Annotated in this window: 38 protein-coding genes and 1 pseudogene (2 of these 39 running past the window's edge); 11 read left to right on the top strand and 28 right to left on the bottom strand. The window is 48.0% G+C overall.

What is annotated here, in order from left to right; all coding sequences use genetic code 11:
• The 9 genes from ITJ87_RS01405 to ITJ87_RS01445 all read right to left on the bottom strand — a co-directional run.
• A protein-coding gene (locus tag ITJ87_RS01405; RefSeq protein ID WP_117966670.1) for an MFS transporter crosses the window boundary here: on the bottom strand, nt 1-424 show its beginning. The gene continues 971 nt to the left of window position 1, outside the view; 424 of the gene's 1,395 nt are visible here — the first part of the coding sequence; the start codon lies at nt 422-424; the stop codon falls past the left edge of the window.
• A 17-nt stretch (nt 425-441) separates the two neighbouring features.
• On the bottom strand, nt 442-1,614 hold the full coding sequence (locus ITJ87_RS01410) for a glycosidase (protein ID WP_117601308.1): 1,173 nt from the start codon (nt 1,612-1,614) through the stop codon (nt 442-444).
• Nucleotides 1,615-1,636: 22 nt separating this feature from the next.
• The gene (locus ITJ87_RS01415) at nt 1,637-2,752 is read right to left on the bottom strand and encodes a glycoside hydrolase family 26 protein (RefSeq protein WP_117966701.1); all 1,116 of its coding nucleotides are present in this window, start codon (nt 2,750-2,752) and stop codon (nt 1,637-1,639) included.
• A gap of 132 nt (nt 2,753-2,884) precedes the next feature.
• Complete coding sequence (locus ITJ87_RS01420) at nt 2,885-4,345, bottom strand: hypothetical protein (protein ID WP_370528743.1); 1,461 nt, start codon at nt 4,343-4,345, stop codon at nt 2,885-2,887.
• A gap of 10 nt (nt 4,346-4,355) precedes the next feature.
• The gene (locus ITJ87_RS01425) at nt 4,356-6,122 is read right to left on the bottom strand and encodes a DUF6057 family protein (protein ID WP_117601309.1); all 1,767 of its coding nucleotides are present in this window, start codon (nt 6,120-6,122) and stop codon (nt 4,356-4,358) included.
• Nucleotides 6,123-6,172: 50 nt separating this feature from the next.
• Nucleotides 6,173-7,633, bottom strand: coding sequence for a PD40 domain-containing protein (locus tag ITJ87_RS01430; protein ID WP_165491359.1), 1,461 nt, complete (start codon nt 7,631-7,633; stop codon nt 6,173-6,175).
• Between the two features lie 25 nt (nt 7,634-7,658).
• Complete coding sequence (locus ITJ87_RS01435; RefSeq protein ID WP_117966673.1) at nt 7,659-9,110, bottom strand: DUF6057 family protein; 1,452 nt, start codon at nt 9,108-9,110, stop codon at nt 7,659-7,661.
• Nucleotides 9,082-9,696, bottom strand: coding sequence for a DUF4369 domain-containing protein (locus ITJ87_RS01440; RefSeq protein WP_005824998.1), 615 nt, complete (start codon nt 9,694-9,696; stop codon nt 9,082-9,084). The genes ITJ87_RS01435 and ITJ87_RS01440 overlap by 29 nt, the downstream gene beginning before the upstream one ends.
• Nucleotides 9,697-9,775: 79 nt before the next feature.
• On the bottom strand, nt 9,776-10,903 hold the full coding sequence (locus tag ITJ87_RS01445) for a Rid family hydrolase (RefSeq protein WP_117601312.1): 1,128 nt from the start codon (nt 10,901-10,903) through the stop codon (nt 9,776-9,778).
• A gap of 133 nt (nt 10,904-11,036) precedes the next feature.
• Here ITJ87_RS01445 and ITJ87_RS01450 point away from each other — a divergent pair.
• Nucleotides 11,037-11,150 (top strand): annotated as a pseudogene (locus ITJ87_RS01450) (AAA family ATPase); the annotation flags it as partial.
• A gap of 49 nt (nt 11,151-11,199) precedes the next feature.
• Here ITJ87_RS01450 and ITJ87_RS01455 read toward each other — a convergent pair.
• Nucleotides 11,200-11,490, bottom strand: a complete 291-nt coding sequence (locus tag ITJ87_RS01455; RefSeq protein ID WP_226791241.1) for a DUF3874 domain-containing protein — start codon at nt 11,488-11,490, stop codon at nt 11,200-11,202.
• 274 nt (nt 11,491-11,764) lie between these two features.
• Between ITJ87_RS01455 and ITJ87_RS01460 the strand changes: the two genes are divergently transcribed.
• Nucleotides 11,765-12,406, top strand: coding sequence for an HU family DNA-binding protein (locus tag ITJ87_RS01460; RefSeq protein ID WP_117601313.1), 642 nt, complete (start codon nt 11,765-11,767; stop codon nt 12,404-12,406).
• Between the two features lie 775 nt (nt 12,407-13,181).
• On the opposite strand, the gene ITJ87_RS01465 is transcribed toward ITJ87_RS01460, so the two are convergent.
• The 13 genes from ITJ87_RS01465 to galA all read right to left on the bottom strand — a co-directional run bounded on the left by ITJ87_RS01465 (nt 13,182) and on the right by galA (nt 37,348).
• Nucleotides 13,182-14,018 carry a hypothetical protein gene (locus ITJ87_RS01465; protein WP_117601331.1) on the bottom strand — a complete coding sequence of 279 codons (837 nt, stop codon included), beginning with the start codon at nt 14,016-14,018 and terminating at the stop codon, nt 13,182-13,184.
• 26 nt (nt 14,019-14,044) lie between these two features.
• Complete coding sequence (locus ITJ87_RS01470) at nt 14,045-15,814, bottom strand: RagB/SusD family nutrient uptake outer membrane protein (protein ID WP_117966704.1); 1,770 nt, start codon at nt 15,812-15,814, stop codon at nt 14,045-14,047.
• A 12-nt stretch (nt 15,815-15,826) separates the two neighbouring features.
• A complete protein-coding gene (locus ITJ87_RS01475) occupies nt 15,827-19,075 on the bottom strand; it encodes a TonB-dependent receptor (RefSeq protein ID WP_117966679.1) in 3,249 nt (1,082 codons plus the stop codon).
• Between the two features lie 403 nt (nt 19,076-19,478).
• The gene (locus tag ITJ87_RS01480; RefSeq protein ID WP_117966681.1) at nt 19,479-21,176 is read right to left on the bottom strand and encodes a glycosyl hydrolase; all 1,698 of its coding nucleotides are present in this window, start codon (nt 21,174-21,176) and stop codon (nt 19,479-19,481) included.
• A 67-nt stretch (nt 21,177-21,243) separates the two neighbouring features.
• Entirely contained in the window at nt 21,244-23,229 is a 1,986-nt protein-coding gene (locus tag ITJ87_RS01485; protein WP_117966684.1) for a hypothetical protein, read from the bottom strand.
• Nucleotides 23,230-23,250: 21 nt separating this feature from the next.
• Nucleotides 23,251-24,552, bottom strand: coding sequence for a glycan-binding surface protein (locus ITJ87_RS01490; protein WP_171030402.1), 1,302 nt, complete (start codon nt 24,550-24,552; stop codon nt 23,251-23,253).
• A gap of 16 nt (nt 24,553-24,568) precedes the next feature.
• Entirely contained in the window at nt 24,569-26,290 is a 1,722-nt protein-coding gene (locus ITJ87_RS01495; protein WP_117601318.1) for a RagB/SusD family nutrient uptake outer membrane protein, read from the bottom strand.
• A gap of 20 nt (nt 26,291-26,310) precedes the next feature.
• Complete coding sequence (locus ITJ87_RS01500; RefSeq protein ID WP_196096302.1) at nt 26,311-29,577, bottom strand: TonB-dependent receptor; 3,267 nt, start codon at nt 29,575-29,577, stop codon at nt 26,311-26,313.
• Between the two features lie 225 nt (nt 29,578-29,802).
• Entirely contained in the window at nt 29,803-30,783 is a 981-nt protein-coding gene (locus tag ITJ87_RS01505) for a glycoside hydrolase family 5 protein (RefSeq protein WP_117966159.1), read from the bottom strand.
• A gap of 112 nt (nt 30,784-30,895) precedes the next feature.
• A complete protein-coding gene (locus tag ITJ87_RS01510; protein WP_117974638.1) occupies nt 30,896-32,188 on the bottom strand; it encodes a beta-galactosidase in 1,293 nt (430 codons plus the stop codon).
• Nucleotides 32,189-32,341: 153 nt separating this feature from the next.
• A complete protein-coding gene (locus ITJ87_RS01515) occupies nt 32,342-33,625 on the bottom strand; it encodes an acetylxylan esterase (RefSeq protein WP_117601322.1) in 1,284 nt (427 codons plus the stop codon).
• 72 nt (nt 33,626-33,697) lie between these two features.
• Nucleotides 33,698-34,585, bottom strand: a complete 888-nt coding sequence (locus ITJ87_RS01520) for an AraC family transcriptional regulator (protein ID WP_117601323.1) — start codon at nt 34,583-34,585, stop codon at nt 33,698-33,700.
• 318 nt (nt 34,586-34,903) lie between these two features.
• Nucleotides 34,904-37,348 (bottom strand): beta-galactosidase GalA, encoded by a 2,445-nt coding sequence (gene galA / locus ITJ87_RS01525; RefSeq protein ID WP_117966150.1) that lies wholly within the window; start codon nt 37,346-37,348, stop codon nt 34,904-34,906.
• Between the two features lie 219 nt (nt 37,349-37,567).
• On the opposite strand from galA, the gene ITJ87_RS01530 reads away from it, so the two are divergent.
• The 5 genes from ITJ87_RS01530 (at nt 37,568) to ITJ87_RS01550 (ending at nt 44,682) form a co-directional block, all read left to right on the top strand.
• Nucleotides 37,568-40,054, top strand: coding sequence for a GH36-type glycosyl hydrolase domain-containing protein (locus ITJ87_RS01530; RefSeq protein ID WP_117966174.1), 2,487 nt, complete (start codon nt 37,568-37,570; stop codon nt 40,052-40,054).
• An 18-nt stretch (nt 40,055-40,072) separates the two neighbouring features.
• On the top strand, nt 40,073-41,077 hold the full coding sequence (locus tag ITJ87_RS01535) for an aldo/keto reductase (RefSeq protein WP_117966147.1): 1,005 nt from the start codon (nt 40,073-40,075) through the stop codon (nt 41,075-41,077).
• Between the two features lie 6 nt (nt 41,078-41,083).
• Nucleotides 41,084-43,099, top strand: a complete 2,016-nt coding sequence (locus ITJ87_RS01540; protein ID WP_196096303.1) for a glycoside hydrolase family 97 protein — start codon at nt 41,084-41,086, stop codon at nt 43,097-43,099.
• Nucleotides 43,100-43,290: 191 nt separating this feature from the next.
• On the top strand, nt 43,291-43,929 hold the full coding sequence (locus ITJ87_RS01545; protein ID WP_005834796.1) for a DUF4136 domain-containing protein: 639 nt from the start codon (nt 43,291-43,293) through the stop codon (nt 43,927-43,929).
• Between the two features lie 123 nt (nt 43,930-44,052).
• Entirely contained in the window at nt 44,053-44,682 is a 630-nt protein-coding gene (locus ITJ87_RS01550; protein ID WP_005834794.1) for an outer membrane beta-barrel protein, read from the top strand.
• Nucleotides 44,683-44,789: 107 nt separating this feature from the next.
• Here ITJ87_RS01550 and ITJ87_RS01555 read toward each other — a convergent pair whose 3' ends face one another.
• Genes ITJ87_RS01555 through ITJ87_RS01570 form a run of 4 tightly spaced genes read right to left on the bottom strand, consistent with a single transcriptional unit; the run spans nt 44,790 to nt 52,581 of the window.
• Nucleotides 44,790-47,834, bottom strand: coding sequence for a glycoside hydrolase family 3 N-terminal domain-containing protein (locus ITJ87_RS01555; protein WP_117966141.1), 3,045 nt, complete (start codon nt 47,832-47,834; stop codon nt 44,790-44,792).
• 20 nt (nt 47,835-47,854) lie between these two features.
• On the bottom strand, nt 47,855-50,869 hold the full coding sequence (locus ITJ87_RS01560) for a glycoside hydrolase family 3 N-terminal domain-containing protein (protein WP_117966138.1): 3,015 nt from the start codon (nt 50,867-50,869) through the stop codon (nt 47,855-47,857).
• A gap of 1 nt (nt 50,870) precedes the next feature.
• Nucleotides 50,871-51,788, bottom strand: coding sequence for a bifunctional UDP-sugar hydrolase/5'-nucleotidase (locus ITJ87_RS01565; RefSeq protein ID WP_117966135.1), 918 nt, complete (start codon nt 51,786-51,788; stop codon nt 50,871-50,873).
• Nucleotides 51,789-51,810: 22 nt separating this feature from the next.
• Complete coding sequence (locus ITJ87_RS01570) at nt 51,811-52,581, bottom strand: 5'-nucleotidase C-terminal domain-containing protein (RefSeq protein WP_117966171.1); 771 nt, start codon at nt 52,579-52,581, stop codon at nt 51,811-51,813.
• 259 nt (nt 52,582-52,840) lie between these two features.
• Here ITJ87_RS01570 and rplS point away from each other — a divergent pair, with 259 nt between their 5' ends.
• A complete protein-coding gene (gene rplS, locus ITJ87_RS01575; RefSeq protein WP_004292313.1) occupies nt 52,841-53,194 on the top strand; it encodes a 50S ribosomal protein L19 in 354 nt (117 codons plus the stop codon).
• Nucleotides 53,195-53,949: 755 nt separating this feature from the next.
• Here the strand turns inward: rplS and ITJ87_RS01580 are convergent.
• Nucleotides 53,950-54,930, bottom strand: coding sequence for an ROK family protein (locus tag ITJ87_RS01580; RefSeq protein ID WP_117601221.1), 981 nt, complete (start codon nt 54,928-54,930; stop codon nt 53,950-53,952).
• A gap of 177 nt (nt 54,931-55,107) precedes the next feature.
• Here ITJ87_RS01580 and ITJ87_RS01585 point away from each other — a divergent pair, with 177 nt between their 5' ends.
• From ITJ87_RS01585 to ITJ87_RS01595, 3 genes are all read left to right on the top strand, one after another.
• On the top strand, nt 55,108-55,824 hold the full coding sequence (locus ITJ87_RS01585) for an ABC transporter ATP-binding protein (RefSeq protein ID WP_117601220.1): 717 nt from the start codon (nt 55,108-55,110) through the stop codon (nt 55,822-55,824).
• 61 nt (nt 55,825-55,885) lie between these two features.
• Complete coding sequence (locus ITJ87_RS01590) at nt 55,886-57,145, top strand: ABC transporter permease (RefSeq protein ID WP_117601219.1); 1,260 nt, start codon at nt 55,886-55,888, stop codon at nt 57,143-57,145.
• A 5-nt stretch (nt 57,146-57,150) separates the two neighbouring features.
• Nucleotides 57,151-57,671, top strand: the 5' portion of a protein-coding gene (locus ITJ87_RS01595) for an ABC transporter permease (RefSeq protein ID WP_117601218.1). It continues 721 nt past the right edge of the window; the window shows 521 of its 1,242 coding nt (coding positions 1-521); its start codon is at nt 57,151-57,153; its stop codon lies beyond the right edge, outside the window.

Consider the following 57,671-nt stretch of genomic DNA (forward strand, 5'->3'; position numbering starts at 1 on the left):
CCGTTTTTGTATTCGAATCATCAGTCATTACTCCCAGCATAGCCCCGTATGGTACATTGATTGCCGTATATACCGTCATCATCAGGATGTAAGTGACATAAGCCCATACCAGCTTACCCGTTGTCCCCATGTCGGGCGTTGTAAAAAGTAAAATCCCAGCAATGGCAAAAGGAGCTGCAATCCATAATAAATAAGGACGGTATTTGCCCCAACGCGTATGAGTACGGTCTGCAATGACTCCCATCATCGGATCGGACACTGCATCCCAAATACGTGTCACCAGCATCAGCAATCCTGCATCAGCCAAGCTCAAGCCAAAAATATTCGAATAGAAGAACGGTAAGTAATAGGAGAATATTTTCCAGAACATAGAGGAAGACATATCCCCAAAACCATAACCGATTTTCTCTTTTAGTGTTGCCATAGTATGTTGTATTTTTATTATTTCATTATCTGCAGATTCTTGTCTATCAGTCTCTTCAACGTTTCTACCGAGGCTGATGAAGACAAGCCGTCAGCAGGCGTATTCATGCAATAGTCCACCAGCTTGTCAATGGTAGAAGTGGCTACATGCATCCGCGTGTCAGAAGAAGCGTAGTAAATAAATACAGTTCCGTCTTCATCGGCAATCCAGCCGTTGGTGAAAAGCACATTGCTTACGTCACCTATACGCTCCTCACCCTCGGGTACCATAAAGGCCCCACCGGGAGTGGCAATCAGTTTCGTCGGATCTTCCAAAGAAGTCATGTACATATAAAGCACATAACGCAATCCGGCGGCACAACCGCGGACACCATGAGCCAGATGCAACCAGCCTTTCGGAGTCTTGATGGGATGCGGACCTTCACCATTCTTCACCTCCTTGATGGTGTGATAGTAGCGCTGGTCGATAATCTTCTCTTCCTTCACCTCGGCATGGGTTATGTCATCCACCAGCGCCCAGCCGATACCACCACCGCTACCGGCATCAATAAAGCCATCCTGCGGACGGGTATAGAGGGCATACTTGCCATCTACAAACTCCGGGTGCAGCACCACGTTGCGCTGCTGACTCTTGGTCTTCAGGTCGGGCAGGCGTTCCCAATTCTTCAAATCCTTGGTGCGGGCAATGGCAGCTGTAGCCGTAGCCGATGACAAGTCACCGGCGGGCGCATTGTCGTCGTGGCGTTCGGCGCAAAAGATACCGTAAATCCAGCCGTCCTCATGAGCCGTGAGACGCATGTCGTATACATTCGTTGCCGGAATCGTATCTTCAGGCATGGTGATAGGGTAATCCCAAAACCGGAAATTATCAATGCCGTTGGGACTCTCGGCTACGGCAAAGAACGACTTGCGGTCAGCGCCCTCTACACGTACCACCATCAGATACTTGCCATTCCACTTAATGGCCCCCGAATTCATGGCCGCATTCATACCGATGCGTTCCATCAGGTACGGGTTGGACTTCTCATCCAAATCATACCGCCAGAATACAGGTGTATGAGCAGCCGTCACTACCGGATATTTATAACGTGTGAATATGCCATTGCCGTCTTCCACGGCCACATTCTTTCTCGTAATCAGCTCTTCGTGTTTCTGAAAGAGCCTCTCTACCTTTTCTTTAAAAGCTTCCATGTCTGTTATATTGATTGTTTGTTTATTGATACAGATTTACATCGGCTGCAAACAGCGTCTTGGGATTGTTATAAAACTCCCCAAAATCCTCCGCAGATGTCTGTCCCGGATAGGGGGCATAGTAATGGGTCACCTTTTCACGGGCATTGCGCCACACCAGCACATAAGCAAGCGAATATTTCTTTAACGCAGGCAGCAGAGTACCTGTCCACCATTTGGCATCGGGGATTCCTTCGTAACCGGTTTCGGTCACAGCAATCACCTTATTGTGTGCTTTCCCTATACTGTCGATAATGGAAAGTGCCCTATCCATCCCGGCAAGATAGGTATCCCGGTCGAACTGATAGGTATCGAAGCCAATAACGTCTATCAACTCGTCGCCCGGATACTTCTTCAAATATTCCGTTGTGTCCTTGGGTTCCGTGCCCGGAGAGTAAGCATAGAGTGCATTATCCACTCCCCTGGCCTGCAGAGTGTCCACTGTCATGTGCCACAATGTCTTATACTCTTCAGGGGTACACAGTTTCTCGCCCCACCAGAACCAGCTGCCACTGTGTTCGTGCCAGGGACGGAAAAGTACGGGTATCTTCACGCCGTCCGCCGTCTTCAACGAATGAAGGAAATCGGCCACTCCTCCCAACCAGCCGGCAAACTTCTGATGATTCTCTCCACCGGGCAGGATGGACTTCACCACCGTCGTATCCGATACATCCCAGGCATCACCGCCCGTTTCAGGATTGCGCGCATGCCAACTGAGCGAAACCATGCCGCCCCGCTGATACTGATTGATTATCTCTTTCCTGATTTTATCGAAGGGCACCTTATCCAGATTGGCGGCATTCCCTAGTTCCAACTCTCCCAAATCAAAACTGATGACAGCCGGATAGTCGCCACACACGCTTTTCACATCCGAACGGCCTTCCTCACCTTCCCAGCCGATACCATATACCGTATCGTCATGATGGCCGAGCATGATACCTTTGGAAGGGATTTTCTTCAAGTTAGCCAGTAATCTCTCCGTTTCCTGCGTACGTGCAGCAGCCGTCTCTTCATTCACACTCTGTTCTTTCTTGGAAGAACCGCAGGCGGTCAACAGACTCACCGCCAGCATCATCGTAACAAATTTTACTTTTCTCATATCCATGTTTTTCAATTACGGTATTATTATTGGTACCACTAATTCCTAGTACAAAGATAGCGGATTGCACCAAGAGAAAATGATACAATTTTATCCCTTTACTATATTAAAAAACAGAATATAAAAAACGTATCATCTTACTTTCACCGGAACGCGCTTCCGCGAGACAATTCCCCGTTCCACCTTCCGGCGTTCCAGCTTCACCGATTCGCTTGTAAAATCGGGAACATTGTACGAGTAAACCAGACGGTCGTAATACTCCCACGGATTTTCCTGAGGAAGCAGAAAAGGCTTACCCACCACCCCATTCTCATCCATACTTGCCAGATACAGACGGGTATAAAGCCCATCTCCCCTGCGGCTACTGAACACAAACCATCGAGAGTTGCTGCTCCAATTATGGAAACTTTCCGTATCATCGCTGTTCACCTCCTTTATGGGACGCATACCGCCATCCTTCAAATCCAACAACCATAAATCGGCTTCTTTATGCCAAATTGAGAAATTCCCGTAATCCGACAAAGTAAACATGATATATTCGCCGTCGTACGAAGGTCTCGGGAAGGAGATACTTTTCTTCATAGCTGCCGCATTGACCAGCGTATCTATCGTTTCGCCAAATGTCCCGTCTTCCGGGTTAAAATCTATACTGCACAAGCTATAACGTATTTCCTTATATTCCGCCGGTATCGGCTTGGCCTCCGCTGCACAGAAATACAATTTGCGTCCGTCCGGTGAAAACACGGGAAAAGTCTCGAAGACTTCCTTCTTCTGAAGCAAGGGGGAGAGCAGCAATTCATGTGTCTCGGGATGGTAGACCAGTACATCCGATTCCAAGTCGAGCACTTCCACACGTTCATCCTTCACAGCATGGAAAGACTGGCGCGTATTGTTGACAGAATAGGCAATATATTTGCCGCTTGGATGCCAATAAGGGTATACAGCCGCAGAGAGAGTGGAATCCGTTTTCGTATCCAGCATTTCGCGCTTCCCGTCTATCTGCATCAAGGTCCCTCCGTTCTTTCCACGGACATGCAGGCTCAGATGGTCCGGATTTGTTTTGTTGAAAGCATGACAATTCAGGCACATGCCCGGCACCATGGTATTCTCCAGCAAGGAACGCTCCTCGAACGAAGAAAGGTCGCGCTCATAAATGCCCATCTTGCTATAAACTTCATATCCGGGAGCCAGCTTGCGGTATACCACCCCATAATCTATAGGATACGGACTGACATACATGGGAAAAGAGCGGTACTGTTTCCACTCGCCATCTTTCCGGATACATACCGTAAACTGAAGGCTATCACCCTTGTTCTCCTCCAAAAGCTCTAGCCATGCCTCTTGCGGAAATGATACTATTTTATCATTAACATGCATCTCTCCGGACTTTCCTCCGATCACGGTCACATCCACACGTTCGTACGCTCCGCCAATACAATTGAAATTCATGGGAGCAATGGTTGCAGGAATAGTCACACCGATATAGTCAGGATAGATATCCGGCCATTCATCCACCCTTTCCGGGGAAGTCACCGAATTGCTGCAAGCGGCAAACCACCATGCAGCCATTATGCAAACAGCTATATTCTTCATCTTTTTCATTTTACTTTCTTAGTAGCAAATAATTCCAGTATGTACTGCCGAAACGCGCCTCCAACATCTGCCGGGCATTCTGCTGCGAGGTATATATCCGCGCAAATTCCGTTACATCCCGCACCACTTGGGGCGAAATGCTCCACGGCATACCCTGGAAGTTCTTGTGCGTCTGTGTCCATACATATATCAACGCCTCTTGATAGCTGCGGGGAATATGGTCGTAGCCGGCATGCTTACCCAGCGGATAGTACTTCATGAAACGTTCCAAATCACGTTGCTGCAGGACATAGGCCAGCATATACTCAAATGCCATCCGGTTCCGGTGGTTGTGCTGGTAAAGCAGCCCCAGCATGATGTCCGTTTCCTGGCTGCTGAACAAGAAGTCTTCCGTATAGCGTATCTGCCTCAACCAACCCCACTCCTTGTGGGCATTGATTTTTTCCTCATTATACAGATAGGTCATGGCATCCTCCGCCCAATCCTTATAGAAGATTGTCTTCCTCAACAAACGCAGGTACTTGGCTGCCACTTCGTATTGCCCGTTTATCAGGTTCGTCTCTGCCAGACGCTTGAAGCAACGGCCACTCTTGTTGAAGTTAGGTATGGCCTCCATCGCCTCAAAAGTGAAACGTTGTGCCGTATTGACCATCCCCAAATGATAATACGCCTCACTGGTGGGCAACGGCGAAGTAAAGTCACGCTGAAACTCCGGTAGCAGCCCTTCCGTCCCGTTCTGGTAAAACTCGAACATGCGGTCGCCCATCTGTCCCATCTTTCCCAAAGCAAGATTCAGGCAGGTCACGCCGAAAGGTGAAACCGGCGACTTCTCTTCTGCCTTTTCTATAACCTCCTGCCATTGTTTATTACGTACCAGCTGGTCATACTCCATCGCTTCCTCTTTATCCATATCGCAACCGGCTGCCACGTAGTAATAACCGAACAATGTTACCGCCACCACTTGCAGAACTCCATAAAATACCGGTTTCTTCTTCAAAGCGGGCAAAGCGGCCAGCAGGAAAGGGAGGACAACCAGCAATACGGCAAGCCCTATCTCTATCCAGGGAATCACTGCCGGGAAACGGTAATATCCTATACCGCCCATCAGACGGTAAATAGGAAATTGTACCCACATGCTTGCCAATAGCGGACAGCCGATACCCCACAATCCTACCCCCCAGAACACTCCGACACCACCCCAGAAATTCTTACCTTTAAGATTCAACAAGAACTCGCGTACAATCACCCAGCCCATAAAGATAAAGTGTGCCGCACCCGCTGTCCAGTAAAGTAGCGGAAGGACTATCAGAATGTACGCCACACGCAGCCACTTCCCCTTTAAATCCGCATACCAGCAGGATGCAGACAATGCTAACAGCAGAGCCACCACCAATGACAGCATCGCATTTTCATCACCCATGAAGTGCCACAAGACAATGATAGGCAGAAAACTCAGCGGATAATACACATCAGCCGCACCCTGCTCCTTCGCCAGTTTCCAAACCAACCGTTGCAACAACACGTACAAAAAAGCCAGAATACAAGCTCCCGCCCACACGTGATAATAGAACTGCGTCAGATACTCAGCGATATAATCGGCCAACCCACCGGGAACCGCTATCCGTTTCCACCAGTAGTCGGCATCGAACAAGAAAAGCTGGAACTGCTCCTGATAGGAAATATGGGCCGGATATACGTTTCCCCAAAAGAGAAGCACCGCTACGCCGAAAAGTATCGACAGCCCTATCTTCCAAGTCTTTTTCAGAAATAAGAACATTTACTATTTACAATTTATTATTTACAATCTGTTACTCTCTGTATGTCTTGTCATTTGAATTCCTCAGCCTTCAGTTGCCGGTTTATCCGCTTGATGGAAGAAGCATCAAAAGGAACGGGAGTGGCCGACAAATCGGGGATATTGTAGGATTTCAATGTCAAATCGTCTTTTTCAGGGTCGGACTGGGGTAGCACAAAAGGCTTATGCGCCTTTCCTTCGGCATCCAGATAGGCAAAATAAACCCGCCCGTACTGCCCGTCACCCCGCTTGCTGGCAAAGGCAAACCAACGGCTACCTGACGACCAACTGTGATAAGTGTCCGAACGGTTGGAGTTGACCATTGGCAGGGAATCGATGGCACCCGTCTGCAAATCCATCAGCTGCAATTCCGTCTCCCGGTGCCAAATGGGGAATGTTCCATAATCAGCAACGGTATAGAGCAGGTAGCGGCCGTCCGGTGAAGCTTTCGGATGACACACGGAGCCTTTCTCCAGCCGGGCATTCCAAAGGGTATCCACGCGGTCGCCCCAGGTGCCGTGATTGGCATCGAACGCAATGCGGCAAAGCGAATAGCGTAATTGCTGTACGCTGTCCGGCAATGGAACAGCTGGAGCCGAGCAGTAATATATCCATTTCCCGTCGGCAGAGAAAGTGGGAAAAGTTTCTAATACGGTGGAATCCGCCGTAAGCGGAGACACAATCATCCGGTTTCCGTCAAAATCGGCGACAGCCAAATCGGAGACGGTATCGTAAACTTCCAGACGGCGGTTACTTTCCGTATGGAACATGGGAATAATCACATTAGACGAGAACACACCATACCGCCCGTCAGGATGGAAATCCCCGTAGACAGCCGCAGATATCATCTGTCCATTCTTCAAGGCAAGCTTACGGAGCTTGCCGTCACGGTTCAGGATAGTCCCCCCTCCCTCGCCCCGAAGATGGAACATCGAAAGGTTGCCACTATTTCCTCCGTGCACATGACAGTTCATGCATTTGCCGTCTGTCTGACTGTTATCCGCCAAAATACGCTCTTCAAAATTCTCAATGCACCGTTCACGTATCTGCAAGGCATTCCATACTTCATAACCGGGTTCTATCAGACGGTAACTGACATAGGCGTCAAGCTTGTCCGCCACCACCTGCCATGCAAAAGAAGGATAGCGTAGCCAGCGACCGCTGGTACGGGCAGTAACAGTCACTTCCAAAGTATGCCCCTTCTCCGCTTCCAACAATGCACGCCAGGCTTTCAAGGGAAACACCGCCTTGTTCCCACGCGCGTTTATCTGCAAGCTGTCCGATGCTCCCTTTACACTCACGCACACCGCATCCACCCCTTCATTCCGCACAAGGAAATTCAAAGGAGCCACATTGCAGGGAATGGTTACATCCTGATATTCAGGATAGAGCTCCAATAACCGGTCTGCAGGCTGTACAGACTCCGGACAGGGACTACAAGCATATAGGCAGCAGCACAGCAACAGCTCCACAACAACCTGTATATATTTCATATCTCTATTCATCGCTCATCATAAATCACTTCTCCTTTTTCATCGTAGCATAGTGGAAATAAAACCAATATGTTTTTCCGTATTTGGCTTGCAAAGAGGCACCATTACCACCATTCGCCTCGTACAGTCGGGTATAATCGCCAAACTCATCCAATACCTGAGGCGGAATATTCCACTTCCTCACTTCATCCAGTGGAGACTTGTTGCCCGCAAGATAGACAAGCAGTCCCTCGGCATATAGTCTGGAAGGTATCCGATGGGCAGCAAACTCTTGATAATCCCGGGCGAAAGCACCAATATCCTTATTCAGCAAATCAAAGCAGAGAAGGTAATCGCATGCCAACACATTATCAGGATTGTTACGCAACAAATGACGAAGTGAAAGCGGAATGTTGGCAGAAGAACGTAAAGTATCCGTTGCAGGCAACAACAACCGCTTCCGTTCCAGCCATTGGCAAACTTCGGCCGTCTGTTTTCCGGGAATACGCCGTTCTGCCCAATCACGGTAACACATTGTCTTTTGCAGGAGACGAAGATATTTCATGGCCGCCGCCTCATCACCGTTCACCAGGTTGATTTCCGCCAAACGCTTGACAGCTCTTGCCCCAGTGTGGTGCGGAGAAAAAATCATTCCCAAAATGGCGGCATGTTCAGCCATCGTCATATCTCCCAACGCAAACCAGACTTCATTGGCTGCATAAATAGTAAGGTAGGTAGAATGGGGAGCCACGGGCAGAAACAGCCCTTGCGAAGCCGGTTGATAACCATCCATCAGCCAGTCGGGAAGCCGGTTCTGCTGTGCATTCAGCAAATTATAATAATAGGCAGTGAACGGAGAACGGTATTCACCCTCTGCCAACAGTTTCCGTACTTTTTCCGAACGGCCGAAATACATTTCCGAATCCAACGCCAAAAGATATTCCCGCCCTAAATCGGGCATATTGTACCATCGTGACGACCAATCGCCACAGCCAAACAGCCAATAGCCGGACAATACCGCCAATATGCTTACCGGTAAGCCCGACTTCCACGAACGTCGCATGCAGCTACGGCACAACAACAAAATACCTCCGATACCGGTTAAAGCGATTGTGCCGGAAAGCGGATAACTCAATCCGCATTGCCTTCCTGCCTCCCAAGCCACCGCCAACACCGTAGGAATCCACGCCCAACGTCCCATGTACGGAGCCAACAAACGAAACACCACCACTCCCCAAAGCAACAGCACGACAGCCATTATGGTCGGGCCACCCCCTTCGTAATAAAAGAATTGAGTGAGGAAATCTCCTGACAGACGTGCCAGAGCCGCCGGATGCCGCAGATACCCGGCCAATGGTTCGGTGGCAAGCAAAAAGAGCTGTGTCTGCTCCCGATGGAACAGATGATAGGGCAATATCCGGAAGAAAAAAAGAAACAACGCCAAAGCACCGATTCCTGCCGCTCCCCATTCAATGTATTTCCTTCTGCAAGCTTTCATCCAACAGTTTTTGTTGTTCTTCCGTCAAGGAGCCACGCACCATCTTCCGCATGAATGTCCCCAACGTATTGTTTCCCTGCTCTTTCAAAAACAGAAAGTTCGTTTCCTGCTCCTGCATCCTCAGACTGTCACGTATCCGTATCAGATGCAGTGAATCTTTTCCGGTGGCATTCCGTAGTCCCGTCCGGATGAAATGGTAAGCCTCTTGCTTCTTTTCCCTCCCCTCTTTCCATTTCTGAAGGGCATCATTTTGCGGAGTGCCCGTTACCGAACCGACAGAGTCGGCCTTCACATGTATGGTTCCCGGCTCCGTCACCACCAGCAGTTCCTGGATGTAGATACGCAGCAGATGGCGCAGACGCAACACCCTCATCTCCTCCCCTTGTCCGGAAAAAGAAAAAGAGGCATTGGTTATCTTTACAGAATCCACCCGCCCCGGTGCATTCTCCATCGGCACGAGGTATATCCATTCCCCGTCGTATTTCACCGACGGCAACGTTCCTTCAATCACATAATTCTGTCCGGAATTTCCACAACTTGCCCAAAGAAGGCAACTGATACAAAAAAGCAAGATACGTGTTTTCATCCTTATACATTAGAATTTCAACAAAGGTAGGCGTTTACCAACTGTCAGCCTAATATTCAATTAACCAAAGATAATATTTTTAATCAGAGATTTTCTTCATCGCCATACACTCCATTTCCACCAGCCACCCCGGGCGACAGACAGGAGCCAGCGTAATCACTCTCGGCGTATCGGGAAAGCGTTCATCAAACATCTCCTTTACTACGGTATAATCCGCCATATCACGCAGATAGACAATGATATGCCCCACATCTCCAAAGCCACAATCGGCCTCCTTCAATAAAGCCTCCACATTCTCCCACATCCGTTCTGTCTGACGGCGTACATCTCCGGCATACATCACTTCCCCACGGTTGTTGATACTCGCTGTACCGGAAATGAGTACTTGCCGGCGGTCGTCGTAATCCACCGCCGTTCCCCGTTCGAAACTGACTCCATACTCATAAGTGGGGTTCAGATGTGTGCGGGCATAGAGATATTTGATTTGTCCGGGCTTTAATCCCGCTACGGCAAAAGCGTCAAGCATCACCAATACTTTCGGGTCGGCATGACGCCCACCGATACCGGTACTGGCAATATAGTGCGTGTTCTCCGTCAGGTTCTGAGTGACAAACATCTCATTGCGCGCCTTGACCACACCGGCATAATTGCAATCCACATTCTGCACAAATATCCAGGTACGCAGGCAATTGTCGGCCAAGGTACACCCTTCTTCCATCAGTTGCATAGCATAGTCGTTGAGCAAAAGACGCATCTGGTATTCCGAATTGGCGGCACGGTTGAAGCTGCCTCCCATCCAGAGCTGGCGATAAGCACCGTGTTTCACTTCATACAGTCCGTTTGGCAGCACTCGTGTCTGCACATCGGTCTGCAGATATGCCCACAAAGCAATCTTGGTACCATCCAGTGGCGATTGTTCCACCACGGACAGCGCGCAATCGGAGCTTTCCGCCGTAGCGGCAAGCAACAGTTCCGCCTGGTTGGCGGCATCACTCAAGAAATATCTTTTAAAAACCGCCACGGCTCCGGGCAATTCTTTTTTCAGTAAAGCGGCATACGCATCCAGCACGGCATTCATCTGCTCACGGTAGGTCTGTTTCGGGTCGGTGGCATGTATCATCACATGGTATTCCGTCACTCCGCCGGTTACAACAAATGCAGCCACTTCCGCCCTGCCTGAAGGATAAGAGTATGATGTGTATTTCATATCATTAACGAGAGATTGTTTCAATCGCAAAGATAAGTTTTTTATCCGACAAGGAGTAGTGAAAATCGCAACTTTCGCTTGTTTTGTTCTTATAAAAAAGTTACTTTTATAGAAAAGTATAAAATATACAGTTATTAGGAGCGAAAATATTTATCACATCGGCATCCAGGACTTTGAGAAGCTGCGCAAAGGCGGTTATTTCTATGTGGACAAGACCGCCTTAGTATATAAGTATTCACATTATTTCCCTATCATTCAGCCCTTTCTGGTGAAACTTCTTTTTCCTTCTCACCACCTCATATACATTGCCGTAGACGTTTCAGTCCCGCCTGCAGCTGCACTGAACCGAACTGCATGGGATTGCTGCCACGCATCAGGGCGGGATGCGCCTTTTGCAGCTCGTCGAAGATATCGGCAGCAGTCAGGTCAAGACTCTTCTTTGCCGAAACGGAGCACGGAACAAGTTGCAGACCGCTTCCTCGGCAAGACTGACACGATAAAAAGCCTCGTTGTGCGCTTACAGCTTTCGCGCTCCGGCGGCGCTTTTCTTCCCGTTCCTCCCGGTTTCGGTATTTCTTTTTGTGCATGTTTCAGCCTTTCGGAAAAGGCTATCAGTTGTCCCGCTTTCTTCAAAAATCATTCCTGCCGACAAACATACTTATTTATGCTGCAGAGCCCTTTATTTTCAGTACTTTTACACGATTCTTTATAAGTGAACGACCCGAGTTATCCAATCGGCTGACCCAGGTCGTTCAATCGAACAGCCAGAGTTGTTCGTTCGGCCGACCGGGGTCGTTCACTTATAGAAAGACACTTCCGAGGGAAGAAGCAAATACGTTGAACGCACTAAAACCTATTGATATGGCAATACTATATGACTGGTACGAGAATCCGGGCACCAATGAGGAAGACCCGGAAGAAAGAGGCCTCCATCCTCGCCCGTTGCTCAACGGGAAAATAACCATGCGGCAGCTCTACAACCGCGTACATGCCCGCAGCTCGCTCACGGTGGGCGACGTAATGAACGCGATAGACTGTCTGACGCAAATCTGCGGCGAAGAACTGCGCGACGGGCACGAGGTGCACATCGAAGGGCTGGGCTACTTCGCCCCCACCCTGGAAGCCACACAGAAAGTGACCCGCAGCACCCCGAACAAGCACCTGAAACTCCGGCTGAAGAGCATCAGCTTCCGTCCCGACGTCAGGCTGAAACAAGCGATGACGGGAGTCAGTGCCATCCGCAGCAAATACACCCGCCACTCCCTGAAGCTTTCGGAAGTGGAGATAGACATGAAGCTGAAAGAATACTTTGCCGACCACGACGTGCTGATTCGCAGTGACTTCCAAGCGCTGTGCGGCATGGCACGCACCACCGCAAACGTCCACCTGAAACGGTTGCAGCAAGAAGGCAAGCTGAAGAATGTAGGGAAACCCACGCAACCCATCTATCGGGCCATGCCGGGATACTACGGTGTGTCGCGCGATGCAAAAACGGGGCGATGAGGGTGGAAAGCAGTTTCACCGAAAAAGCCGATGAACAGGAGGATAGGAGAAGGAGGTGAAGGGATAAAAAGGAACATTCTGCGCCCGGAAATCAAGGGTAATGCAAAAAGAAATGTGAATTGTATGCAGAAAGGCAATAGAGAAAGAATGCGAAAAGGCGAATCTCACGACCCGCCTTTTCCTGATTTAACCATTAAACAATTGTACTATTCGGTTAATGCATTTACAATTATCCGATGTTACGGACGACTAATGAGGTCGGAGGTAACGACAACTGCTTTGAATTTAATAGCTTATTTATAAGATCTAATTATTTTAAAGTGCTCCTTTAGAAAACACAGTGGAGAAGAATGACGTAGGAACTGTGAAAGCCCTACCTGCAGAAAGCGGTTGTCTAACATTTCCATACTCCCAATAAATATAATTTCCATTGGTAGCACTCAAAGATTTTATAGTATATGTGCCTGGATTAATGTAAAAGTAGTACCAAGTGTTTGAACTATGCTTTGAGTATAAGGAAGATCTCCTATATAAACCAAATTGAGATATCCTCTTGACGCTCTGAAAGTACTTCCTACGACAAACGTTCCCCAATTAGACTATGTCGTATAATCTCTAATGCAATCACACGATAAATTCCACGAGCCAAGAAATAACAATATGGAGAATCCTAGTTCACACGCTGTCAAAACATATTGTTTACCACTTTGTTTTTTATGTGATTATTACTTGAGGAATACGGGCGGATATTACCCGCCCGCACATCCAATATTGACTATTTTCTCTTGAAATTCCAGAACCATGCGGTACCACCTCCAGAAGTCACCCCTGGCTCAGGTGCGCAAAGCCGAAGTTCATCCTCTGTGATTTTCAAGATGTGATATACATACTGACGTGCATTTCCTTGATTAGGTTGTACGCCCAACAAAGGAATAGTACCAGAAAATTCAATTGTACCTACATCCCATCCAGATTGTACCATATCTTCTGAAACTTTTACAGAGCCACTTTCACCACGGCTTGTCTGGACACCTGACAGACTAAGCGAGAACCAACCATTCAATCCGTCATCAGGTAGTCCCGCACCTATAGCCTGCCCATCAATTTCTCCACTACGGACAACCCACCAACCGGGACCTGTGTTTGACAGAAATCCACCATTACCCCAGCAGCCGTCTTCGGCTTCTGTATTCCAAGTCCAAGTTGTTGTGCCATAACCACCATCCGGAGTTGTACCAAAGATATCAGCATAAATAGCAGGAAGATCCGTGTACTCCGTTACTGCTATTGATTTGGAAGCCGATTTTGTAATGGAGCCGTCCGAATTAATGGCTGTTATATACACTTGCAATTCTTTATTAGGAGGAGCTACTTGAACCGACGGAGCCGTACCTTCTGCCAACTTGGTATCAGACGTAGCATCATAAACCTTCACATAACGTGACGGAGTAGGAACAATCCGAATGTTGTTGTTTCCCTGATTCTTGGCTACAAGTTCAAAAGTAAGATTTTCCGGTGTGACATTAGGATCCGGACTGATTTCATCCACTATCGGATCACAAGCCACCAGCAGCATTGCAAACAAAGGCATTGCGAATAATATCTTTTTCATATCTTTTTTCATTTTAAATTCATATTCTATTCTTGCCAACCATTATACTCAGCACTTGCATCCGTATAACCCGCATTTTGTTCTACCTTTCCTTCATTCAAGAGGACTTGGTTTTCGGGAATCTTCTGGAAACCTGCCGTAGCCTTATAACGTGCGGCATAACCACCGTTCTGCGCCACATTACGGCTTTCAACCCCATTTGTATAAACTTTTGCTCCCGTCTGTCTTTCAAGGGCATCGGCAGCAATATGCCAACGGCGAATATCGTTCCAGCGAGTACCTTCAAAACAGAGTTCCCAACGGCGTTCATTCTGCAATGCAGCCAACGAATATGTACCAATAGGTTCAAGTCCGGCACGACTACGCACTCTGTTTATACCGCTAACATCTTCCTTCAATTCAGACTGCATCAACAATACATCCGCAAAACGAATCAAAACCAAATCATGAATAGAACCGGTTTGCATCAGATTATCATTAATCCAGCCGTCGGCACCATACATTATCTTCTCAAATACCGGTTCAATCGTTTTATTTCCAGCCTCACCCGTATTATAAGCCATAATAGAACCTATTTTCATCTGATAATAATCTGTTTCTTGGATAAAGCCGTCACCACCACCTTTATTATAACTCGGCATATCCTCCGTCTTGAATACGGAGGCCGGACGACGGGCATCATTGTGTTCTGCCGCACTCCAATCATTATAAAGATTGGGAGCTACAGGACCGGCCCCCCATCCTTGTCCAAAGGGGAAAGAATTGGCCTGATCATTGCCACGTACACCAAAATGCAGAGCATAACCGTTACCATAACCGATAGTAGTGCTCCAAGATGCAAGTTTATTATATTTAATGGCAAACATGGATTCGGGATTTACCGCTGCATCATCTTCTACCCATTTCAGCCCCTGACCGGCAGTAAACGGAAAATCTTCTACCGTACATCTATTGGTATATGCCCACAAATTACGAAACTCAGGAACAAGACTATAACCGGAATTATTCACACAATCATCAATATATCCAATCACATCCTGCTTGGTCAAAGTTGTCCCATCAGGCAAATCAACTGAAGTCAACGGACTATAGTTCGTACTAACCAAATCGTTCAGAGTTTCACCATTGCCATACATGCCGGTATAATACAACCAAGCACGTCCTAACATAGCTTCAGCCGTATATTTATCAACATGCCCATCCGATTTACGAACAGCCGGCATATTTGCAGCCGCATCGCGAAGATCCTGCAGAATCTGCCCCCAGATAACAGCGGCAGTCGGAGGAGTAGTATCTTCGGGCAACAAAGCAGTAATCACCAAAGGTACACGGCCATACATGGAAGCCAACTCGTAGTAATAAAAAGCACGAAGAAACTTGGCTTCGCCCTCAGCCTGCGCTCTTACTTCCGGATCCATTTCAATACCGGCAAGAGCCTCCAACAACGTATTGGCACGGTTGATTCCTTGATAGCGAGCCACCCAGTAATCCTGCGTAGCATTTGTACCCGTATTACAAAGAAGGTCTAAAGATTGCATCAACTTGTCATTGGGACCACCACCACCCAACATATCATCGCAAGCCAGCAGGGAATTATACAAGAAAGACTGCTGCGGAAAAGCATTGACATTATTCAGGTTCTGATATATGGCAGCTAAAGCCTGATTGGCATCTTCAGCCGTTTTAGGGAAATTGGTCGTATCTTTTTCCGTTAGACTCATCGAGTCCAGACTACAAGAAGTAAACGTTCCTGCCATCATCAAAGCTGCCCCTATTAAATATGCTATTTTTTTCATCATGTATCAATTTTAGAATTTAACATTAACACCTACCATATAAGTACGAGGTTGAGGATAGTTACCTACATCAACACCGGTTACCCACGGTTCTTTGTCATTGAGAGCTCTACCATTCTCCGGATCCATCCCTTTATAACCGGTAAAAGTAAATAGATTCTGTGCAGCAGCATACACACGAAGTTGCTGGAACGGACAGTTCTTCCAAATTCTCTTGAAATCGTATCCTATTGTCAGATTTTGAATGCGAACATAGTCGGCATCATCAATATAAATATCTGAAATGGCCTGGAAATTCTGTCCACTATTTCCCGGCGCAAGCAGCGGATATCTGTTTGAGGTTCCTTCTCCGTGCCAGTAATCGTAAACTTCTGTCGTATAGTTTTCATACTGTCCGTCTGAGAACTTTCTCCAAGAACGAGCCACTTGTGCACCAAAAGCGCCATAGGTTGTTACAGAGAAATCAAATCCTTTATATTCCGCACTTAACGTAAGCCCCATTGTCACGTCAGGATGAGGATTACCCAAATCAGTCTTATCATCATCATTAATCACCCCATTTCCATCAACATCCACAAACTTCAAATCGCCCGGTTTAATACTTGCACCTTGCTTAGAGTTTGCCGCATTGCCTTTACAATTCTGGTCAAGATATGCCTGCAAGTCATTCTGGTTCTGAATGACACCGTCCGTCTTATAACCATAAAAATAGCCAATAGGATGTCCTTCTTCCATACGGACAAACCGACCCGTACTCTGAGCCAACAAATCATTACCGCCTTCAATAAAATGATTGGCGTTATTAACCTCCGTCACTTCATTCTTATTATAGGCCATATTGACATTCACTCCATACTTGAACTCCTTACCAATCTGATCTCTCCAGCCCATTGAAAGTTCAAGACCAGTATTCTTTACCGTACCGGCATTTTGATATTGAGAAGAGAAACCGGAAGCCGCATTGGTACCCACTTCCACTAACAAATCTTTCGTCTGCTTGTTATACCAGTCCATGGTAAAACTCAGACGGTTATCCAAGAAACGGGCATCAATACCGATATTGGTCTGTTCTGAAGTTTCCCATGTCAAATCGGGGTTAGCCAGACGATTCGGGTAAGCTCCGGTTGTACCTCCATTCTTATCTGAGCCAAATGTATAAAGGCCATAATCGCCAAACTCGTAACCGGCACGCCAATTTGAATTAGGGATATTGTCATTACCATTCTGTCCCCAACCAGCACGGATTTTCAAGAAACCAAGCCAAGAAGCAGTATTCTTCATAAAAGCCTCGTTTGAAATAACCCAACCAGCAGAGAATGATGGGAAATATCCCCATTGATTGCCTTTCGCAAACTTAGACGAACCATCGGCACGAATGATAGCAGAAAACATATAAGTTTCCTTAAAGTCATAATTCAGACGTCCAAAATAAGACATCTTAGAACCATAATCCGAGGGATAACCATCTACTGTAGCAGTAGCTTTACGTTCTGTATTATGTAAATAAGCATGCGTAAAGTCGCCAAAAGCACTATTATAACCGGTTGCCTCTACTGATTCGCCATAAGTTGGTCTTGATTTAGAATACTCTGTACCAACCAAAACATCAAAATGATGTAAGTCTGTAATATCAAACCGATAACTCAACGTATTAGTCAAACTCCAGTTCCAACCCAAAGACACGTTATTTATCGTTTGGTCTTTATCACGGCTATCCCCCTGATTATTAATGCGGTAAACAGGAAGATATGAGCGCCATGAACTTGACCATTGTTTGTAACTAACCTGACCTTTATAAATAAGATTCTTAAGTGGTTGTACTTCCAGATATGCCGCTGTGTTCAGATTAAAATTCTTATTCTTATTATTCCCAGCCTGATTATATACCATGTGAGCCATCGGATTAGAAGCATATGCAGTATAATCAAGTATACCATTAGCACTCGTTCCAAAATTCTTCAAATCATCATACATGAAGAAATCACCATTCTCATTATATACAGGAATCAGAGGAATAGCACGCAAAGCATTAGAAAGGTCATTCGAATATTGATTACCTAACTGCACACCTTGATTCTGTTTGTGCTGATAATATATATTCTCACCAAACTTTATCACATCCATATCTCCCTTACGGTATATCACATGCTCAGAATTAATGCGGAAAGTAAAACGACGATAGTCAGTCTTCACTGGACCACCGAATGCACCATCCTGATACTGATAGCCTATACCTGTCGAAAACTTGGAGAATTCAGAACCACCTGTTACATTCAACGCATGATTAGTAACCACAGCATTTTTATTCCGGAATTCTTTTACCCAATCTGTACCTGGATTGGTACCATTCTGATAAGCAGTCAGCAAATCAGCATCTACGAATTTTGACCAATCATACGGTTGGCCTCCATTATTATAGGCTACTTGATCCATTACCGCCATATATTCTTTGGCATTCAGCATATCAGGCATCTTATATACATTTGCCCAGCCTATGTTTCCATCATAAGATACAGAAACCTTTCCTACCTTACCCTGCTTCGTAGTAACAAGGATAACACCGTTGGCACCGCTCGAACCGTAAATTGCACAAGATGCAGCATCTTTCAACACATCAATACGTTCAATATCGGCAGGATTCAAGGCGTTAATATCGCCACCGGCTACACCATCAATGACGTAAACTGGAGCTGTATTTCCGTTAGTACCAGCACCACGAATATTAATTTTAAATCCATCGCCTGGCTGACCGGAAACGGCCTGAATATTTACACCCGGAGACTGGCTTTGCAAAGCGCCCAATGCCTGCGTGGTATTTAATTTTGCGATGTCTTCACCTTTTACCTCAACCGTAGCACCTGTCACCAGTTTCTTCTTCTGAATACCATAACCTACTACGACTACTTCATCCAGCAATTCCGTATCTTCTTTCAGCTGAATTTTGAAATTAGTCTGGTTGCCTACTACGATTTCTTGCGGCTGATAACCGATAAAAGACACAACAATCGTTGCTCCCGGCTGAACATTCAATGTGAAATTACCGTCAATATCAGTAATAACACCATTTGTGGTGCCTTTTTCCAATACATTAGCACCGATAACCGGTCCCATTGCATCTGTTACAGTACCTGTGATTTTTTTTGCTTGCTGCACAGCATCTATTGCATCGACCGATGCGGCGAAAAGTTGCGGAGTATAAGTCAGGCTGACAGCCGAACAGATACCTACGAGCAGCGCGGTTCTTCTGAAATTTAAATTCATACTTATATTTTTCTTAGATTAATGAATTGGTATTGCCTGGCGGCATCTACCGTTTAATATAAGGTTAAACTTCTCTTTTTGAGGAAAAATTAAATATACCTTATTTATAAAGTGGTTGGTATACATATTACTCCTTTCCCATAAGCATTTTTCATTTCATTAACGGTTAAACATTATATGATTATTATCAAATTTCAATCAGGCTTGACAAAAGTAGACTTTTGACAACAAACTTTATAATACTATCTTATCAAATAACGACACTCATTTAACATCCATTACTATTTCCCCTAAAAGTATAAAGCATGAATTCCACAACCGACAACTAAAAGCTATAAAAAACAGAAAGGGTTGCCCCGATACTAACCAGAGACACCCCTTTCCATTTTATTATTAAAAATTGCTATTCCATAGAAGGAAGCTCATCACGAGAAACGACAAATTCCTGGTTCATAGCATCCTTCCACCATGCTTCATCAGCATGGACTACCGGACTGCCGTCCTCATTTGTTCCGTCATACCACGGCATGAACCAACTCCAACGCGCACCAGATGCCCATTGTTCGGAAATAAGTCCGACCGTACCACATTCACTCAGCGAAACAATCTTATTTCCATAATTTCCGGCAATGGAAGTATATTCTGAAACACAATCCGCAGTTTCCTTATTATAAATATCACGTCCCACGATGTCTACATATTGGTCTCCCGGATACCAATCAGCATCATTGCCCTCGGTAGTCCATACCCAGATAAGATTATCCAGTCCTTCTGCCTTGAAGTAGTTGAACATAGCAATCCACAGAGATTTAAAGCTGACAGCATCCTTACCCCACCAAAACCAGCCACCGGCTGCCTCATGGAACGGACGCCACAATATCGGAATATCCGCATCTCTCAACAGTTTCAAATAAGCGGCAGTATTTTTCAAATCTTCGGTAAATACCTTGTTTTCCCAAGTGCCTTCCACCGTGGCATTGGCAGCGTCAAACTCCGTATCTGCCTTATAGAAGGCATAATCCTTGTTCGGGTCAAGAGCTGTACCGTTACTTTCAAGATAAACAGCAACTGCTGTATAATCATGTCCGCCAATGATGAGACCACCTTCTTGCAGGGATTTCAAAATATCCTCGGTAATCACCAATGTATAGTCCCCGGATATGTCAAAATAATCAGTTCCTGAAGCAATCTCGCTCCAACCACTGTTTTTGAACGAACCTTGCGCCCCCTCTGCCACATCTTTCACAGCCACGCGTATCACCTGACCCACTTGCGCATCAGCAAAGACAGCTTTTGCAGCATCATCCGTCATCTGTACATTTCCACTCCAATCACCCGGCATTACCGTCTCTCCTTTCCATATTTGGGTAGAAGAAGCTTCGCCTACAACTTTCTTGGGTACATTCCAATGCCACATGGCAGCTACGATGCCACCTTTGTCAGACCAATCCTTAACAGGAGTAATGTCACCGTAATTAATCCAGTCTACTCCAGCTACAGATGCCGGCAGATGAACATAGTCGAAACAGTTGATAGCCGGATATTTTCCAGTCCATCCGTACACCTTTTCGGACATTTCCGTATTCCAGGCAACATCGGCCATCATGGCAGAAAGTGTCTTCGTCTCGAAGTTATCCAATAGATAATTGTACAGTTTCACAGCTTTAGCCGAAGTAGCGGCAACCAGTGTCTTGTCCAAAGCGACAGTAGAAAACTGAACCGATACAGCCGGAGCAGGCATTTGGTTCGGTCCTGTTACTATTCCCTCGGGAATAGAAAGAGAACAAGCCGTCTCTCGCTTGGGAACATTCACTTTTACAGTCAGTATATTGCTTGCGCCAAGCACATCGGCACTTATCAGTTCACCACCGGTAAACTGGATTTCGCTCAGATTGTCCGTTGCAAAGAATATATTCTTGTCATATTTCACCTCAATGGTGATTTCTCCCGTTTTCACTTTGGCAGCTCCACTCTCAGGAGTAGTAGACACCAATACCGGTGCATCCACTGCAGGGATATCATGATCGACATCAGTATCGCAGGAGGCAAAAATAAAAGCTGCTATTAACGAGAGCATCCATTTTATATTCAGTTTCTTCATCTTAATTATGATTTTATTTCGTTCTTAATCAGGGCATCCATAGTCACATTCTTCAAGCCACAATTCATCAATTTACAATCGTTATTTTTGTAAACGTCAAATCACTGCCCTGAATAATGATACCTACATTTGTCTGGTCTTCACAATCTCCTTGTTTAGCTTGAATATTATCAAGTATCTCCTGAGTCAATGTCAACTCCATCACACGGCTCTCGAAACTCCAGCCGTAAATGTCTGTCGGTACCATAGTCGTATCAAACAAAGAGAAAGCTATGCCACTCCAATCGCCATAGTTAAACTGAGCCTGTGCCCAAGTCTGGTCTTTCTGATCGAAATAGACTTTCATGACAGTACCTGCCGTTACCTTGGCAAAAGATGCAGCCGGTACCAATACACGTCCTCCATCGCCCCAACTAATATTGAGCGGACCAGCCCAAACTGTTTCTTCATTGGCAACCACAAGAACATCATAAGCAATTTCACCATTTGAAGAAATCAGTTTCAGGCTATAAGTTCCATCCAGTTCAGCCGGTACATTCAGCATCAATACCCCTTTAGCCGCATCATTGATATACTGGACTGAAGCCTCATTCAGCAATACATTTGTCAGCTTATCAGCATTAACAATCTCAAGTTCCATAATTCGTCCCCGAACCAATTTGTCAGGCAATGCCGGCAAATAGGCACATACCGGTTTCTCTATTGTCAGAGACGGTGCTTCTACAGATTCACCATTGGCCATCTTCAAGAGTAAGGCCCCAGTTTCGGCAGTTGTGGGTACAGTCAAAGAAATGGCAGTAGCAGTGGCATCGGATACGGTAACTTCCACATTACCACTGAATACAACAGCCGAAACAACATCCATATTTACTCCTTTGACAGTCAAAGCCTCTCCTGCCGGGACCGTCGCCGCACTATAAGAAATGTTTTCCGGCTTTGCCGTTGCAATAGATACGGCAGTTGCTTTTCCACTATTTGTATTCAATTGCAAATCACCACTGATAGCCGCAGCCGGCATCAAGACCTTTATTTCAGTCGTATTCTGTGACTCCAATCCTACAACTTCTTCTACACCAGGAAACGTTACATCAGTCACCAAATCCATATTGGCACCTTTCAGGGTAATTATATCTCCACCACGCAAGTTTATAGCAGGAACAGCCACTACGTTCAAAGGCATAGCTACTACAACAGTAGCAACCACAACTTTTACATCCGAAGCAGGAAGTACCGTAACTTCTCCGTCCGAGACATTATCCGGCAACGTAAAAGTAAGTTCATCTCCTTCGGAAGAGGCAGTCATCGTAAATTCAACTTCATCCCCATTCGGCATCTGTACTTTCTTCACCAAATCAAAGTTTTTACCAGAAACTCGAATGATATCACCTGGCTTCTTATCCACCAGGTCGAGTGGAGCCTCTACCGATGGCAAAGTAACCTCCAGTTCCTCTTCAGTATAAATCCAATTGGGGATTTCAGCTCCATCAGACAAGATGAACTTACCGGTCTGAGCAGAATCAGGAACAATAACTTTAATCTCCTGACGGCTTTGACTGACAAACTCATCAGCAGGCACTGTTACCTCATCAGCAAATATCACTTCTTTAATCAAGTTCAGGTATTCACCAGTAATGGTCAATTCACTACCAGGCTTTACTTCTGCCGGTGCAAAAGCCTCTAAAGCAATCGGTTCCGTAAATGTCAACTCTGTTTTTGTTGTAATATCCCCTTTCGGTGTCTTCAAGACAACCAAACCCGGCTGGGCTGTCTGGGGTACAGTGACACGGATTTCCGTATCACTGACCACTTCGATGTCTGTTATATCGTCGCAACCGGGAATAGCAACCGCAGTCACCTTATCCATGCCACTGCCCAGGAAACGGAGTACACCGCCGCGAGCTACGGGACTCGGTCCGAATACATTCAGACTGATTCCCCCTTTATATTGGTTGGTATCTTCATCATCCCCATTGTCGCAGGCCGTAAACGTCAAGCAACTGAAGAGCATCAGGCACATCATCCACAGTGCCGGAAATTTATATGTTTTATTCATATCAGTATTCTATTTAAAAGGTTATTCAATAGGTACCACACGGATGTTGTCAATCATAATCACCGGATTGCAATCCTTACCTTCCACACCACCTGCCCAGACAAAGAATGTCAATCCGGTCAGCATAGTCTTGTCAAAAGCCCTATCACACTTATTGCCTTCATGCGTCTTGTTGAACTCGGACAGATTCATGGAAACGGTTGTCCATTTACCGCCCGTATCATAGGAACCCGTATTCTTCCAGGGCAACCATAAACCTCGCGGCACATTCGTATCACTAAAGTAAGCATTGTTTCCGGTCGCATACGTCACCACATCATTACCAGTAAACATTACTTGCAGAGCACAAGACTGCCACGGATTGGAAGAAGGAATATTCACCTCAAATTTCAGTTGCAAACCATTGACACCATACTCCTCGAGCAATTCTGCAAACTCAGGACGTGCAGAAAGTTCGGGATAACCGGCAGACGGTTCCGGCCAGTAATTGAATGAAAAATGTTCTTCATCCCAAGTAGCACCGATTCCCCCTTTAAGTTCCCCGGCAAAACGAATATATGCACCATCAATACTATTTTCATCGGCTTCTTTCAATACCGCACTACCATCACGCCAACCATGAGCAATAGCCATACCGCCATGAGAGCCATCCCAGTCAAAGAGTATGTTGCGGGTATCATGATAGCGGAATTTGGAACGTCCGGTACCGTAAATAGACTTCACGTTGATATAGCCTGCAGGAGCATTGTCCGGAAGAATAAAACTGACCGCAGTCTTGGTTATGTTCGTAATATTAGTCACTTCCACATTACCAGCCATCGTAATGGTCAGTGGCACATTCGGGTCATCAATGAAATAGTCACCAATCAGTGTCACCTCACTACCCGGCTTTGCAAACTCACAAGAAATGGAGTTCACGGTAGGAGCCGGAACCAACACCTTGAAGTCATAATCTATGGTATCTTTTGCTCTGGTCACCATATAAATCTTATCGGTCACTACCGAAGGAATCTCTTTCGGAACATCTACCATAAGTGTATGGTCAGTGATGTAACTTGTATTAAGTATCGCCTTCTGGTCATTGAAATAGAGCTCGTAAACACTCCGCAGATTCTCACCGACCAGACAAATCGTATTCGCCATATAGGCCCCGGTCAGCAAAGAATCTGCCGCAGCCGGATCAGGGACACGAACATACTTCAAAATAGGCTTTCCGCCTGCCACCTCATATTTATCCGGTTCATCCTCACAAGCTGCCATGGAAAAGCCTGCTGCGACAACAACTGCCGCGAAGAACCAATTCGTATATCTATTATTTTTCATCTTTTCAAGCATTAAATTAATAACTGAATTCAGAACGCACATCTACGTGTACCGGGTCTTTCATCAAATTAGGATTGAACACCACGTCTTCTGTCGGGAACGGCAATGTAAAACTGGAAACTGTTACATTCGGTGCCTTTGCATCCGGGTTGTAACGAGTTTCATCCGGATTTACCGTCCAACTACCATTCTCATAATAAGCTTTGTAGGTAGTGCCCAGATTATAATAAACATCACGGCGCTGCGCCTTCAGCTCATTGATAGCACGCTGGGAATCATAATATGCCAAACGTACATAATCATACCAACGGTCACCTTCGCAAGCCAGTTCCAGCCGACGTTCCTTCCAGACGTCCTCCCAAGTAATGGAGGTTTTCGGAGTAACTCCCGGAATGGCACGGCCACGTACTGCATTGAAAGCATCCAGTGCACTCTGGTCTGTAGTAGAGGTAGCCAGTCCCATTTTCGCCTCGGCATATACCAGATAGATATCGGACAGGCGCAGGATATGGGTTGCCAGGCCGCTGTACATATTACCAGCCGATACGCCCAAGCCCAATAGATGGTCATTATTGTTACCATAAAGATGCTTCACATGATTGGCACCGGTAGGAGACTGATAATCGCCATTAGGGCCACCCTTGCCATATTCGGCATCATAGATAAACCGCAGATAATCGAATCCGCCCTTGTCCTGCCAGAAATAACTGTATACATCACCTGCCATCATCATGGTAGCCTTACGACGGGTATCCGTATCCGAACGAGTCTCAGGGCTTTCCAAAGCGGAAATTCCAAATGCATCCTGCAAATCAACCGACGGACCGGCATAACCGCCCCAGCAGTCACCAAATTCATCGAATCCCACCATTGCCAAGTCCGACTGCAATGTATTCTGCTGTGTCCAAGGGTCACGTCCTGCTGACCAATGCCAAGAGAAGAGGCACTCTTCATTCTTGTTGTTAGCCAAACGGAAAACATCGGAATAGTTGGCCAGCAGATTACGACCGGAATTATTAATTACATCCTTGGAATATTCTGCCGCTTTTGCCAAATCATCCGCATTGCGGGTACCGGAAAGACCACTCTTGGTCAGATACACCTTAGCCAAAAGACCTTCGGCACAATAACGGTCAATACGTCCCGTTTCGCCTCTGGCCGGAAGCAATTCCATAGCTTTCTCCAGAGTCATAATGATATACTCGTACACATCGGCTGTCTCCACCTTGAATTTGGAGTTATAATTACCGGAATTCAATTCAGCCGTATTATCATGGATAATGGGTACTGCCCCAAAACTACGTACCAAATAGAAGTAAGCCATGGCTTTCCATGCCAGACACTCGCCCATACACTGATTTTTCACAGCTTCTGACGCATTTGCCGTCTTCAAACGAGTATATACGGTATTGGCATGACCGATAACTGCCCACAAAGAATAGGACATATTCACAAGGTTCTCATCCGTACCATTCACCGTAAAATTCAGGTAAGGGCTGTTTCCCTCGTATACATTTCCGGACAAGATTTCACCGACTTTAATAAAACCGCGCTGAAAGTCATACCAAGGTGAGTTATAAAGGTAATTGACTCCTTGCACACATTGCTCGTCATTCTGGTAAAAATTCGATTCGTTATAATTATCTTCAGTAGGACGGTCCAGGAAATCTTCGCATGAAACTGTTCCCATACCGAGTACAGCTGCAAACGCCCAATATTTAATATATCTGATTTTCATGTTTTCTTCAAATTAAAGTGTTAGAATGAAACGTTCAAGCCGAATGAATAAACTGTAGGAGACGGATAACGTCCGTTGTCCAGACCATATACATTGACGCTTGAAGTACTGGCACCAATTTCAGGGTCATAGCCATCATAACCGGTAATGGTCAGCAGGTTCTGAATATTGGCATAGATACGCAAGTTGCTCAGCCCCAGCTTGTCAATCGTCTTTTTCGGGAAAGTATATCCCAAAGAGATATTCTTCAGACGGATATAGGAACCATCTTCAATATAACGGTCACTGATACGGTCGTTGTCATTCGGGTCATTGATAGTGGCGCGTGGAATGGAAGCTCCCGGGTTTGCCACCATGACGTTAGACACATCATTATACCACATGGTTCCATCTTCGTAGACCTTGTTCGGATTGATAGGAACAAGCTGTGCACGTCCGTTTACAGCATTCAACTGGTTGGTCCATGGAGAGTTCATATGCGTCAGCTTCATGGAAAGGTAGTTGTACACCTTGTTGCCATAGGAACCGTTGATGAAAACGGACAAGTCGAAGTTCTTGTAACGGAAAGTATTGGTCCAGCCAAAAGTAAACTTAGGCATCGGAGAACCGATATTGGTCTTGTCATAGTCGTCAATAACGCCATCGGGCACACCGTCAGGACCACTGATATCCTTATATTTCACATCACCCACCCATACGGTATTGGTACGGTCAAATACACCGTTTGCCGGGTACTTGGCAGGTTTCGGAGAAGTCTGAAGGTCCTCCAGGTCCTTGTAAACACCATCACAGACAAATCCATAGAAGTTATAAAGTGATTCGCCTACACTGGACACACTGACTACATCGGTCCACTGTCCGTAACCTACAATCTGGGCATTGGCTGTACCTGCCAATCCTTTCAGTTTGTTCTTGTTGAAAGAAATCTGGAAATCGGAGTCCCATTCAAACTTACCCGTAATGGGATGCGTGTTCAGAGAGATTTCAAAACCGGTATTCTCTATGTCACCATAATTACCTTTCGGAGCAGCCAATGCAGAAGAACCATTGCCGGAAGTACCCATATAAGAAGGTAATTGCAACGGCATCAACATATCACTGGAAGTTTTCTTATACCACTCTACCGTCAGGTTGATACGGTCGTGCAGGAATCCCAAATCCACCCCGACGTTCCATTGCTCCTGAGACTCCCATTTGATGGAAGTGTTCGGTATATTGGAGGGGCGATACCCCATACCCAGACCAGAAGGCATACGATTCATGGATGTACCCCAGGCATAACCACCGATGTTGGCATTACCTGTTTGTCCCCATCCCAAACGCAGCTTACCGTTGCTGATTACCTTCTTCAACGGTTCAAAGAACGTTTCATTGGAAAAGCGCCAGGAAGCAGCCAACGAATGGAAGCCTGCCCAACGGTTTTCAGGGCCGAAGTTTGAAGAACCGTCATAACGATAGGTATAAGTACCCAGATAACGGTCGGCATAGTTATAAGTCAGACGTGTAAAGAAAGATGCCATGGACGAACTTCCAAAACCTGCGTTGATAGTCGGTGTTCCCGTACCCAAGGCCGGATTGTGCACTTCATCCGAAGGCAGACCGCTATTGAACACACTCGTGAAGTCATAGCTGGACTCCCAGCACTCCTGACCCACCATGGCCGTATAATGATGCTTGTCGCCTATGTTTCCGGAATAGGTCACATAGTTCTTCAATTGCCAGAATGTACTGCTGTTCTTCTGGATACTGCTTTCATTGCTGGAACGTACCCATCCACCCAAATCAACCATCGGCTTGTAGCGTTCACCTTTGCTGGAACTGATGTCATAACCCAGTTCGGCATGCCATACCAGATTTTTAATCGGAGTGACCTCAAAGAAAATATTACCTGTCAGTTTCTGACGGTCCAGCAGGATGTCATCCATCATGGCAAGGGCAATCGGGTTAGGATTCGTATAGCCTTCGCGAACAACGGTGGCATAGCTGCCATCCAGATTATAGATAGGTATATCAGGAAGAGTGGTCAACGAGTAGTTAATCAAACCTTCATCACTGTCTGCCAGTTTCAGGTCATCACCCGTTGCTGTATAGGTGGCAGTCAAACCGAGTTTCAACCACTTCTTCAGTTGGGCATCCAAGTTGGCACGGAAGCTGTAACGGTTAAAGTTTGAACCGATGATGGTACCGTCCTGATCCATATAGGAAGCTGATACGTAGTATTGTATCTTCTCTGTACCACCTTGTGCCGAAATCTGGTGCTGATGCTGCAAAGCAGTCTGGAAGATGGCGTCCTGCCAGTTTGTACCTACTCCCAGCAGAGAGGGATCAGCATAATAACTACTAGGGTCAGAGATTTCACCCATGTTTGCCAAATCATTATAATAAGTGGCATACTCACGCAGATTCATCATATCCAGGCGCTTTGTCTGGCGTTGAACGGCAAACATACCGTCATAAGTAAACTTAGCCTCACCCGCCTTACCACGTTTGGTCGTAATCAAAACCACACCATTGGAACCTTGCGCACCGTAAATGGCGGTTGCCGAAGCATCTTTCAGAATTTCCATACTGACGATATCAGCAGGGTTGATGGTGGAAAGCGGAGAAATGGTGGAAACCGAGCCATTACCCAATGCATCGCCCAAACCATAAGATGAACCGCTTTGTCCCTGACTCTGTACAATCACACCGTCAATTACATACAACGGCTCGGCATTGGCATTGATAGTGGCCTGACCACGTACACGGATAGAAGAGGAAGAGCCCGGAGCACCGGAAGTGCTGACAGCCGTCACACCCGCAGCACGTCCTTGCAATGACTGGTCAAGGTTGGTAATAATAGAGCCCTTAATCTTGTCTTCACTCATGGAAACGGAAGCACCGGAAAGGTCGCTTTTCTTCATCGTACCGTAACCTACCACAACAACTTCATCCAACATTTCAGAGTCTTCCTTCAACGTGATGTTCACCGTTGTCTGGTCCGTTATCTTTATTTCCTGGCTGACATAGCCTATAAAGGAAACCACGATGGTAGCTCCCGGTTTCACATTCAAGGCAAAATTACCGTCAATGTCGGTAATTACACCATTCGTAGTGCCCTTTTCCAATACATTGGCACCAATGATAGGGCCCATCGCATCGCTGACGACACCCGTAATTTTCTTTGTTTGCTGCACTGCCTCAACGGTATCCACCGATGATACTGCGAAAAGCTGAGGGGTATAACCCAGGCTGAACACCGAACATATACCCGCAAGCAGCGCTGTCTTTCTAAAATTTAAATTCATACTGCATTTCTTAGATTTAAAACAAACACAAAACCTCCCAAAAGAAGATTTTTTTAGTTAACAAAATGAGAGTAAGTCAAGAAACCGTGACATGCAATCAAGGCGTTGACACTTAAAATTACTTCCAAACAATTCATGTTTTCACAGCATCATTCTTCTTTTCTTCCATAAGCACAATTCTTTTTTCTTAATTATTAATGGTTAAATCATATTGTTTTTAAAGGGCTATTTTTTCAGTGTCGTCAATTCGTCACGAACCATTCTCCCCCACTCTTTCATGTCTGCATCTTTCCAGTTTCCCTCGGAAGAAGCCGACGGATAGAACATGGAGCAAGTCTCATCCTTGTCAGACAAAGACCAGGCCACCCAGCTGATGGAATGCCGCTGCATCCACTCCAGCCAATTCCCCCACTCTTCTTTATTGATGGGGCCGTCCCCACTTGCCTCCATACCGGCACATTCGGAAACGAAAATCGGCAAGCCCTTGCCCAGAGCATAGTCGGCGCGGTCGCGCAGCCACTGTCCGTGGGTATTGGCATAAAAGTGGAGTGTATACATTATATTGCTATATCCGGTAATAGGATCGTCTGCAGCCAAATGGATATCCTGGTCCCAATGCGGACAACCTACGAGGATAACGGCATCCGGCTCTATGGCACGAATCGTCTTGATAACCTCCACAGAGTATGCCTTCACCTGCTCCCAACTGTCTTCCACCGGTTCATTGAAAACCTCATAGATAACATTAGGAACCCCTTTGTAACGGGTAGCCATTTGAGTGAAAAACTCCTTTGCTTCTTCCTGCCGCAGATTGTGGCTATGCCAGTCGATGATGACGTAAACGCCGTTCTCGATAGCAGCATCCACCACTTTCGTAACACACTCAATACCGAACTCGGGCTTATTCACATAACAGGCGCTATCCAAATCCACTCCCATAGAGGCCCGAAGCACTTGTGCGCTCCAGTTATTGACCAGATAAGCAACCGAAGAGGCATTGTAGAAACGAGGCCAGAACTGATGCCAGCCATAGCTGACACCGTGCAATACCACCGTATCGCCTTCGGTATTCATCAGCTGCGTACCATTGACCACCAATGTCGGTAGCGTTTCCTTTACATTTTCATTCTTCGACGGGTTTGTTCCACAACCAATGGCCATACCTAGGCAACAAACCGCCAACATAACTTTCCATATGCTTTTCATATCACACTTAGTATTTAGAGTTATACATCTTTCTTAATAACAGTACAAACGCTTTGTACACGCTTACATTCTAATTTTCAGGCAGGGATTACACGGAAAAACACAGATAGGTTCAATTTTGCAACTTCCGGTTTTCCGCTTTAATTATTTCAATAGTGCTGTCTGTGGCAAAGACAGAGTTCAGTCCTTGTTGTTCTTGAGCCGGGTCACCGGTATAGTCATCCCCCTTTTCCCAGAATACATGGTCGGGATTTTGTCCGGCAAAACCGCCCCATGCCCAGAAGTTGCATCCAGCAAAGAGTCCACCGCTCTCACGGTCCTGGCGGATAAGGTCGAATACATAACGGTAATATTCATCGCGGGCAGTGGTCGGTGCCTCTTTGGAGAAGCTGAAGCCGTCACGGGGAAAACCGAACTCCTCCAGAACAATCGGCTTGCTGTACTTCCGGGCAATGACCATGTGGTCATCTATATATTTCTTAGTATTTTCCTTGGCACGCGGAAGAAGTTCCGTCAGGCTGTCCGCTTTCACCCAACTCCAGTTGTAAGGCCAGATGTGGATATTCAGATAATTGATGTTGGGGTCGGCATGAATCTTCTCGAAAAGACTCATATCCATTTCGCATCCCCACGAGCCCTCACTGCCGGAAGACACCATGTGGTTCGGGTCGAGTGACTTGATTTGTGCAGCCACATCGGCCATCCAGCGGGCAAACGGTTCCTTGTTCTCGTCAGAGAAAGCGCGAGGCTCGTTACCAATCTGCCAGGACATAATAGTAGGGTCATCCACATATTTTATCTGATTATACCTATTGGTGCGTGAAACAATATAATTGACATGATTGGCAAACAAAGCCTTCGCGCTGTCCGATTGGGGGAACTGCTTGACATACTCCATATAGGTGGGCCATCCGTCTACGGCAGGTACCACGGCATCACCGTGTCCAGACCATTGCAGGTAAACGGAATAGCCACCACTCCATTCCCAGGAATTGTTCAAATAGAGGACAGCCGTCATATCACGTTCACGCAGTTCATTCATAAAATAATCCAATCCGGCTAAAATAGTATCATTATAGACGCCCGGTGCCACTTGCAAAGAGGGCTCTACCCGCGTCTTTATGCCATTTTCACCGTCAGCACCCACCAATACGCGCAGGTTGTTGATGCCAATACTTTTCAGAAAGTCCAACTCCTTATGCAACCGTTCACGATTGCCGCCTTCACCTTCGGAACCAAGAATAGCACCGTACCAGAAATTGGCACCTACAAAATAATAGGGTTTTCCGTCGCGAACGAACTGTCCATCGGCGTTGACCTTAATAAACGAATGCTCCGCAGGCTTAGGGGCACATGCTCCCAAAAAGAATAAAAGTACTGTCAGCAAAAAGAATTGTTTCTTCATATTATCAGTTTTTAAGCGATACACAAAGATACGCGGCTCATATCATAAAAAATGATACTATATTATCAGATAAATGTGCTAATGTGCCAATAGCCTGCGGCATGATGGCGCAGCATAAATATTACGCAGCCAATTAGCACATTAGCACATTAATCACATTGACACATTAAGTTGTCTCCGTATCCAATCCAGCCATTCATCCCACTGTTCCTGATACCAGTAATGCCCGGTTTCCAGATAAAGATGCAATTCCTTCGGAGAAGAAATCACATTGTAGGCTGCATACATGGAAGTGGGAGGACAGACTTCATCGTTATACCCCCAACTGAACCAACCGGGCACATTCAGCAGGCAGGCAAAGTTTGCCGTATCATAATAGCGTACCGTTTCAAGCTGCTTTTCATCGGGAGTACCGTAATAATAGAAATAATGGGGCCAACCGCAAGCACGCTTCTTGAAGAATGCTTCGTGGTCGCATAAGGCAGGATGAACAGCCGCCAGAAAAGTAACGCGTGAATCAAGAGCCGCCGTAATCACAGACAAGGCACCGCCCTGGCTGGAGCCCGTAACACCCAGCGCTTTCCCGTTGTACTGCGGCAGCGAACAGATAAAATCCACAGCACGCAAAGCGCCTACCACCACACGGTTATAGTAAGAAGCATCCCGGCTGTCGCGGCCGAACGTCCAGTAATTGCTCAGCGCCCCACCTGCCAGCGCATCATATACAGACTGCTGCATCGTGACGGGAATGCCGTGGATACCCACCTCCAATGTAATCACCTTTCCAGGAGCCGTATACGTATCTCCCGCATAAGGGCGGACACCCGCACCGGGCACACGCAGCAAAGCCGGATACTTCCCTTCTTTCTTGGGAATACTGAGAATACCGTAAAAACGTCCTCCCCAAGCTTTTGTCTGGAAGCTGACCTGATATACATTATCCGTTTCCGTACAGCGTTCGGGAAGCAGTGTCATAAGGGGATTCAACGGAGTCTTGCGCGCCTCTTCCAAGGTCTTGGCCCAATAATCCCGAAAATCGGCAGGAAGTTTCGCCACAGGTTGCAGCTGCTCGGGAGCATAGGCCGATGTAGCCAGCCCTTCATAAGTCCGGCCGTCCACATACGCCTTGACCTTGCAACGCAAGAAGCCTGCAGTCTTCATCGTGCCTTGCAACTTCAAGGTACCATCTTTCAGCACCATGTCTTTCTTTACTTCAGTAGGATACATCTCGGGCCCCAGTTCATAGTCAATCTTGACATCGGGCAAGAGGTTCTGTGCCTTCAGCACCCGGACGGTAAACGTACACTTCTCATTCAGACGATACACCCAATCGCTATGGTCGGGTGAAACGACTACACGGATTTCATTGCCACGTATCTGCGCCGTCACAGCACATACACACAGCAGACATAAGAATAAGGAAAAAACTCTTTTCATGATATCAGATATTAGTATTAATCATTGGTGCAAAAATAGGCACTTCCAATGAAGAATACCAATACTTTCTTATCATATCACCAGCTTCTTTTTCCGATAATTCTCACGGAATTCCTTCGGCGAGCATCCCTTCTTCCGCTTGAACATACGATTGAAATTGGACAGATTGTTGAAGCCGCAGTCATAGCACACCTCTGCAATGGTACGCGTGGAATCTACCAACATACGCGTGGCAAAGCCCAGACGGATATCAATAATGTAGTCGGAAAGCGTCTTGCCGGTGCGCAGGCGAAAGAAACGGCTGAAAGAGACCGGTGTCATGCCCACCATATCGGCCAATGAAGCCAACCGGATCTCCTCCTGATAATGGGTGGAAATGTATTTCTGCACCTTCTGTACCCGGCGGCTGTCAGAGAAAGTCTCTATCTTGGCAAACGAAGAACTGGACAGCACCCGGGCATTGTCATAGAGGGAAAGTTCGTAAAGGATACGGAGAAAGTTCATCACGGCATAAAAGCCCTGCTCCTCGGAAGCCAGCTTATCCAGCCAGTTGTACACCTTCATGATGGCCTGCATGGGGAAACTAAGTCCGCACTGTGCACGCTCCAGCATCCGGCGGATACTGTCGAACTGGTTCTTGTTGACAACGTTCCCGAAGAACAAGTCGGGAGAAAACTGGATGGTAATCTCCCGAATATCCCCGGAGGTACATTCATGTTGCTCCCATACATGCTCCAACTCCTTGCCGGTTATCAGCACCAGGTCATAATCACCGATAATCTCGGCAGAATCGCCCACCACACGGCGGACGCCAGAAGCATGTTCCGTGAAGTTCAGTTCATACTCTGCGTGACAATGGATGGGATAGGTAAATTCTGTTTTGTGACGGTCGGCAATATAGAAACAGTCACGTTCCGACAGAGGGGTTATCTCCCTCATGATATAGTTCTGGTTTTCCATAGGCATTGGTTAAAAAAATATCATGCCGCAAATATACTCATTCTTTTTAATCCCACAACAGTACCATTTGTTACATTTAGGGATAATATATGAACAGACACCCGGGAAAGTCCTGCCCGGAAAAGCACAATTTCCGTTCTTCTCCCCCTTAAGCTCTAATGCAAAGATGTATGAGATGCACATCTCATACAACACGAAATATGCATCTCGCACACTTACACACTATAGTTTGAGGAAGAAAGAAGCGGAGATCCCTCTCTTGCCCCATAGACAAAAGAAAGGTCTCCGCTTCGCCGGATGATATGAATGACAAACCGCTTACTTCTGCAACTTCAAGACACAGGAAGTTTCCGGCATATTTTCCGAAACGACCGTCAGTGTGGCTTCTCCCGCTTCGCCGGTACTTTGCAACAGCACCTGTGCAAGTCCGTTGAATGCCTTTACCTGATAGGTACGGGCATCGGTGTCGGCCGGACGTTCCGTAGCCTGATAAGCGGGGTCGCCATTCCCCACCCCAAGGATGCGTACCGGACCGGAGACGGTTATCGTCAAGTCGTTGCAAGCAGTGGGGACAAAACGTTTCTTCTTGTCCTGCAACTCAATGTTACACACTGCCACATCCCGATTGTCTGCCTGAATGACGGAACGGTCTGCCGTCAGGGAGATACGGGCAGGAACACCGGTAGTCTCCACAGTACGGGCCAATATTTTTTTGCCGTTCTTATAGCCTACAGCCTTCACTGCACCGGGCTGGAAAACGGCTTTCCAGGAAAGATGGCCGTTTCGGGGCATCGGTTTGCGATCCAGTTTCTTGCCGTTCACAGTCAATTCCACTTCATCGCAGTTGCTGTATACCCAAATATCGATGCTATCACCTTCGTGACCTTGCAGATTCCAGTGAGGAAGGATGTGCAGCACCGGCTCATCCGTCCACCAGGACTTCAGATACCAGGCTTCGTCCTTGGGAAAACCGCAGTAGTCCAGAATGCCGAATTGTGAACCCGTAGCCGGGAACTTCATGGGGTTGGGCTCGCCGCGGTAGTCGAAACCCGTCCAATAGAAAAGACCTGCCAGGTAGGGGCGTTCGTCATAGAATTTCCAGCCACGCTCGATGCAGTTCAGCAGGCTGTCAGGTCCGTTCAGCTTGCGGTTGTGCGCCACCATGTGGCCTTTGTCGTGGGCATCGAAGTAGATGCCGCGCGTACCACAGCCCGTAGTCTCTTCCGAACCGAGCGCACGGCGGCCGGGATAATCCTTGCGGTGCTGCTCCACCGGATTCTGAAGGATGTAGTTATAACCGGCCACGTCTGCGGGAATCAAGATGGCAGGGCCACTGCTCGAAGCAACGGTCATGAGGCGCGTAGGGTCGAAACGGTGGCAATATTCACGCATCGTGGCAGCAATGCGTGTACCGTTTTCTTTCCACTCGATGCCCCACTCCTCGTTGCCTACGCTCCAAAGGATGATGCACGGATGGTTGCGGTCGCGGTCTATCATGCGTTTCAGCAAGCGGGTATGTTCTTCGTTGACACCCGTCAGACGGTTTTCCTCTATCACAAGAATGCCGAGGCGGTCACAGGCATCGAGCATTTCGGGAGTCATCGGGTTATGGGAAGAACGGTAGGCATTGCAGCCGAACTTCTTCAGTTCCTTCAATCGGTACACTTGTAGGGCATCGGGAATGCCGGCACCTACTCCGGGGTGGTCTTGGTGCATGTTCACACCTTTCAGTTTCAGAGGCTGTCCGTTCAGAAGGAAGCCCTTGTCGGCATCGAAGCGGATGTCACGAATACCCGTAGTAGTGGTATAAGCATCCACTAGCTTGCCATGCTGATAGACTTCCGTAAGCAGTGTATATAAATAAGGTGCATCCACACTCCAAAGATGAGGTTTGTCCAGCGCTATTTCACCGACGGTGAGCTGGCGGTCTTTCGGCAGTACCGGCTGACCGGCCGTTTCGCAGCGTGCCACTTCCTTGCCGTCGGCATCCCGGAGGATATGGCAGAGGCGGTAATCCTCCGTTTGCAGACCGGAGTTTTCAACAGTGGTCTCTATCGTCAGCTTGGCCTTGTCAAAAGGTGCGGCCAGCGTGCTGTGCACAAAGGTTCCGAAAGGAGCCACATGCAACGGCGCCGTCTTGTTCAGCCATACATGGCGGTAGATGCCCGCACCCTCGTAAAACCAGCCCTCCTCGAGCGTGGCATCCGCACGGACGCAGATTAGATTATCCTCTCCGTAATTCAAGTATTCCGTAATGTCATACACCTGCGTGGCATAGCCGCTCGGTTCGTGTCCCAGATAGAAACCGTTTATCCAGATACGGGCATCACGGAAGATACCGTCGAACTGAAGATAAAGATGTTTGCCGAGGTCCTCTTGTGGCACGGTGATGGTCTTTCGGTACCATCCCACAGAGTTTTCGGGGAATTTATAGCCGACGGCTTTATAGCCATGACTGTGGCTCGCCTCTTTGGCATAAGGCAAATCAACCACCCAGTCATGCGGAAGGTTGACCGTCTTCCAGTCCACACCCCACTTCTCCGGATTGAACTTAGGGGAGTAAGGACCCTCATTATGGATAGAGGCTGCTTTAGTCAGATAGTTGAAGTACTCCGTTCCGCAGCCGAAGTCTTTCTCCGGTGAGGAAGCATTGCCAAAAGCAAACTGCCAGCCGTCATCCAGCAAAATACGTTCGCGGACGGATTGGGCAGAAAGAGAAAAGGTAATTCCAAGAAGGAACAGAAATGCGAATAAGTGTTTCATATCGGTTAATCATAAAATGTGTTTACAAAGATAGAGCGAAAAAGATTCGTGCGGTGATACTTTTGTATCTTTTTCCGGTACTTCATGTTTCCGAGGGGAAAAAACACACCGGGCAAACAAGGGTGATAGGAGAAAAGTTTTTAAATTTGAAGCGTGCTTCCGGGAAAATGGCCGGATGCCACAACTAACGAAGAATGCAAACTAAATACAAGAAATAATATGCAAGACAAAAGATTCGGATATTTCGATGACGACAACCGCGAATACGTCATTACCGACCCCAAGACACCTTGGCCATGGATTAACTACCTAGGCAATGAAGACTTCTTCTCACTCATCTCCAATACCGCCGGAGGCTATTCCTTCTACAAGGACGCCAAGTTCCGCCGCATCACCCGCTACCGCTACAACAACGTGCCGATGGACAACGGGGGACGCTACTTCTACATCAATGAAGGCGGCAACGTATGGTCTCCCACCTGGAAGCCCTGCAAGACCGCACTCGACAGCTACGAATGCCGCCACGGCATGAGCTACACCCGCATCACCGGAGCCAAAGACGGCATCGAAGCCAGCCTGCTCTTCTTCGTCCCACTGAAGACCTGGGGAGAGGTGCAGAAGCTGACCTTGCGGAACACTTCTGCCAAAGTGAGAAAACTCAAACTATTCTCTTTTGCCGAATGGTGCTTGTGGAATGCCGCTACGGACATGGAGAACTTCCAGCGTAACTTCTCCACGGGAGAGGTGGAAGTGGACGGGTCTGTCATCTACCACAAGACGGAATACAAGGAACGCCGCAATCACTACGCCTTCTACAGTGTCAATACACCCGTAGACGGTTTCGATACCGACCGCGAAACATTCGTGGGACTCTACAACGAGTTTGCTGACCCGGAACGGGTAGTAGAAGGCAGACCGGGCAACAGCATTGCCCACGGTTGGAGTCCCATCGCCTCGCACTATCTGGAAGTAGAACTGCAACCCGGCGAAAGTCGCGACTTCATCTTCCTGCTGGGCTATGTGGAAAACAAGCAGGAGGCAAAGTTCGAGGAACGTGAAGAATCTCTGCATGAAGCGTTCAAGCAGAGTGTACCCTCTTCACCTATTATAAATAAGGTAAAGGCTAAGGCGATGATTTCGGCCTTCGACACTACCGCCAAAGTAGATGCTGCCTTTGCCGAACTGAAAGCCTACTGGGACCGCCTGCTGGACATCTACGTCGTAAAGACCGACGAAGAAAAACTGGACCGCATGGTGAACATCTGGAACCAGTATCAGTGCATGATTACCTTCAACATGTCCCGTTCCGCCTCTTTCTTCGAGAGCGGCATCGGTCGTGGAATGGGTTTCCGCGACTCCAACCAGGACCTCGTGGGCTTCGTGCATCAGATACCGGAACGAGCCCGCGAACGAATCATCGACATAGCTTCTACCCAATTCCCCGACGGAGGATGCTACCACCAATACCAACCGCTGACCAAACGCGGCAACAACGACATCGGCGGCGGCTTCAACGATGACCCCATGTGGCTTATCTTCGGTACGGTGGCATACATCAAGGAATCGGGAGACTTCAGTATCCTGGATGAGCCCGTCCCCTTCGACAACAAAGAAGGTTCGGAAGTGTCTCTGTTCGAGCACCTGCGCGTCTCCTTCAACCACGTCATCGAGAACCTCGGCCCCCACATGTTGCCCCTCATCGGCCGTGCCGACTGGAATGACTGCCTGAACCTGAACTGCTTCTCCTGGGACCCGAATGAATCCTTCCAGACCACGGAAAACCAGACGGAAGGCAGCCAGGCAGAATCGCTGATGATTGCCGGCTTGTTCGTGGTATGCGGACGCGACTACGTGGAGCTGTGCCGCCGCCTGGGTAAAGACGACGAAGCAAACAGAGCGCAAACCTATATAGAGAACATGGTGGAAGCCGTGAAAAAACATGGCTGGGACGGTGACTGGTACTTGCGCGCCTACGATTACTTCGGCCACAAGGTAGGTTCCAAAGAGAACGAAGAAGGACAAATCTTCATCGAATCGCAAGGCTGGTGCACCATGGCAGGCATCGGACTAGAAGAAGGCATGGTAGAAAAAGCACTGGACTCCGTAAAGGAACGCCTGGACTGCGAACACGGTATTGTACTCAACAATCCACCCTTCACCCGCTATGTTGTGGAGTATGGAGAAATCTCCACCTATCCCGCCGGCTACAAGGAAAATGCGGGTATCTTCTGCCACAACAACCCGTGGGTCATCATCGGAGAAACCGTACTGGGACGGGGTGACCGTTCCTGGGAGTATTTCCGCAAGATATGCCCGTCGTACACCGAAGAGCACAGTGCCCTGCATAAAGTAGAACCTTACGTATGCTGCCAGATGGTGGCCGGCAAGGACGCCGCCCGCCCCGGTGAAGGCAAGAACAGCTGGCTGACGGGAACGGCTGCCTGGATGTGGTATGCCATCACGCAATTCATACTCGGCATCAAGCCTTCGTATGAAGGTCTGGAAATCAATCCTTGTATCCCGTCAGACTGGAAAGGCTTCAACGTGAAGCGCAAGTTCCGCGGAGCGGAATATCATATTACCGTGAAGAATCCCGATGGTGTGTGCAAAGGCATCAAGTCCGTCACGGTAGACGGCAAGCCGGTAGAAGGCAATGTAGTGAAGCATCTGCCGGGCACGCATACAGTAGAAGTAATAATGGGATAACCCACAAAATACAATATCATGATAAACCCTATTTATTCTCCAACGCCCGAACGCTATGACAACGGTATGAAATTCCGCCGTTGCGGGCAAAGCGGCATCCTGCTGCCAGAAATATCGCTCGGATTGTGGCACAACTTCGGCGACGTGAACACATTTGCCAATTCTCAGGCCATGGCGCACTATGCCTTCGACCGTGGAATCACGCATTTCGACCTCGCCAACAATTACGGTCCTTCCTACGGTTCCGCCGAAGAGACTTTCGGAATGATTATGAAGAAATCCTTCATGCCCTATCGGGACGAACTATTCATCTCCACCAAGGCCGGACACGACATGTGGCCCGGCCCCTACGGGGAGTGGGGCTCACGCAAGTACCTGATGAGCAGCCTCAACCAAAGTCTGAAACGGATGAACCTGGAGTATGTGGACATCTTCTACTCCCACCGCTACGACCCGGATACTCCGCTTGAAGAGACCCTGCAAGCACTGGTTGATATCGTACGGCAAGGCAAAGCACTCTATGTAGGAATCTCCAAATATCCCAAAGAGGCGGCCGAGTTTGCCTACAAATACCTGGAAGAACGGGATGTACACTGCCTGCTCTATCAAGGCAGATACAATCTCTTCAACCGCGAACCGGAAGAAGAAGGTATCCTGCAGCAAGCCAAAGGGAACGGAACCGGCTTCATCGCCTTCTCCCCGCTGGCGCAGGGCCTGCTGACCAACCGCTACCTAAATGGTATTCCCGAAGATTCGCGCATGGCAAAGGGGGCTTTCCTGAAGAAAGAAGCACTGACCGACGAGACGCTGCAAAAAATCAAGGCACTCAACGAAGTTGCTGCCTCACGCGGGCAAACCCTTGCCGAGATGTCACTTGCCTGGCTGTTGAAGGACGACCTGGTGACAAGCGTCATCATCGGAGCGAGCTCCGTTACCCAACTGGCAGATAACCTGAAAGCGACTGAAAATACAGACTTCTCTGCCGAGGAACTGGAGAAGATAAAGAAAATCATTCAAAAATAAATCAACATGAAAAGCCTCCTTATTCAAACCTTTTGTTTATTATTCCTTTGCTTGGGCACGGTCCGTGCACAGCAATACCAACTTGCATCACCCAACGGAAAACTATCCGTTACGGTAGATGCCGGAGAAGCCCTCACCTGGCAGATAGCACACGACGGCACCACAGTGCTGCAACCCTCTGCCATTGCCCTGCAAGGCAGAGATGAAAAATCAGCCAAGAAAGCAATAACTTTCGGTAAAAATGTAAAAGTAATCCGTGCAGAACGCAAGTCTGTGGAGTCCTCCTTCCCCACTCCCCTCTACAAAAAGGCAAGTGTGGAGGATGTCTACAACCAGTTGACACTGAAATGCCGCGGAGGCTACAGCGTACAGTTCCGCGCATACGATGACGGTGCTGCCTACCGCTTCATTTCCGAACAGAACAAGCCGTTTATCGTCCTCAACGAAACTGCGGACTTCAATTTCGACAAGGATTACCAGGCATTTGTACCTTACATAAACGACAACCGCAACGGTGAGCGCTATTGCTTCTCCTTCGAGTCTTACTACGACGAAGCCCCGTTGTCCAAAATGCACACCGACTCACTCTCCATCACCCCACTGATGGTTTGCCTGGACGGAGGAAAGAAAGCCGTTATCATGGAAGCCGGATTGGAAAACTATCCCGGCATGTTCCTCACTGTAAATCCTCAGACACGTCAAGGAGTGCAGGCAGCATTTGCCCCCTATCCGCTGGAAGAAATAATCGGCGGACACAACCGGCTGAACCTGATACCGACCAAGCGTGCAGACTACATCGCCCGTTGTGCCAAGCAGGAGCTCCCCTGGCGTGTGATACTCGTCACCGAAAAGGACACGCAGCTTGCCGACAACGACATGGCACAGTGTCTTGCCTCCGCCTGCCGCATCAAAGACATTTCCTGGATTAAACCCGGCAAAGTGGCTTGGGACTGGTGGAACACCTGCAACTTGACTGGAGTAGACTTCAAAGCCGGCATGAACACCCCGACTTATAAGGCATTCATCGACTTTGCCGCCGACAACAACCTGGAATATATCATCATCGATGACGGCTGGAGCGGAAACGAATCCTTATTGAAAGACCTGAATCCGGATATCGATTTAAAGGAACTGGTAGCCTACGGAAACCAGAAGGGCGTCGGCATCATTCTCTGGGCAAGCTGGCGAAATTCTGCCAAAGATACGGAAGCCGCATTCAGCCACTATGCACAGATGGGTATCAAAGGCTTCAAGATAGACTTCTTCGACCGTGACGACCAGCCACTAGTACAGTCCGTAGAACGCATTGTAGCCTGCGCCGCCGAGCACCGCCTGGTATTAGACCTGCATGGACTCAAGCCATACGGTATACAGCGCACCTATCCCAACGTCCTAAACTTTGAAGGTGTAAAGGGACTGGAGAACGCCAAATGGGAACCGATAGTGAACGGAGCCCCCCTCCACAACTTCCCGCGCTATGACGTGACTGCTCCCTACCTGCGCATGCTTATAGGTCCGATGGACTACACACCGGGAGCCATGATGAACGCAACCCGCGAAACCTTCCGTGCCGTCAACGACCATCCGATGAGCCAGGGTACACGCGTCCACCAGATGGCGATGTACACCCTCTTCGAAGCCCCGCTGCAAATGCTTGCCGACAGCCCCAGCAAATATATGAAGGAGCAGGAATGCACGGACTTCATTGCCAAAGTGCCTACCGTTTTCGACGAGACCGTGGCACTGGACGGTGAAGTAGGCGAATACCTTACACTGGCACGCCGCAAGGGAGACGTCTGGTATATCGCCTCCATGACCGACTGGACACCACGCGACTGTACCATCGACCTTTCCTTCCTTGGAGAAGGAAGTTACGAAGCCGAAATCTTTTCCGACGGCATCAATGCCGACCGGGAAGCAACCGACTACAAGAAAGAAGTACGCACCGTGACCTCGGGAGACAAGCTGAACATACACATGGCACCCGGAGGAGGATGGACAGCACGGATATGGAAAAGATGATAGGGTGATAAAGTAATGACATGATAAGTGCAATAGGGTGACAGTTACGTTAAAAGTGCTGTCACCCTATTCCTTTATCACTTTTAACATACCTCTACGTGAACCTTTTATATCCTATCTTGTTTTTTCTCACAAAAGCCTAAGGTACCATAGGGCAGGAATTTATATTAAACCTAAACAATTATAAAAGTATGAAGAAATTTATTCCCCTATTATTAGCGGTCTTTGCAGTGACGCTTGCATCTTGCGAAAAAGACCCTGACATGGATAAGCTGGACAATAATTATCTGGTTTATACCAACTATGACAAGAAGGCGGATTTCAAAACCTTCGAAACTTATTACTTGCCGGACAGCATTCTGGTCATCGGTGATAAGGAAAACGCCGAATACTGGAAAGATGAGAATGCCCAGGAAATTCTCAGCGCTTATGTTGCTAACATGAACAGCCGCGGCTACATCCGTGTGGATGACCGGGAAGAAGCCGACCTTGGCTTGCAGGTAAGCTATGTCAGAAGTACCTATTACTTCACCGACTACGGACGTCCCGAATGGTGGTGGAACTATCCAGGCTACTGGGATGCTCCTTACTGGGGCAACTGGGGCGGATGGTATTATCCCTATGCCGTGAACTATTCCTACAGTACCGGTTCCTTTATCAGCGAATTGTTGAATCTGGAGGCGCCGCAAGGCCAGAGCGAGAAACTTCCTGTTCTGTGGACCAGCTATATGAGCGGCTTGCTGAGTGGTTCTACTTCTGTCAATACCAAACTTGCCGTGCAAGGTGTGAACCAAGCTTTCACTCAATCAACTTACCTGACTAACAAGTAGTGACAAGCTACGAGCTATAAGTGACAAATGACGGGTTACCCAATATTAAGGTAACAAGAATAATACGGCAGCATCCTTTCCGGACTGAGAAGTTGCCATTGAACCAAAAAACAAGAACAAAGTATGAAAACAATAAAATATCTTTCCTTGAGAGTATTTGCGGTTGCCGCTCTTGCTCTCGTCTTCGCCCTACCGACGAAGGCACAGATGACCGATAACGGTTATGCCAATATCGACTGGCAATATAACTTTCCCCTCAGCAACAACTTCGCCGACAAATCAAGCGGCTGGGGTATGAATTTTGAAGGCGGTTACTTCCTGACAGACAATTTTGCATTGGGAGCTTTCTTGAACTACCATAGCAACCATGAGTATTTCGGTCGCCAGACACTTCCCGTAGGCGAAGGCGGCAGTCTGAATACCGACCAGCAGCACACTGCATTCCAGTTGCCTTTCGGTCTGGCCTCCCGCTATGTATGGAACCGTGGAGGTGCATTCCAGCCGTATGCCGGTGTAAAACTGGGTGCTGAATATGCACAGTTGAAGTCAACTTTCAACGTATTCGAAGCCAACAAAGATACATGGGGTTTCTATGTATCTCCTGAAATTGGTTTCAATGTGTATCCTTGGGCTTATGGACCGGGCTTGCATTTCGCAGCCTATTACAGCTACGGTACGAACAAAGGTGACCTCTTTACGTACAGCGTAGACGGTTTGAGCAATTTCGGTCTGCGCGTAGGTATTGCGTTCTGATAAGACACACACTTAAAGCTTAACAGATAGAATTTAATTGTTTCAAAATTGAAGAAGAAAAGAGCCTTTCCTGCGTGAGCAAGGGAGGCTCTTTTTAATTCTACCAGTTATTTTTTTCCTCCCAGCATCGCCTTATATACAGCTTCCTGAATCCTCGTCCTTATATCCAGCCTCATCAACTTGTTATTCCACACATCCGGATAGGTGCGGTTGCTCAAAAAGACATAAACCAAGCCGTTCTCCGGGTCTGTCCAGGCGCAAGTACCCGTGAAACCGGTATGACCATAGACAGAAGCAGGGGCAGACTCTGCGCAGGGACTCTTCTGGGGATTATGCCGGTCGGGCTTATCAAATCCCAGCCCCCGGCGGCTTATCCTTGAGACAGTGGTAGTAAATACCCTGCAGGTCTCCTTGCTCAAATAGCGTTTACCGTCCAGTTCACCCCCATTCAGCAACATCTGATAGACTTTTGCTACTTCTTCGGCAGTGGAGAACAGCCCGGCATTACCGGAAACGCCACCCTGAAAAGCTGCGGATTCATCATGTACAAATCCTTGCAAGGTAGTCTTACGCAAGAAAGGATCTGTTGATGAAGGTACAATATCTTCCTTCTTCAAGAAGCGCAGAGGAAGATACCCCGTACGCTCCAATCCCATCGGAGTATAGAATTCCTTGGCCAAATATTCGTCCATAGACATGCCGGTGCGCGCCTCGACCAACTGCTGCAACAAGATAAAGCCCACACAACTATAACGGTAACGTTTATCTCTAAGCGGAGTATCCACAATCTTCTGCAAGTACTCCTGCTTGAAAGAACGGTTCAGCCAAAGGCTGTCGGACACTTGCATCGTATATTCCGGTGTCTGCACCTTCAACGTCAGTCCCTGACGGAAGCGGAACTTAGGGTTCGCCCAAGTCTGCCGTCCGATGCGTGCGGAATGCCGGGCATCGGGACGTGCCTTGAACAAAGTGCCGGTATAGCTCTCTTCATCAATCGCTTCCTGATAGAATAGCAAGGTAGAAGGTAGACCGGATTCATGCATCAGCAGTTCGCGTACCGTAATATTCTTCTTGTCCGTATCCTGTAGGAAAGGCAGATAATCCGACACCCGGTCTGTAAGATTGAGGCGTCCGCCATCGTACAACTTCATCACAGCAAGCAGCGTGGCTGTGGTCTTTGTCAGCGAAGCGATGTCGTATACATCCGTCTTCTTTACGGGAAGCGCCTTGCTTCCGGCCTCGTTCCAGACGTGGGTACCGAAAGCTTTATTATACATCTCCCTGCCATCCTTCAGCACCACCACCTGGCAACCGGGGTAAGCCCCTTCACGAATGCCTTCTTCAGCTATCTTGTCTATTTCAGCCAGCAGACGGGAATTCATACCATGCTCTTCGGGTACAAAGCGGGGGGTACTTTGAGGAGTCAGCGTCACTCCCGCACCGGCAGCAAACCGACTACCGATACTGGCAGACAAGCGTCCCTCTGAACAAGCGCTGCCATAAACAATCCGGGCAACCTGCCGCTGTACCTCCTCGTTGGAGGAGTGTGCCAAAATCACCGCTTCAGCAGCAGCGTCCCCTTGTTTTATCTGCAATACCTGCTTGCCAGGAATAAAGAACAGATAAACCACCGGTACGTCAGGAGCGAACTTTGCAAAGAAATTCTGATAGGGCGTCAAACGGTGTTCGGTGACACAGACCAGAATACGTTTGTACTTGGCCAGCGCATTCCTCAAACGGTTCCCGTCAGCCTCCGGCAGATTCTTGCCCAAATGGAACTCCACAGGACGGGTATACTGCGACAGTTCTTTGAGGAACGGCCGGATTTCCTGCGCTTCTCCCACATTGAGCACGGCAACTTCACCGATGGAAGGGTCCAGCGGAAGTACCTCGTCCCGGTTATCCAGCACAGTGATGGCCGCCAAGTTCAGCCGGCACATCAAATCACGCGTTTTCGGAGTATTGATGCGGGCCCCCAAACCTGAAAGCTGTACATGGGGTTTCTTTTTCAACCCAAGGGCATATTTATATTTCAGTACTTTACGGCATTTCGCCTCTATCTCTTTCTCTGTCAGCTCCCCTTTTTTCACAGCGACAAGCACAGCCTCCACTTCTTCCTTTATACGTCGGGGGACAAGCAGCAAATCATTGCCAGCCTTCAGCGCCTGCAAACAGATGCTTTCATTGCCCGATACCCCTTTCATGGCAAGGGCATCCGTAAAGACAAGCCCCTGAAAGCCGAGGTCATTCACCAACAGACCGGAAACTACCTTACGCGAAAGCGAAGACGGGAGCCCCTTTTGCGGCTCTATGGTAGGCACCTCCAAGTGCCCCACCATCATTCCTCCCAATCCGGCACGAATGGCTTTTCTGAAAGGATAAAGCTCTATGCTGTCCAGACGGGCACGGGTAAAAGGCAGCACGGGCAACGCCTTATGAGAATCCACATCCGTATCCCCATGCCCCGGAAAGTGCTTGCTGACAGAAAGTACACCACCATCCTCCAACCCTTTGGAGTAGGCAACAACCTTGTTCGCCACATTGAACGGACTTTCACCGAAGGAACGGGTATTGATAACCGGATTCTTGGGATTGATATTCACATCCGCTACAGGAGCAAAATTCACTTGCACCCCCAGTTCACGGCATTGGCGGGCCACTTCGCGCCCATATTCATAAATCAGTGTATCGTTCTGTATGCAGCCCAGCACCATGTTTCGCGGAAAGTTCGGAGTACCGCGGAGGCGCATAGCCAGTCCCCATTCACCGTCAAAGGTAATCATCAGCGGAACTTCCGCCATCCGCTGCGCCTCATTGGTCAACATCACCTGGTTCTGCATCAATCCGCCGGAAAATAACAGACCGCCTACCTTATAGTCCTCCACCACCTTACGCAGCAGTTCCTTGTTGGCCTTGTCCTGCTGGGGGGCAATCGTATAGATGAACAGTTGTCCGATGCGTTCTTTCAGAGTCAGACGCTGCATGACGGAATCCACCCACTGCCTGCACCGCACGTCACTGTTCAAGAGACGTACAAGCGAAGGATCGTTCGGCGGCACCGGAGTAAACGGCATCGGGCCAAGCTGCGCTTTCAGAAGCGGACAAAGACAACACAATATAGTGATATAGGCAAGCAGGTATATTCTCTTCATTCCTTATAGATAGATTGTTTTTAGGGGATTTGCGGAATAATACTTTTATAAATCAATTCCTGGATATCTCTTCTTATATTCATGTCACCCAGTTTCGTGTTCCATACATTGGGGCACAAGCGGTTACTGAGGAATACATACACTGTCTTGTTTTCCGGGTCCACCCAAGCACAAGTACCGGTAAATCCGGTATGTCCATATACCGCTTCCGGAGCGGAAGGAGCACAAGGGCTGCGCTTCACAATGGATACATCCGGCTTGTCGAATCCCAGACCGCGACGGCTGATGGCAGATTTCTCCGTCGTAAACAAACGGCAGGTTGCCTCACTCAAGAAACGCTTGCCATTGAATTCACCGCCGTTCAGCAACATTTGATAAACCTTTGCCACCTCTTCGGCCGTAGAGAAAAGTCCTGCATTACCGGACACCCCACCCATGCAGGCAGCAGTCTCGTCATGCACATATCCGCATATATCCTGGCGACGCAGGAAGTCATTGGATGCCGTGGGCATGATTTCCGCTTTGGTGAACTTCGTCAAAGGCAGAAACATAGTACGTTGCAATCCCATCGGGGCATAGAACTCACGGGCAAGGTACAAATCCATCGGCAGCTCCGTCACCTTCTCCACTACCTGCTGCAACAGCACGAAGCCGAGGTCGCTGTAAACATAACGTTTGCCGTCCAGCTCGCACTTGGCTATTCGCTGAAGGATGGAATTTTTGAAACTCTTGTTCAGCCACATGCCATCTGCCATGTGCAGGGCATGGACCGGTGTGTTCTTGTCGGACACCATCCCTTTGCGGAACTTGAAGTCGGAACAGTAATAGCTATGCTCGCTTACCTGCGTACGATGCCACTCGTCCACCCAACTCTGGGAGTACGGGCCGTGCACCGAATTCGGGTCTATGATGTCCAGGTAGAAACGGATATAGGGAGGAAGCCCCGATTCGTGGAACAAAAGTTCGCGGATAGTAATGTTCCGCTTGTTGCCATTGCGCAAGAAGGGCAGATAAGCGGAAACCTTGTCATCCAGTTTTATCTTGCCCTCATCATACAGTTTCATGACGGCAAGCAACGTAGCCGTAGTCTTGGTCAGCGAAGCCAAATCAAAAAGGTCCGAAGAACGGACAGTAGTGGTATCCTTATCAGAGTGGGTTCCGAAGCCTTTGTCATATACCGGCAGTCCGTCTTTCCACACCAGCACGCGGCAACCGGGATAAGCTCCCGCTTCCAGTCCCTTTCGGGCAACGGCATCGATACTTTGCAGCACATACGACTTCATGCCGTAATCTTCCGGAACAGTCTTCCCCGGTTTCATGCCCGGCTCAATCATACAACCCGTTCCCGCTGGAAACAGTTTACCGATACTCATCGACATTCTGCCACTGGCCGGCTTTTTGGCAAAAAGAACATCAGCCACGTATTGCTGCAAATCCGTCTCTGCCGAATGTGCCAGCACCACAGCGCTGGATTTGGCAAGTGCGGGCACCAGAGGTTGCAATGTACGGTAAGAGGTAAAAAAAGTATAGACCAGCGGAGCACGCAGGTTCAAGCCTTCCAGAAAGGCCACATCACGGTCGCTGACATAAGCCGAACCGGTGATACTGATAACCACGCGACGGAAAGCAGCCAACTGCCCCTGCACTTCCTGCCAGAGAGCCTCATCGGCATTCCAAGGCAAGTGGAAATGGCTGATGCCTGCATTCTTTTTCATAGCTTCCACAAAGGGAGCATCCGCCTCCTCCTCTCCGATGCTGAGCACGGCAATATCACCTTCCACCGGTGCCAGCGGGAGGACATCGAAATAATTGTTCAATACAGTCACTGCCGAACGGCGCAACTTGGCAGCCAACGCCTGCGCTTCCTCCGTATTGATGCGATAGCTCATTCCGCTGACCCGAAGTTGCGGCTGGCGGTTTCTCAAGCCAAGCATATACTTGTACATCAATACCTTGCGGCACTTGGCATCAAGTTCGTCCTTACTCAGTTGTCCCGACTCCACTGCATCTACCAGCTCCTGCACCGCATTCTTCGTATTGAACTGTACCAGCACCATATCATTTCCCGCCAGCAGTGCTTTGGTAGTTACCTGCGGAATGGCAGACACACCCTTCATGTCCAAGGCATCGGTAAACACCAGCCCTTTAAAGCCGAGTTCATCCTTCAACAACCCGGCCACCACATTCCGCGACAAGGAAGAAGGAGTCACCCCGTCCGGGTCCAGCGCCTGCACTTGCAGATGGCCTACCATGACACCCCCCAATCCGGCACGTACCATTTCCTTGAAGGGATAAAGTTCCACACTGTCCAGGCGTACACGGTCGTAGTGCAAGGCGGGAAGCGCCTTATGAGAATCCACATCCGTGTCGCCATGCCCGGGGAAATGCTTGCAAACGGAAAGTATGCCCCCGCTTTCGAGCCCACGGCCGTATGCCACCACCTTTTCCGCCACCCGCTGCGGGTTCTCGCCAAAGGAGCGTACGTGTATCACCGGGTTCAGCGGATTCGTATTGACATCCGCATCGGGTGCAAAATTGACGTGTACCCCCAATTCGCGGAACTGGCGGGCCACCTCACGTCCATATTCTTCAATCAGGCCATTATCCTCGATACATCCCAAGGCAGCATTGCGGGGATAGTCCGGAGCGCCTTTCAGCCTCATTGACAGTCCCCACTCTCCATCGAAAGTAACCATAACGGGAATCTTGGCATCCTTCCGGGCCATATTGGTCAAGATAGCCTGCTCTTCCGGAGTACCTTCGGAAAACAGCAAGCCACCGACCTTGTATTTCTTTACCAGCTCGCGCATCTGCTTTTTCGTGGCCTTGTCTGCTCTGGCCGGAATGGTGGCAACGATGAGCTGCCCCACTTTTTCGTGTACATTCAGGCCTGACAACACGGAGTCCACCCATTGCCGACACCAGTTGTCTGCAGCCGAAGGAAGAAACGGGCCTCCGGTCTGGGCGTGAAGTGAAGATAATCCCAATATAAACAATCCTGCAACCCATAAAAGGAGGGTGAGTCTTTTCATCATGCTATTTTTCAGTTAAAGTAAGTACCATTTCTCCTACGTAGATGCCACTCTTTCCGGTGTGCAGCACGGGAACGCTCTTGCCGTCCGCATTCAGATAAACGGCAGGCTTTTCCATAAAAGTATGCGAATGTCCGCCCAAAATGACATCAATGCCACGCGTCTTACCTACCAGGTTCTCGTCGGAAGCGCCTTCGGGATTTGCACTGCGGATACCCAAATGGGACATGCAAATCACGACCTCGCAATTCTCCTTCTCCCTGAGAAGGTCTGTCATTTCCTGGGCCACCTTTATCGGGTCGTTGTAGACAATGCCTACGCATTTATCCGCCTGCACCAGCCCTTCCATCTTGGGGGCCAGGCCGAAGATTCCGATTTTCACCCCTTCGCGCACCAAGGTGATATAAGGCTTCACCAGCCCTTCGAGTACCGTACCCGTCACGTCATAATTGGAACAGACTACGGGAAAATCCGCCATACGGAACAATTCCGCCATATTCTCAAGTCCGAAATCAAATTCATGATTACCTATCGTCATGGCATCATAACCCATGAGGTTCATCATCTTGACCTCCAGCTCGCCTTTGAAAAAGTTGTAATAAGGGGTGCCTTGCGAGATGTCTCCGCAATCCAGCAGCAGCATATCCGGATGCTTGCCGCGAAACTGCTTTACAAAACCGGCACGGCGCACCACACCGCCCATCCCGGCATACTCGTCGGCAGCCTCGGCGCTGATGGGTTCTATACGGCTGTGCATATCGCTGGTGTGCAGGATAAACAGTTGTTTTCCAGATTGACCGGACGATACAGAGTCGGCAGACACCAGACAAAGGGGTTCTTCAGTAATGATACGCCCCTCTTGTTGTGCCGATGCGGGGAGCATGAAAAGCAGCAGGGCTGCCAAGGAATATATATGTTTCATAGAACTTCTGTTTTTTTAATGCTTACTCTTTAATGACCACTCTTCCCTCCATGCGCGAAGTCACCTTCTTGCCGGCTACCGTCTGCTTCTCCACATACTTCATGAACAGACCGCGCAGTGTAGCCCCATCCGGGCACTCCCTTTTATCCGCCTGCAGGAAAGCCGTCATTCCATCATTTCCATCAGCCAGATAATCAATCGTGGCAACCGTATAGTCACGGTCATCCTCCACCGGCTTGCCGGCAATGGAAGCCTGGAGCAGCTTGCCATCCTTGCTGATTTCCAACTGTATACCACTCACCCCTTCACCAAGTCTCACCGCAATGTTTTCAAACAAGTGCTTCATGGCAGAGCCTTTCATCGTCAGCACACAGAGCGAATTCTCAAAAGGCAATATCTCATAGATGTTTTCGGTAGTGATGTCTCCTTCCGTCAGGGAATTCCGGATTCCACCGATATTGATTAGCCCCATATCGGCCGGTTTGCCCAACACTTCCACCGCAGCCTCACGCAGCACGTCTGCAATCAGATTGGATAAAAGGCTTTCGGGCCGGAATCTGTCCATCGACATCTCTGCGGTTCCCACCACATGATACATAACGCTGTCCATCCGGGCCTTGTAAGGCGCCAGCAAAGCCACGGCTTCGGCATCCGGCTCGGCGTCCCAAACAGAGTTCATGGGAATTCTGCCTCCCTCTACCTTGGTTACTTCGTAGGAAGAATGGCAGGAAACCAATAGAAGCGCAACCGCCAACACTGCCCCCGAAAGGAGACTGAAAGTTTGTTTCTTCATATTCATTTAGTTTTAAATTGCTACAAATATACTTTTCTTTTGCGACTGAGCCACACAATTAACCGATTATTTGGACTTGCGTTTAGCAGAATGAAATGCTCAAAAATCATCCCAACTGGCGAAAAAAAACTTGAAGCACTTGTGTATCTGGCAAATAATTCGTTCCTTTGCACCGCTTTCGCGCAATCGCTGTCAGGACACCAAGAGAGAAGCCTGGTATGTTGCGTTGTAACGATGAAACAATTTAATAATAAAAACAATGGATTTAATTAAAATTGCAGAAGAAGCATTTGCTACCGGAAAACAGCACCCGAGCTTCAAGGCAGGTGACACTGTAACAGTAGCATATCGTATTGTCGAGGGTAACAAGGAACGTGTACAGCTGTACCGTGGTGTTGTTATCAAGATTGCCGGACATGGAGACAAGAAACGTTTTACAGTACGTAAGATGTCAGGAACCATAGGCGTAGAACGTATTTTCCCGATTGAATCACCGGCTATCGACAGCATCGAAGTGAACAAAGTGGGTAAAGTTCGTCGCGCTAAACTGTACTACCTGCGCGCTCTTACCGGTAAGAAAGCAAGAATCAAAGAAAAAAGAGTTAACGGTTAATTCCAGACTCCTATTTCGAAATAAAAAAGGGAAGTTGACAATGTCAGTTTCCCTTTTTTAGTAATATACACAGTATGCATACACCATGCAATACTCTACTCCTACGACCTCATTCCAAACACTGTAAGCCTGCGCTCCTTTCCTTTCACATAAGCCTTTCTTCTTGCTGATACGTTAGTTTATCAGCGCCCAACGGCCGTAAGGCGCTCTGCTAACGACCGTCAACAAAGCGCTTTATGGCCGTTAGACGAGCGCCTCACGGCCGTTAAACAGCTGTCATAGGCATAGCTTTTCCATACTGAATACCTATCTTATCCATACCGAATGCCTGGCTTCCACCTATTATCGCACGGGCTTTTACAAAGTTAATACCGTGTTTGCAGGAAACCAATAGCTTGTTTACACGATATTGGCAAATTGCTCCATATCCTATTAATTTATTGTACTACAATATATTAATAGATTATTTGGTGTAAATTTAAGGTGGAAGCAACTTTTGCTTCCACCTTTTCAAGTTGCTTCCACAGCATCCGCAACCCCGATGAATAAAGGGATACAGAGAATGGGTGGAAGTGTGGAAGCAACTTGTGACATAACTTTATTGCTGAGGAATATGTGCCACTAAAGAAAAAAGGTGTGTCGAAACTCTCCTAAACTAAAAATCACCCTCGCCACAGGTAGTTGTAGCGAGGGTGATTTCGAGAAAAGGGGAGTTTTGACACATCCCCCTCCTTTATCAGTTTCCCTGATATCGATTACTTGGTATCTCTCAGCTCCCAGCCCAATGCACTGGCACCCAGCACAGCGGCATCAGAGTCCTTCAACTCGGAAGCCAGCAACTTAGTCTTGCCTTTGTAGATATTCAATACATTGTCATCAATGGCTTTCTGGATAGGCTTGAAGATATAGTCGCCCGCTTTTGCCAGACCACCGAACAGTACGATAGCTTCCGGGCTGGAGAAAGCAATGAAATCGGCCAAAGCCTCACCCAAGATAGTTCCGGTAAACTCAAAAATGTCTTGAGCAATCTTGTCGCCCTTCACAGCTGCATCATACACATCCTTGGAAGTAATGTTTTCTGCTGGAATGTCGCGCAACAAGCTTGGCTCGGTACTCTTGGTCAGGAACTCACGGGCAGAACGTGCCACACCCGTAGCCGAGCAGTAAGTTTCCAGACAACCGTGACGTCCGCATCCGCAGAGACGACCGTTTTCACGACGGATAATAGTATGTCCCAACTCTCCGGCAAAACCGTCATGGCCATATACCATCTGACCGTTAATAACGATACCGCTACCTACACCGGTGCCCAGCGTAATCATGATAAAGTCTTTCATACCGCGAGCCGCACCGTAAGTCATTTCACCGATACCGGCAGCATTGGCGTCGTTTGTCAAAGCGGTAGGAATACCCAAACGCTCCTCAAACATGGCAGCCAAAGGAATTACGCCCTTCCAAGGAAGATTCGGGGCAAACTCAATGGTACCGCTGTAATAGTTTCCGTTAGGAGCGCCGATACCGATACCTTTTATCTTGTCTACACCGCCATTGGCAATAATGAGCGGCAACAGATTCTTGCAAACTTCGTCTACATAATCATTGACGTCTTCATAAGCTCCGGTTTTGATGGAACTGCTTGCAATAATAGTTCCGCGTGCGTCTACAATACCAAAGACGGTGTTCGTTCCGCCTATGTCAATGCCCACTACATAGGGCTTTTCCATGTTTGAATTCATGATACTACGTTTGTTTAAAGGGTTAGTTAATCATATTCATGGTTACAAAAATCACAAAGAAAAACGACACTGCAAAATCTTTTTTTAAAAAAGTTTGCAACTTTTGCAACTTTTCGTAGCATAGCTGCGTCTAATAGTGAAAATTAATAAGAGTAAAGCAAAAAAACAGGGAAAACAGTGATACAACTAAAAGACATTAACAAGACCTATTACAACGGAGCACCACTGCACGTGCTCAAAGGCATCAACCTCGACATTCAGAAGGGTGAATTTGTTTCCATCATGGGCTCATCGGGTTCGGGAAAGTCCACTTTACTCAATATACTGGGCATTCTGGATAATTATGACACCGGAGAATACTATCTGAACGGTACTCTTATCAAAAATCTCAGCGAGACGAAGGCTGCCGAGTACCGCAACCGCATGATTGGCTTCATCTTCCAGTCCTTCAATCTGATTTCATTCAAGAACGCAGTAGAAAATGTGGCACTTCCCCTCTTTTATCAAGGAGTGAGCCGACGGAAACGCAATGCGATGGCATTGGAGTACCTCGACCGCCTGGGCTTAAAAGACTGGGCACACCACATGCCCAACGAAATGTCCGGCGGACAGAAACAGCGTGTAGCCATCGCCCGCGCCCTCATCACCCAGCCGCAGATTATCCTTGCCGACGAACCTACCGGCGCGCTCGACAGCAAGACTTCCGTAGAGGTGATGCAGATTCTGAAGGAACTGCACGATACGGGCATGACTATCGTAGTCGTGACCCACGAAAGCGGCGTTGCCAACCAGACGGACAAGATTATCCACATCAAAGACGGCGTCATAGGCAGCATCGAAACAAACTTGAATCACGATGCAAGCCCGTTCGGAAAAGACGGGTTCATGAAATAATGAAGGAAGAGCCCTCTTTCCCTTCTTTCTTTAATTTTTAATTCTTAATCTTTAATTATCAATGATAGACCTTTGGCAAGAAATATACGGAACCATCAAACGTAACAAGCTGCGTACGTTCCTGACGGGCTTTGCCGTAGCATGGGGCATCTTCATGCTCATCGTATTGCTCGGAGCCGGGAACGGCATCATACATGCTTTCGAACAGAATGCGTCGGAACGTGCCTTGAACTCCATCCGCATTTTTCCCGGCTGGACTACCAAATCATACGACGGTCTGAAGGAAGGACGTTTCATCCAACTGGACAATCGGGACATGGACGACACGGAAAAGCAATTTACAGAAAATGTCATTAGTGCCGGTGCCACAGTACGCCAGAGCAATGTAAACGTCAGTTTTGGACAAGAATATATCAATATCTCCCTGCTGGGCGTATACCCTAACTACACAGAAGTGGAAACCGTGAAGACGGCAGACGGACGTTTCATCAACCACAGCGATCTGAAAGACCGGCGTAAAGTAATCATCCTCCATAAGAAATCCGCAGATATCCTCTTCGGCAAAACACATACCGAACCTATCGGACAATTTGTCAATGCAGGTGGAGTGGCCTATCAGGTAGTGGGGCTCTACAATGACCAGGGAGACCGCGAGGCAAACGAGGCCTACATTCCTTTCTCCACCTTACAGACCATCTACAATAAAGGAGACAAGTTGAATAACATCATCTTCACGACCAAGAACCTGAGCAGTATAGAAAGCAATGAGGCCTTTGAAAAAGAATACCGTAAAGCCATTGCCACCAACCATCGCTTCGACCCTACCGACGACAGCGCCATCTGGATATGGAACCGTTTCACCAACTATCTGCAAGCCCAAAACGCAATGGGTATTCTACGCACCGCCATCTGGGTTATCGGTATCTTTACCTTGTTGAGCGGTATTGTCGGTGTATCGAATATCATGCTGATTACCGTTAAAGAACGTACCCGTGAATTCGGTATCCGCAAGGCACTGGGAGCAAAGCCCTTCTCCATCCTTTGGCTGATTATTGTGGAAAGCGTGACTATCACTACGCTATTCGGTTATATCGGTATGGTGGCAGGCATCGGGGTGACGGAATGGATGAACTCTGCTTTCGGTAACCAGACGATGGATGCCGGCATGTTCCAGCAGACCATGTTCTCCGATCCCACCGTAGACCTCAGCATTGCCGTCCAAGCCACACTGACCCTCATCATAGCAGGTACACTTGCCGGATTCTTCCCGGCAAAGAAAGCCGTGAGTATCAGTCCTATCGAAGCACTTAGAGCAGATTAAAGATTATGAAAATAGACATAGATACATGTGAGGAAATCCTCATCACAATAACAAGAAACAAGACAAGAAGCCTGCTGACTGCATTCGGTGTATTCTGGGGCATCTTTATGCTGGTAGCACTCATCGGTGGCGGACAAGGCATGCAGGAAGAACTGAAATCCCAGTTCGAAGGATTTGCGACCAACTCGGGCTTTATCGCCGCACAAAAGACAAGCGAAGCCTACAAGGGATTCCGCAAGGGACGCTGGTGGGACTTGGAGATGGAAGATGTGGACCGTGTGCGCAGTGTGGACGGCATCGCACTCGCCACGCCTTCATTTGCCCTTTGGGGACAGACCGCTGTCTATGGAGAAAACAAATATGAATGTAGTGTAAAGGGGCTGTACCCGGAGTATGAGCAGATAGAACATCAGGAAATGACTTACGGCCGTTTTATCAACGACGTCGACATCAAAGAGTCACGTAAAGTGTGTGTTATCGGCAAACGTGTATACGAAAGTCTCTTTAAACCGGGAGAAGACCCCTG

Origin of the sequence: Bacteroides sp. HF-162 (assembly GCF_015679285.1) — a bacterium.
Taxonomy (GTDB): domain Bacteria; phylum Bacteroidota; class Bacteroidia; order Bacteroidales; family Bacteroidaceae; genus Bacteroides; species Bacteroides uniformis.

Excerpts from the sequence above, each read along its gene's own strand:
- ITJ87_RS01460 (WP_117601313.1), top strand. The coding sequence starts at position 11,765 with ATGGCAATACTATATGACTGGTACGAGAATCCGGGCACCAATGAGGAA.
- ITJ87_RS01565 (WP_117966135.1), bottom strand. The coding sequence starts at position 51,788 with ATGAAACATATATATTCCTTGGCAGCCCTGCTGCTTTTCATGCTCCCC.
- ITJ87_RS01505 (WP_117966159.1), bottom strand. The coding sequence starts at position 30,783 with ATGAAAAGCATATGGAAAGTTATGTTGGCGGTTTGTTGCCTAGGTATG.
- ITJ87_RS01425 (WP_117601309.1), bottom strand. The coding sequence starts at position 6,122 with ATGTTCTTATTTCTGAAAAAGACTTGGAAGATAGGGCTGTCGATACTT.
- ITJ87_RS01495 (WP_117601318.1), bottom strand. The coding sequence starts at position 26,290 with ATGAAAATCAGATATATTAAATATTGGGCGTTTGCAGCTGTACTCGGT.
- ITJ87_RS01535 (WP_117966147.1), top strand. The coding sequence starts at position 40,073 with ATGATAAACCCTATTTATTCTCCAACGCCCGAACGCTATGACAACGGT.
- ITJ87_RS01510 (WP_117974638.1), bottom strand. The coding sequence starts at position 32,188 with ATGAAGAAACAATTCTTTTTGCTGACAGTACTTTTATTCTTTTTGGGA.
- ITJ87_RS01550 (WP_005834794.1), top strand. The coding sequence starts at position 44,053 with ATGAAAACAATAAAATATCTTTCCTTGAGAGTATTTGCGGTTGCCGCT.
- galA (WP_117966150.1), bottom strand. The coding sequence starts at position 37,348 with ATGAAACACTTATTCGCATTTCTGTTCCTTCTTGGAATTACCTTTTCT.
- ITJ87_RS01545 (WP_005834796.1), top strand. The coding sequence starts at position 43,291 with ATGAAGAAATTTATTCCCCTATTATTAGCGGTCTTTGCAGTGACGCTT.
- ITJ87_RS01420 (WP_370528743.1), bottom strand. The coding sequence starts at position 4,345 with ATGAAGAATATAGCTGTTTGCATAATGGCTGCATGGTGGTTTGCCGCT.
- ITJ87_RS01470 (WP_117966704.1), bottom strand. The coding sequence starts at position 15,814 with ATGAAAAAAATAGCATATTTAATAGGGGCAGCTTTGATGATGGCAGGA.
- ITJ87_RS01520 (WP_117601323.1), bottom strand. The coding sequence starts at position 34,585 with ATGGAAAACCAGAACTATATCATGAGGGAGATAACCCCTCTGTCGGAA.
- ITJ87_RS01465 (WP_117601331.1), bottom strand. The coding sequence starts at position 14,018 with ATGAAAAAGATATTATTCGCAATGCCTTTGTTTGCAATGCTGCTGGTG.
- ITJ87_RS01475 (WP_117966679.1), bottom strand. The coding sequence starts at position 19,075 with ATGAATTTAAATTTCAGAAGAACCGCGCTGCTCGTAGGTATCTGTTCG.
- ITJ87_RS01410 (WP_117601308.1), bottom strand. The coding sequence starts at position 1,614 with ATGGAAGCTTTTAAAGAAAAGGTAGAGAGGCTCTTTCAGAAACACGAA.
- ITJ87_RS01435 (WP_117966673.1), bottom strand. The coding sequence starts at position 9,110 with ATGAAAGCTTGCAGAAGGAAATACATTGAATGGGGAGCGGCAGGAATC.
- ITJ87_RS01490 (WP_171030402.1), bottom strand. The coding sequence starts at position 24,552 with ATGAAAAATAATAGATATACGAATTGGTTCTTCGCGGCAGTTGTTGTC.
- ITJ87_RS01430 (WP_165491359.1), bottom strand. The coding sequence starts at position 7,633 with ATGAAATATATACAGGTTGTTGTGGAGCTGTTGCTGTGCTGCTGCCTA.
- ITJ87_RS01480 (WP_117966681.1), bottom strand. The coding sequence starts at position 21,176 with ATGAAGAAACTGAATATAAAATGGATGCTCTCGTTAATAGCAGCTTTT.
- ITJ87_RS01570 (WP_117966171.1), bottom strand. The coding sequence starts at position 52,581 with ATGAAGAAACAAACTTTCAGTCTCCTTTCGGGGGCAGTGTTGGCGGTT.
- ITJ87_RS01515 (WP_117601322.1), bottom strand. The coding sequence starts at position 33,625 with ATGAAAAGAGTTTTTTCCTTATTCTTATGTCTGCTGTGTGTATGTGCT.
- ITJ87_RS01445 (WP_117601312.1), bottom strand. The coding sequence starts at position 10,903 with ATGAAATACACATCATACTCTTATCCTTCAGGCAGGGCGGAAGTGGCT.
- ITJ87_RS01540 (WP_196096303.1), top strand. The coding sequence starts at position 41,084 with ATGAAAAGCCTCCTTATTCAAACCTTTTGTTTATTATTCCTTTGCTTG.
- ITJ87_RS01500 (WP_196096302.1), bottom strand. The coding sequence starts at position 29,577 with ATGAATTTAAATTTTAGAAAGACAGCGCTGCTTGCGGGTATATGTTCG.
- ITJ87_RS01415 (WP_117966701.1), bottom strand. The coding sequence starts at position 2,752 with ATGAGAAAAGTAAAATTTGTTACGATGATGCTGGCGGTGAGTCTGTTG.
- ITJ87_RS01580 (WP_117601221.1), bottom strand. The coding sequence starts at position 54,930 with ATGAATTCAAACATGGAAAAGCCCTATGTAGTGGGCATTGACATAGGC.
- ITJ87_RS01560 (WP_117966138.1), bottom strand. The coding sequence starts at position 50,869 with ATGATGAAAAGACTCACCCTCCTTTTATGGGTTGCAGGATTGTTTATA.
- ITJ87_RS01440 (WP_005824998.1), bottom strand. The coding sequence starts at position 9,696 with ATGAAAACACGTATCTTGCTTTTTTGTATCAGTTGCCTTCTTTGGGCA.
- rplS (WP_004292313.1), top strand. The coding sequence starts at position 52,841 with ATGGATTTAATTAAAATTGCAGAAGAAGCATTTGCTACCGGAAAACAG.
- ITJ87_RS01590 (WP_117601219.1), top strand. The coding sequence starts at position 55,886 with ATGATAGACCTTTGGCAAGAAATATACGGAACCATCAAACGTAACAAG.
- ITJ87_RS01485 (WP_117966684.1), bottom strand. The coding sequence starts at position 23,229 with ATGAATAAAACATATAAATTTCCGGCACTGTGGATGATGTGCCTGATG.
- ITJ87_RS01555 (WP_117966141.1), bottom strand. The coding sequence starts at position 47,834 with ATGAAGAGAATATACCTGCTTGCCTATATCACTATATTGTGTTGTCTT.
- ITJ87_RS01530 (WP_117966174.1), top strand. The coding sequence starts at position 37,568 with ATGCAAGACAAAAGATTCGGATATTTCGATGACGACAACCGCGAATAC.
- ITJ87_RS01455 (WP_226791241.1), bottom strand. The coding sequence starts at position 11,490 with ATGCACAAAAAGAAATACCGAAACCGGGAGGAACGGGAAGAAAAGCGC.